This window comes from Bacillus sp. AC266, from assembly GCF_979253805.1.
In genome coordinates this window covers 1-48,471 of record NZ_CEEDEC010000013.1, presented here as the reverse complement: position 1 = coordinate 48,471, position 48,471 = coordinate 1, and the positions used below count along the sequence as shown (strand labels likewise).

Sequence of the window (48,471 nt, the reverse complement as noted above, 5' to 3'; positions counted from 1 at the left end):
GAACACGGAAGTTAAGCTCTCTAGCGCCGATGGTAGTTGGGACCTTGTCCCTGTGAGAGTAGGACGTCGCCAAGCAAGATAAAAACACAAGTCTTTTGACTTGTGTTTTTTTGTTTTTAAACAGTACATGAAAGAAGTAAAGGGAATACATAAGTAATACAAACACGTTGCCCAAGAATAAATCATATTATATAAAAAATTGATGTATATTTTCCGGAAATTTGTTAAGGAATAGAGGTATATAATATGTTTATTTAAAAAGGGAGGAAAGATTATGAAATTACCAAGTGAAATTTGCATCGTTTGTGAGACAAAAAGAGGGGAAGGAATATATGTATATAATAATTTAATATGTTACGAGTGCGAAAGGAATCTGGTGAATACTGAGACAACTGACCCGAAGTATATACATTATTTAAAACAACTGCGAAAATTAGAAGTATCATATTTTTAAATAGGCATTATGCCTATTATTTTTTTTGCCCTAATATCTGTATAATAGATACAGAATGAATAATAAGGAAGAGATATATATGAATCAAAATCGTATGCCTTTATATGAGGCGCTAATGGAATTTAAAGAAAGGCGACTACTATCTTTTCATGTTCCGGGTCATAAGAATGGTTTAAACTTCCCTCAGAAAGCTTCAGGGGGGTTTAAGGACATATTATCAATTGATTTAACAGAGTTAACAGGATTAGATGATTTACATAGCCCGTTTGAATGTATAGATGAAGCACAGCAATTATTAGCTGAAGTATATGGCGTGCACAAAAGTTATTTTTTAATTAATGGTTCAACAGTTGGAAATTTAGCAATGATTTTGTCTTGCTGCGGCGAACATGATATTGTCCTCGTACAAAGAAATTGTCATAAATCGATCATTAATGGTTTGAAATTAGCAGGGGCTAATCCGGTCTTTTTAAATCCATGGATTGATGAAGTACATAACGTACCAGTAGGGGTTCATGATGAAATTATTAAGGAGGCAATTACAAAGTATCCAAATGCAAAAGCACTTATTTTAACACATCCTAATTACTATGGTATGGGAATTGATTTAGAGGCAAGTATCGCTTACGCACATGCACATAAAATTCCTGTTCTAGTAGATGAAGCCCATGGGGCGCATTTTTGTATAGGGGACCCCTTCCCGAAGTCAGCATTAGTTTATGGTGCGGATATTGTGGTTCATTCCGCACATAAAACATTACCTGCGATGACAATGGGATCTTATTTACATATAAATAGCCGTTTGGTGAGCGAAGAAAAAGTTTCCTCCTATTTAAGTATGCTACAATCTAGTAGCCCATCGTATCCAATTATGGCTTCTCTTGATATAGCACGTTTTGCAATAGCAGTTATAAAGGAAGAGGGTCATGATGAAATCGTTGAGTTTTTACGCCGATTTAAAGAAGGATTGCGATCTATCCCACAAATAGCCATTTTGCAATATCCATCGCAAGATGAATTAAAAGTTACGGTGCAAACTCGCTGTCAGTTATCGGGGTATGAATTACAGTCTGTATTTGAAAAAGTCGGTATATATACGGAAATGGCAGATCCATATAACGTCCTATTTATATTACCGTTACAAGTAAATGAGGGGTATATGAAAGCTATAGAGATCATTCGATTAGCTATGCAGCAATATAAGGTAAAAGACAAGACAGTATCAATTCGTTATACTTATAAAGGGGAGATTTCCCCTTTACCGTATACGTATAAACAATTAGAGAGATACGAAACGAAGTTAGTATCTATAGAAGAAGCCGTTGGTATGATAGCTGCAGAAATGGTGATTCCGTATCCACCTGGAATTCCATTGATCATGTATGGAGAGAGAATTACTCAAGAACATACAAAGCAAATTACTCATTTAGAGAAAACAGGGGCTCGTTTTCAAGGTAGTACGCAATATATGAACGTGTATGATATAGAAAGTAGGTTTTAGGATGAAGGGATTATTTGTAACAATTGAAGGGCCAGAAGGTTCGGGTAAAACAACATTAATTAAAAGTTTATTACCATATTTTGAGCAAAAGGAACAAAAGGTAATGGCGACCAGAGAACCGGGTGGTATTGCAATTTCTGAAGATATTAGAACAATTTTACATAAACAAGAGTATACGATGATGGAAGCACGTACAGAGGCGCTCTTATATGCTGCTGCACGTAGACAACATTTAGTGGAAAAAGTTATGCCAGCACTTGAGGAAAACTATCTTGTACTATGTGATCGTTTTATAGATAGCTCTTTAGCATATCAAGGATATGCAAGAGGCTTAGGTATGGATAAAGTATTTGAAATTAATCGTTTCGCAACGGAAGATTGTATGCCTATTTTAACAATCTATTTAGATATTGAGCCAGAGGTAGGTTTAGCACGAATTGGAAAAGATGCAGGACGTGAAGTAAATCGACTAGATATGGAAGATATCTCTTTCCATAAACGTGTGCGTGAAGGGTATTTACAAGTTGTAGAGCGTTTCTCTAATCGCATTGTATTAGTAAATGCTGATCAACCAATGAAAAAACTTATAGAAGAAGTTGTTCAGATTATAGAAGATAAATTGTTATAATAGAAGGAAAGAATGAAATAAGTGAGGTATGCAGTATGATAAATACGTGGGAGCAGCTTTCTGCTATACAGCCCATCGGTGTCAAAATGTTGATGAATAGCATTGCAAAAGAGCGTATATCTCACGCTTACTTGTTAGAGGGAGGGAAAGGGACTGGGAAGTTCGCCACAGCAATTCAAATGGCAAAAAGTTTTCTCTGTTCACAAAGAAATGGTGTAGAGCCTTGTCATGTATGTACGAATTGTCGCCGAATTGATTCAGGTAACTACCCAAACTTACATATTGTAAAACCAGATGGATTATCTATTAAAAAACAGCAAATTCATGATTTACAAGAAGAGTTTTCAAAAACAGGATTAGAAGCAAATAAAAAAGTATATATTATTGAGCATGCAGATCGTATGACAGCAAATGCAGCGAATACGCTCTTAAAGTTTTTAGAAGAACCAAGTAGTGATACAACAGCTATTTTACTTACTGAACAAAGTCATCAGATTTTAAATACAATCTTATCTCGTTGTCAGGTTGTTACGTTTAGGCCGTTGCCTACAGAATCTTTAATTAAGAGGTTAGAGGAAGAAGGTATTACAGTTTCTTTATCTACACTTGCTGCGCAGCTTACAAATAGTTTTGAAGAAGCTTTATTAATGTGTAATGATGAATGGTTTGCACAAGCGAGAGCTTTAGTGATAAAATTATGTGAAGCGCTCGAAAAAGATAAGGCCTCTATTTTTTTTGTACAAGAAAAATGGGGGAAGCACTTTGGAGAGAAAGAACAATTACAGCAAGGCTTAGATATGTTACTCCTTATTTATAAGGATTTATTATATGTTCAACTTGGAGAAGAAGATCGTCTTGTTTTTCATGAGCAGAAAGAGATGTTTGAATCCTTTTCTTATGCTCAGAAGCGCATTGTATCAGCTCTCTTTAATATATTAGAGGCAAAAAATAGAATCAACGCTAATGTAAATGCGCAGCTTGTGTTCGAACAGTTAGTGTTGCGGTTGCAGGAGGGATGACCGTTTTGTATGATGTAGTAGGTGTTCGCTTTAAGAAGGCCGGAAAGGTATATTACTTTGATCCGAATCAGTTCGATATCTCAGAAAATGAGTTTGTAATTGTAGAAACGGTAAGAGGTATTGAGTACGGAAAAGTAGTTATTACCAAAAAGCAAGTTGATGAAAATGACGTTGTATTACCGCTAAAAAAAGTTATTCGTATTGCAAATGAAAATGATCGTACCATTGTTGAAGAGAATAGGCATGCTGCGAAAGAAGCATATCAAGTTTGTCAACAAAAGGTAGGAGAACATAATCTTGATATGAAGCTTGTAGATGTAGAGTATACGTTCGATCGTAATAAGATTATTTTTTACTTTACTGCGGATGGTCGGATTGATTTCCGGGAACTAGTGAAAGACTTAGCGGCAATTTTTAGGACAAGAATTGAGCTGAGACAGATCGGCGTTCGTGACGAAGCAAAAATGCTTGGTGGTATTGGTCCATGTGGTCGTATGCTTTGTTGTTCTACTTTTTTAGGAGATTTTGAACCTGTATCCATTAAAATGGCAAAGGATCAAAATTTATCATTAAATCCTGCAAAAATCTCTGGTTTATGTGGTCGCTTAATGTGTTGCTTAAAATATGAGAATGATGAATATGAGGCAGCAAAGGAACAACTTCCTGATTTAGATCAACGTATACAAACACCGCACGGTACTGGCCGTGTTATCGGATTAAATATTTTAGAAAGATTAATTCAAGTGGAACTAGTAGACAAGGAACGGATAGTAGAATATACGTTAGATGAATTAATGAATAAAGGGGTCGTTTCGAGTCAAACCACAGATTAATGAGGTGGGTGCTTGTGGAGAAAAAGGATATTTTTGCATCGGTTTCTAGTATGGAAGAGCAAATTGGACATTTATACAAACAGTTGGGAGAATTAAAACAACATCTTGCAGAATTATTGGAAGAAAACCAACATATAAAAATGGAAAATGAAAATTTGCGACATCGTTTTGAAGAAGTGCAGAACAAGGAAAAACAAAAAACTCAAAAACGCAAAGAAATGAAGGCGAAGACAGATATTGGTGAAGGCTACGATAATCTAGCGAGACTATATCAAGAAGGTTTTCATATTTGCAATCTACATTATGGAAGTGTACGTAAAGAGGGAGATTGTTTATTCTGTCTGTCATTTTTAAATAAAAAGTGAGATTACCTTTCCAATATAATTGGAAAGGTAATTTTTTATACATGAGAGTAGAATGAAATTTATTTTTACATTAATAGAAGATGAAATAGGGTAGGTTAAGTGTAAGAAAGGGAGCAATATATGAATTTATATGAAGATGAGCGTTTAGATTACTTATTAGCGCAAGATATGAAGATTGTACAAAGTCCATCAGTATTTAATTTTTCTTTGGATGCTGTTTTACTTGCAGATTTTGCTTGGGTGCCAATTCAAAAAGGTAATTTACTTGATTTGTGTACAGGTAACGCAGTTATCCCTCTTTTATTAAGTACAAGGACAAAAGGGAAAATTACAGGTGTAGAAATTCAAGAGCGCTTATATGATATGGGAATAAGAAGCGTTCAATACAATAATTTAGCAGAAAGAATTCATTTAATCCATGGAGATTTGAAAGATATGCCGGAGAAACTTGGACGTCATCAATATGATGTTGTAACATGTAATCCTCCTTATTTTCAAACACCACAAACTTCTGAGAAGAATATGAATGAACATTTAGCGATAGCTCGTCATGAAATTATGTGCACACTAGAAGATGTTGTATACGCAAGTAGTCAGCTAGTGAAACAGGGTGGGAAAGTAGCATTTGTACATCGTCCAGGTCGTTTGCTCGACATCGTCACATTAATGCGTAAATACAAAATTGAACCGAAACGTGTGCGATTTGTTTATCCTAAGGCTGGTAAAGAAGCGAATACATTGTTAATTGAAGGAATTAAGGATGGAAATGCAGATTTAAAAATCTTACCACCTCTTTTTGTATATGAAGAAAATAATGAATATACAAAGGAGCTTCGTTCAATTTTATATGGAGAAGAATAAGCATTGTTTTTATGTGGTGGAGTGTTCTGATGGAAGTTATTATGCTGGATACACGAATCATATAGAAAAACGGATTGAGACCCATAATAGTGGAAAAGGTGCTAGATATACACGCGCTAGACTTCCAGTTGTTTTAAAATATGTAGAGGATCACGAGGATAAACGAACGGCTATGCAAGCTGAGTATCACTTTAAGCAGTTAACGAGGAAAAAAAAAGAAGAATATATGCAAAAAGGAGAACGCTATGTGGCAGCAAAAAAGCTTTCAGCAAAATGAAAAGGGAGTTTTATATTTAGTACCGACTCCAATCGGAAATTTAGAGGATATGACATTTCGTGCAATCCGAATTTTAAAAGAGGCAGACATTATTGCAGCGGAAGATACAAGGCAAACGAAGAAACTTTGTAATTACTTTGAAATTGAAACACCAGTTATGAGTTATCATGAGCATAATAAAGGAGTAAGTGGACGGAAAATTTTAGATAAGTTAGAAGAAGGTAAGACTGTAGCCATTGTGAGCGATGCTGGTATGCCATGTATTTCAGATCCTGGTTATGATATCGTTGTAGAGGCTGTAGCAGAACAATATCATGTTATCCCGCTTCCTGGGGCAAATGCAGCCCTTACAGCATTGATTGCATCAGGACTTGAGACAAAACATTTTTATTTCTATGGTTTCCTGCAAAGAAATAAAAAGGGACGTAAGCTTGAATTAGAAAAACTACGCTATATTCCAACTACAATGATGTTTTATGAGGCGCCACATCGTTTAGATGATACTTTAATCTCTATGCAAGAAGTATTAGGAAATAGGGAAATCGTATTATGTCGTGAGCTAACGAAAAAATTTGAAGAGTTTATTCGTGGAACAATTGAAGAAGCGATTGAGTGGACGAAGCAAAATGAAGTTCGTGGTGAGTTTTGTATTTTAGTAGCAGGTTCAACAGAAGAACCTACTCCAGAAGAACAATGGTGGGAAGCTATTTCAGTATATAATCATATTGAACATTATATAAATGAAAAAGGTATGAATTCAAAAGAAGCGATAAAAACAGTCGCTAAAGATCGAGATTTGTCGAAACGAGACGTATATCAAATCTATCATGTGGATAAAAAATAAGCTTCTCATAATTGAGAAGCTTATTTTGCTGTTTCGATATAATCTTGAAGTTCGTTTAAGACTTGTTCAGCGCCTTCTTTACTTAAGATAATTTTACCTTCAGCTAAAGATAGGTTACCATCAGATACTTCACCAGTTACTTGGCAAGTCATGTTTGGTTTATATTTCTTTAAAATGATTTTTTCATCATCAACGTAGATTTCAAGAGCATCCTTTTCTGCAATACCTAAAGTACGGCGTAATTCGATTGGAATTACTACACGACCTAATTCATCAACTTTACGAACGATACCAGTAGATTTCATAATTCTTTTCCTCCTAAATAAATAGTTTATAAGTTTCGAGTCTATTTTTTTGATTCGTCATTTTTCGACAAAATACCCTATGGACATATGATACCAATCATTTACATTTCCGTCAATTATTAAATTCTATATTTTTTAAAAAGATTTATAGATTTTTATACTTCTTATATATGATAGAATGTAAGTCATTTCTACAATTGTTTTGTATTTTTTTTGTAATGTTTATACTTTTCGGGAAATATATTGTATATTTTTTTGAATATGAGTAATAGATGATAAAGATATCGAGCATTAACTCGTTTTTATCCCGCTATTTGCGAGCAGTAAGACTCCCACTTTAAAATTTAGCCGGAGCAAAGAAGTTAAGTGGGAGTCGGGCTGCTCGTAAAAGCCCGATTGGTGTGGGCTAATAATCCATGGGGGATGAACCCTCTCCACGGATTAAAGTTTCACTTTATATATGAGTTTTTGATATACTGTTTATAAATACATATGAGGTTATTCGGGAGGTCCAAAACGATGAAAGAGGAAAATAAGTCCTTTTATATTACTACCCCAATTTATTATCCAAGTGGAAAGTTACACATTGGACATGCTTATACGACAGTAGCAGGAGATGCGATGGCACGATATAAGCGTATGCAAGGATACAATGTTCATTATTTAACAGGAACTGATGAGCATGGACAGAAGATCCAAAAGAAAGCAGAAGAACTAAATGTTACACCACAGGCATATGTGGATAACATTGTATCAGGGATTAAAGAACTTTGGGAGAAGATGGATATCTCTTATGATGATTTTATTCGTACAACTGAAGATCGTCATAAAGATGTTGTTGAGAAAATCTTCAAGCAACTAGTAGATCAAGGCGATATTTATCTTGATGAATATGAAGGTTGGTATTCTGTACAAGATGAAACATTCTATACAGCGCATCAATTAGTAGATCCAATTATGGAAGGTGACAAAGTAGTTGGTGGAAAAAGCCCAGATAGTGGTCACGCTGTAGAACTTGTTCGCGAAGAGTCTTATTTCTTTAGAATGGGTAAATATGTAGACCGACTATTAAAGTTCTATGAAGATAACCCTCATTTCATTCAGCCGGAGTCCCGTAAAAATGAAATGATTAATAACTTCATTAAACCAGGATTAGAAGATTTAGCTGTTTCTCGTACTTCATTTGACTGGGGAGTTCGTGTTCCAGGTAACCCCAAACACGTTATTTACGTATGGGTAGATGCGTTGTCTAATTACATTACTGCATTAGGATATGGAACAGAAAATGAAGAGAAGTATAAAAAATTCTGGCCAGCAGATGTCCATTTAGTTGGGAAAGAAATCGTTCGTTTCCACACAATTTATTGGCCAATTATTTTAATGGCTTTAGATTTACCACTTCCGAAGAAAGTCTTTGCTCATGGCTGGATTTTAATGAAGGATGGAAAAATGAGTAAGTCAAAAGGAAACGTAGTAGATCCAGTTACACTAATTGATCGTTACGGATTAGATGCATTGCGTTACTACTTACTTCGCGAAGTTCCATTTGGATCTGATGGGGTATTCACACCAGAAGGATTTGTTGAACGAATCAACTTTGATTTAGCGAATGATTTAGGTAACTTATTAAATCGTACAGTAGCTATGATTGATAAATACTTTAACGGGGAAATCCCTGCATTTAAAGCAAATGTAACTGAGTTCGATGAAACGTTAGTGACATTTGCCAAAGATACATTGAAAAAAGTAGAAGAGGCAATGGAGAATATGGAATTCTCTGTAGCGCTAAGTTCCATTTGGCAATTAGTTAGCCGTACGAACAAATATATTGATGAAACGCAGCCGTGGGTATTAGCGAAGGATGAGAATGATCGCGAAAAACTTGCGTCTGTAATGGCCCACTTAGCTGAGGTACTTCGTCAAACAGGTATTATGCTTATGCCATTCCTAACAGTAGCACCAAGTAAGATGTTTGCTCAACTTGGACTTACTGAAGAGGCGCATAAATCTTGGGAAAGCCTATCTACAATTGGATGTATTCCAGCTGGAACAAAAGTAGAAAAAGGAAACCCAATCTTCCCTCGTTTGGAAATGGAAGTAGAAGTGGGGTATATTAAAGAACAAATGCAAGGTTCTGCTCCTAAAGTAGAAGAGAAAAAAGCAGAAGAACCAAAGGCAGAAGAAATTACAATTGATGATTTCTTTAAAGTAGAATTACGAGTAGCTGAAGTAATATCCGCTGAACCTGTGAAAAAAGCAGATAAGTTGTTAAAAATTCAGCTTGATTTAGGTACAGAGAAGCGCCAAGTGGTTTCTGGGATTGCTAAATTCTATTCCCCAGAAGAACTAAAAGGTAAAAAGGTTATTTGTGTAACGAATTTAAAACCTGTAAAATTACGTGGTGAATTATCACAAGGTATGATTTTAGCAGGTGAAGAGAATGGCGTATTGTCATTAGCGTCAATTGACCAGAATTTACCAAATGGTACAAAAATCAAGTAATTGAGACAAGAAAAGAGATGTTTCACGTGTAACATTGGTGAAGCGTCTTTTTTCTTTTTACATTCCGTTTTTTGCATTAAAATTGAAGTATTGTTATCGTTAAGTTAGAAAGAGTGTAGTTTTTCTATGAGAGAATTGATTTCAATATAAAAGGAGTTATTTATTATGTTGTTTGATACACATTCACATTTAAATGCAGAGCAATTTGAAGAAGATTTACAAGAAGTTATCGTGAGAATGAAAGAAGCGGGAGTTACATATACAGTTGTTGTTGGATTTGATGAAGTAACGATAAAGAAAGCAATTGAATTAGCAGAGGCTTATGATTTTATTTACGCTGCAGTTGGATGGCATCCTGTTGATGCAATCGATATGAAAGAAGAACATTTAGCTTGGTTAGAAGAATTAGCGGCTCATCCTAAAGTAGTTGCAATTGGGGAAATGGGATTAGATTATCACTGGGATAAGTCTCCAAAAGAAATACAGAAGGAAGTATTCCGTAAACAAATTGCATTAGCGAAAAAGGTGAAATTACCGATTATTATACATAACCGCGATGCAACTCAAGATATTGTTGATATCCTAGAGGAAGAGAATGCAGCTGAAGTAGGGGGCATTATGCATTGCTTTAGCGGTAGTGTAGAAGTAGCGCAGCGATGTGTCGATATGAACTTTTTAATTTCATTAGGTGGGCCAGTAACATTTAAAAATGCCAAGAAACCGAAAGAAGTTGCTATGGAGATTCCGTTAGAAAAATTATTGATAGAGACAGATTGCCCGTATTTAACACCACACCCATTTCGAGGGAAACGAAATGAACCTAGTTATGTAAAACTGGTAGCAGAAGAAATTGCGAATTTAAAAGGAATTTCTTATGACGAAGTAGCACAAGTAACAACAAAGAATGCCAAATCCTTATTTGGTGTTGAATAAAAAAGAATGGGGAGTCCCATTCTTTTTTTGTTTTTTGAGAAGAGAGATAGTAGAAGTGATAAGAACCCACTATTTACTCATAACATAAGTGTAGAAATATTGTGGATAAATTAAGATGGAGATAGAAGTGTTACAATAAGGATAGTGAACAAAGATTTTTCTCTTCTACTTTTTAAAATGTACGATTGGGAAAATAATAATGGAAAAGTCGTCATTTTTTTGTTTTACTAAGTAGAGATGAAAAGAGTGTGGAGGCAAGCATGAAAATTAAAGAGATTATCGTTGTAGAAGGTAAAGATGATACAGTTGCGATTAAACGTGCTGTTGATGCGGATACAATCGAAACGAACGGTTCAGCAATCGGTGATCACGTTATTGAGCAAGTTAAATTAGCGCAGCAAAAACGAGGCGTTATTATTTTCACAGATCCGGATTATCCTGGAGAGCGTATTCGAAAAATTATTTCTGACAAGGTTCCTGGATGTAAGCATGCTTTTTTAACGAAGGAAGAAGCACTTGCTAAAAGGAAAAAGGGTGTTGGAATCGAACATGCTTCTAATGAGTCGATTCGCCGTGCTTTAGAGAATATACATGAAGAAATGGAAGCTTACACAAGTGAAATTAGTTGGAGTGATCTAGTCGATGCGGGCTTAGTGGGCGGAGAAATGGCAAAGAGTCGCAGAGAAAGAGTGGGTAAGCTATTAAAGATTGGTTATACAAACGCAAAACAGTTACATAAACGTTTACAAATGTTTCAGGTTTCAAAGGAATCATTTGCAGAAGCTTATAAGCAAGTAATACAGGAGGAAAAAAAATGAAGGATATCGCAACACCAAATCGTACGAAAGACATTGTTGAAAAGTATGGATTTTCATTCAAAAAAAGTTTAGGACAAAATTTTTTAATTGATACGAATGTATTAAATCGTATCGTTGATCACGCAGAAATCGGTTCAGAAAGTGGCGCAATTGAAATTGGACCAGGTATCGGTGCGTTAACAGAGCAATTGGCAAAGCGTGCTAAAAAAGTAGTGGCTTTTGAAATTGATCAGAGATTATTACCAATTTTAGACGAGACGTTAGCTCCATATAGCAACGTTACAGTTATAAATAAAGATGTACTAAAAGCAGATGTACATGAAGTGTTTAGTGAGCAATTTGAAGAAGGGCAAGATGTAATGGTAGTAGCTAACTTACCATACTATATTACAACGCCAATTTTATTTAAATTGCTTGAAGAAAAATTACCGGTTCGTGGATTTGTTGTTATGATGCAAAAAGAAGTTGGGGATCGTTTAGCTGCTAAACCAGGAACGAAAGAGTATGGTTCTTTATCAATTGCCATTCAGTATTATACAGAGGTAGAAACAGTTATGACTGTACCGCGTACAGTGTTTGTGCCACAACCAAATGTTGATTCTGCGATTATCCGTCTTCTAAAGCGTCCTAAACCAGTTGTAGAAGTGACAGATGAAACTTTCTTCTTTGAAGTAGTACGAGCGAGTTTCGCACAGCGTCGTAAAACTTTAATGAATAATTTATCAAATAATTTAAATGGTTTCCCGAAAGATAAAGAGCTGTTGGATCGAATTTTGACAGAAGTAGGAATTGATCCGAAGCGAAGAGGCGAAACGCTATCTATCGAAGAGTTTGCAACATTAAGTAATGCATTAATTCTTCATAAATTGTCATAAGAATATGAAAGGGACAGTTCAATTTGAGCTGTCCCTTTTGTCACCTTTCCTTTCCTAAATTCATACTTTAAAAACAGGTAAGATGGCCTAACGAGTTTGGAGTTTGGAGGTAGGAGAATGGATTTACATGTTGGAGAATTAGTTGAACGATATTCTCATAATAGGGATATTCTTTTTCGTATTATAGAAATAAAAGGCGATATGGCAATATTATTTGGAGAGGAAATTAGACTTGTGGCGGATGCACCACTTGCAGATTTAGTTAGTATAGATCAACGAGAACATAAAAATAGAGTGAAGCGTGAAAAAGAAACGATGGAGCGTACTTACCGGTTGTTTCAGCAAGATTACGTGTTGATGAAACAAAGACATGAACATAATTCAACTGGTGGATATACAAGTGAAGTGAATTATTTTCAAATGCCAGGACGTGTATTGCATATAGATGGAGATCCTTTATATTTGCGCAAGTGCTTAGATTTATATAATAAAATAGGCGTTCCTGTTCAAGGTATTCATTGTAAGGAAACGGAGATGCATGAAAAGGTAGTAGACTTAATAGATCATTTTCGCCCAGACATTTTAGTTATTACAGGACATGATGCATATACAAAGTCAAAAGGAGTTATGGGAGATTTAGCAGCATATAGACATTCTAGACATTTTGTACAGGCCGTTCGAGAAGTGCGGAAAAAGTATCCATCGTTAGATCAACTCGTTATTTTTGCTGGGGCTTGTCAATCACACTTTGAGGCGTTGATTCGGGCAGGTGCTAATTTTGCTAGTTCACCGTCTAGAATTAATATTCATGCTCTAGATCCTGTATATGTAGTTGGCAAAATTAGTTTCACTTCATTTATGGAAAGAGTAAATGTATGGGACGTTGTGCGTAATACAATTACTGGCGAAAAGGGACTAGGCGGAATTGAAACAAGAGGGATTTTACGAACAGGATTGCCCTTTCAACATTATGACGAATGAGCAAGGTACATACGTATCTTGCTTTTTTATGTGGAAATGATTTAAATGAGTCTGGATAAAAAGCGGCAAGAACGTGCAGACTATACAATGATACTTTTAGAATATAGTATTTCTTCTATCTATTTGAACGCATGATGCTTTTATAATGATATTGTCTGTGAATTGCGGTTAATAATTGGGATAGATATATCGTGTTTTAAGTGTTCAATCTAAATTACAGCGAGGTGTAGCAAAGTATATGTCAAAACGTTTAGATGAAATTAAAAGCGAATTAGATCACCATCTTGGACAGCGACTTATGTTAAAGGCAAATAGTGGGAGAAGAAAAACTGTGGAGCAATCAGGTGTACTTGCAGAAACGTATCGTTCTGTGTTTGTTGTACAATTAGACCAGCAAGAAGATGCATTGCAACGTGTATCTTATAGTTATGCAGATGTTTTAACAGAGACAGTAGAGCTAACATTTTACGATGAATCTCAAAATGAAGTATTTTATAATTAATGTATTTTTCGTTACATATATTCCCATAAATGAAAAGCTATATTATTTTGCATACTAATTATACCGTAGCAAAATAAGGAGGGACTCTGCATTGAGTAGACGAAGAGGAGTCATGTCAAATCAATTTAAAGAAGAGCTTGCAAAAGAGCTTGGATTTTATGATGTTGTTCAGAAAGAAGGATGGGGCGGAATTCGTGCGAAAGATGCTGGTAATATGGTGAAACGTGCTATAGAAATTGCAGAACAGCAATTAATGAAACGAAACCAGTAGTTGTAAGATACTTTCTATGCTACGGTAGCCGAGGAGAGATTCCTCGGCTTTTTGCACGCTAAAAGGTGCCATCATTTGACATAAGTAGTTTCATTCTGAATGCTTTTCGATATAATTAGGGAAGTGTCATCGTCTTACTATAAATTTATGGTAAAATAAACGATAAAAGATTGAGTACATAGAGTGGGTGAATAGATTGAAGCTACTAGTGAAAGCACCAGCAAAGATTAATCTGTCGTTAGATGTACTGGGAAAAAGACAAGATGGATATCATGAAGTGAAAATGATTATGACAACAATCGACTTGGCAGATCGTTTAGAGCTAACGGAATTAGCAGAAGACCGTATTGAAATTTTGTCCCATAATCGGTATGTCCCAGACGACCAACGCAATTTAGCTTATCAAGCAGCGAAATTATTAAAAGTGAAGTTTAATGTAAAAAAAGGTGTGTCTATTACTATTGAAAAAACGATTCCAGTAGCCGCTGGATTAGCAGGTGGAAGTAGTGATGCAGCAGCGACATTACGTGGCCTTAATAAGTTATGGAATTTAGGGCTAACAATCGATGAATTAGCAAAGCTTGGCGCAGAAATTGGATCAGATGTATCGTTCTGTGTATATGGTGGAACTGCTATTGCCACTGGAAGAGGAGAAGAAATTGAACATATAAAGACTCCGCCTTCTTGTTGGGTTGTTTTAGCAAAGCCCCACATTGGTGTATCTACTGCTGACGTGTACGGAAATTTAAAATTAAATCGTGTTACTCATCCAAATGTAGATAAAATGGTTGAAGTCATTAACCATGGCGATTATAAAGGAATTTGTGATACTGTTGGTAACGTTTTAGAAGATGTGACGTTTGCGATGCATCCCGAGGTTGCACGTATTAAATCACAGATGAAACGCTTTGGGGCAGATGCCGTATTAATGAGTGGAAGTGGCCCAACTGTATTTGGTCTTGTACACCATGATTCGCGAATGCACCGCATATATAACGGGTTAAAAGGATTTTGCGAGCAAGTATATGCAGTGCGTTTATTAGGAGAGCGAGAAACGCTTGAATAAAGACGTATAATACGTTATGATTTGTTTAGAATATTCGTGATTTGAGGTGAGAGTATGAAAATTAGACGAAGTACAAGATTGGTCGATCTGACGTATTACTTGTTACAAAATCCTCGTCAGCTAGTTTCTCTCACTTTTTTTGCTGAAAGGTATCAATCGGCTAAATCTTCCATTAGTGAAGATTTAGTTATTATTAAGCAAACGTTTGAACAACAAGGTGTCGGCACATTGCAAACGGTACCAGGAGCAGCAGGAGGAGTGAAATATATTCCTTATATAAGTGAAGAAGAGGCAAATCTGATTATTAACGAGCTTTGTAGCTTATTTGAAAACCCAGACCGTATTTTGCCTGGCGGTTACTTATATATGACGGATCTTTTAAGTAATCCTCGCCAGATTAATGGCGCAGGTCGTTTATTTGCTTCTGTTTTTGCTAGGCAACCAATTGATGCGGTTATGACGGTAGCGACAAAAGGAATTCCGCTTGCTTATGCAGTAGCGAACTACTTAGATGTACCGGTAGTAATTGCGAGAAAAGATAATAAGGTAACAGAAGGACCCACTGTTAGTATTAACTATGTATCAGGTTCCTCTAAGCGAATCCAAACGATGACTTTAGCAAAGCGTAGCCTTCCAGAAGGGTCCAATGTTTTAATTATTGATGACTTTATGAAAGCTGGCGGAACCATTCAAGGTATGATGAGCATGCTAGAAGAGTTTAAAGCTAATGTTGTTGGGATTGGCGTATTAGTAGAGTCTACGGATATTGAAGAAAGACTTATTAATAACTTTGTATCATTAATTCGTCTGTCAGAAGTTGATGTGAAAGAAAAAGCGATTCAAGTGGAAAAGGGGAATTATGCACTTGCACCATTTGATAAAGGGCTTGTAGAGGCTGAATAAAAAGGTAAAGCAGATAGCTTTACCTTTTTTTATTCCTATTTATAAATTACAAAATAGATGGACAAACTGCCTTTGGTACACTATTTTTAAAGAGTAAAAATAAATAATAAAAGGGTGAAAAGTATGAAAGTTGTTCAAACAAGCAAAGCACCACAGGCAATCGGACCATATTCACAAGGGATTATTGTAAATAATATGTTCTATAGTTCAGGACAAATTCCGTTAACGGCAAGTGGAGAACTTGTAACAGGAGATGTAACAGTACAAACAGAGCAAGTATTTGAAAATTTACAAGCGGTATTAGCAGAAGCAGGTGCTTCATTTGATACAGTGGTAAAAACAACAGTATTCTTGAAGGATATGGATGATTTTAATGCTGTTAATGAAGTATACGGTTCTTATTTCTCTACTCATAAACCAGCGCGTTCTTGTGTACAAGTAGCAAAATTACCGAAAGATGTTTCTGTTGAAATCGAAGTAATTGCCCTAGTTAAGTAACTCTTTGTAAGCGATAACCTCTACTAATCCTTATATTCAACTACAATAAAAATTTTTATCTTAAAAATTTTTAAAAAATTAAAGGAAAAATAGAAATTTTGTGGAATTTATACAAATATATCGCTTATTTAGAAAAGGGTGGTGAACACAAGATGGAAGTGACTGACGTAAGATTACGCCGCGTAAACACAGAAGGCCGCATGAGAGCAATTGCCTCTATTACTCTAGACCATGAATTTGTTGTTCATGATATTCGTGTAATTGATGGTAATAATGGATTATTTGTAGCAATGCCAAGTAAACGTACTCCAGATGGAGAATTCCGTGACATTGCACATCCAATTAATTCTAATACACGCTCTAAAATTCAAGATGCGGTTTTAACAGAGTATCATCGTTTAGGCGAGTTAGAAGAGGTTGAGTTTGAAGAAGCAGGCGCTTCGTAAAATTCGAATGAAAAGGGCTTTTGAAAGAAAGTCTTATAATTTTGTAGCAAACTCCTGTAAGCATTTACAGGAGTTTGTTTTTTTTGAATAATACACGTTTCTAATTATAAAAATTCATATTTTGAAAAAATAAAGATGAAAAACTTCTAATTTTTTCAAAATCATTTAAAATAGTATAGCTTATTCCTTAAAAAAGATACTAAAGAGTAAAACATCTTATAAGAATTATGGTAAAATTTAATAGTTATAATGTGTTTCTTGAAATATATGATGATTTAGGATAATATCGTTAATGGATAAATAGGTTGCGATGGAGGGTCTATATGTCAAACAGATTTGCAGTGATTCTAGCTGCAGGTAAAGGCACACGTATGAAGTCCAAGCTATACAAAGTGCTGCATCCTGTATGTGGAAAACCAATGGTACAACATGTAGTCAATGAAGTATCTCAATTAGGATTGCAGAAACTTGTAACAGTCGTTGGACATGGTGCTGAAAAGGTACAAGAACAGCTAGGAAACGTAAGTGAGTTTGCATTACAAGCAGAACAACTTGGTACAGCTCATGCTGTTGATCAAGCTGCAAGTGTACTTGCAAATGAAGAGGGAACAACTTTAGTTATTTGTGGTGATACACCTCTAATAACTGCTGAAACGATGGAAGCATTGCTTCAGCAACACGAAGAAGCGGGAGCAATGGCGACGGTACTAACAGCGTACATAGAAGAGCCTGCTGGATATGGCCGTATCGTTCGTAATGAGAATGGTCATGTTGAAAAGATTGTTGAGCATAAGGATGCAAATGAAAAAGAATTAGCTATTAAAGAAATCAATACAGGTACGTATTGTTTTGATAATAAAGCTTTATTTGCTTCACTTTCTAAAGTTTCAAATGATAATGTACAGGGCGAATATTACCTTCCGGACGTTATTGAAATTTTAAAAAATGAAGGTCATATTGTATCAGCTTATCAAACAGAGCACTTCGATGAAACGTTAGGTGTTAACGACAGAGTCGCTCTATCGCAAGCGGAAATTATTATGAAAAATCGTATCAACAGAAAGAACATGGTAAATGGTGTTACAATTATTGATCCAAGTAACACATACATTTCTGCGGATGCAGTTATTGGTAGTGATACAGTTCTTCACCCAGGAACGGTTATTGAGGGGAACACTGTAATTGGTTCTGATTGTGAAATTGGACCGCATACAGTAATTCGCGATAGTGAAATTGGAGATCGTACGGTAATTCGTCAATCTACTGTACATGACAGCAAACTTGGTACAGAAGTATCAGTTGGTCCATTTGCACATATTCGCCCAGATTCAGTTATTGGAGATGAAGTGCGCGTTGGAAACTTCGTAGAAATCAAAAAAACTGTTTTTGGTAATAGAAGTAAAGCTTCACACTTAAGTTATATCGGGGATGCACAAGTTGGAGAAGACGTGAATCTTGGTTGTGGTTCAATTACGGTGAACTACGACGGCAAGAATAAATTTAAAACTGTAATTGGTAACGGGGTATTTATTGGATGTAATTCAAACCTTGTTGCGCCTGTAACAGTTGAAGATGGTGCTTATGTGGCAGCAGGCTCTACAATAACAGAGAATGTTCCATCAAAAGCATTATCAGTAGCACGTGCACGTCAAGTTAACAAAGAAGACTATGTTGATCAATTGCTGAATAAGAAAAAATCATAATGTGGAGGGTTAATCTAGATGTCGACTCAATATCTAAATTCTAATTTGAAAGTATTCTCTTTAAACTCTAATAAGGAACTTGCTGAGCAAATCGCAAAGCATATTGGAGTAGGACTAGGAAAATGTTCTGTTGATCGTTTTAGTGATGGAGAAGTTCAAATTAACATTGAAGAAAGTATCCGTGGTTGCGATGTATTCATTATTCAATCTACAAGCTTCCCAGTAAACGAACATATCATGGAATTACTTATTATGATTGATGCATTAAAACGTGCATCTGCAAAAACAATTAATATTGTTATTCCTTACTATGGTTATGCGCGTCAAGACCGTAAAGCGCGTTCTCGTGAACCAATTACATCGAAACTTGTAGCAAACTTGCTTGAAACAGCAGGTGCAACTCGTGTAATCACTCTAGATTTACATGCTCCGCAAATTCAAGGATTCTTTGATATCCCGATCGACCACTTAATGGGTGTACCGATTCTTTCAGACTACTTTGAAGCAAAAGGCCTTAAAGATATCGTAATCGTATCTCCTGATCACGGTGGTGTAACTCGTGCTAGAAAAATGGCAGATCGCCTAAAAGCGCCAATCGCTATTATTGATAAGCGTCGTCCTCGTCCGAATGTATCTGAGGTAATGAACATTATCGGTAACATCGAAGGCAAAACAGCAATTTTAATTGATGACATCATTGATACAGCTGGTACAATTACATTAGCGGCAAACGCTCTTGTTGAGAACGGTGCTTCTGAAGTATATGCTTGCTGTACACACCCAGTATTATCTGGTCCAGCAATTGAGCGTATTCAAAATTCGAATATTAAAGAGTTAGTTGTAACGAACTCTATCGTATTACCAGAAGAGAAGAAAATTGATAAAGTACATGAACTTTCAGTTGCTCCATTAATCGGAGAAGCAATCATTCGTGTATACGAAGAAGAATCTGTAAGTGTATTATTCAATTAATTGGATAGAATGAGACGTAACCAAGCTTGGTTACGTCTTTTCGTATCGAAAAAAGAAAGTAGTGGTACAAGAATGAAATTAATAGTAGGACTTGGGAACCCAGGTAGAGAATATGAATTAACAAGGCATAATATTGGATTTATGGCAATCGATGAACTTGCAAAACGTTGGAGTATTTCTTTGAATGAACAAAAGTTTAAAGGGGTATTTGGCGCAGGTTTTGTTAATGGGGAAAAAGTAATCTTACTAAAGCCACTTACATATATGAATTTATCTGGGGAAAGTATCCGTCCACTCATGGATTATTATAAAATTGATGTCGAGGACTTCATTGTTATGTACGATGATTTAGATATTCCTGTAGGTAAATTACGCCTTCGCATGAAAGGTAGTGCGGGTGGACATAATGGTGTGAAATCAACAATTTCACATTTAGGAACACAAGAATTTCAACGTATCCGCATGGGAATCGATCGTCCGAAAAATGGGATGAAAGTAGTGGATTACGTATTAGGACGTTTTACATCTGAAGAAATATCTGGCGTTAATCAATCCATTGAAAATGCAGCAGATGCATGTGAGGAATGGTTAAATAAACCTTTTCTCCAAATCATGAATACTTTTAATAGTTAAGCGCACAATCTGGAATATTTTATTTTGTTTTATCCCATACTAGTAGCAATTGGATATTTAGGAGGCTAGTATGGAAGGTTATTATTACTGTAGACATTGTGGAAGTAATGTGGGCTCCATTATCGCAGAAAAAGTATATAGCGACGTTTTGTTTCAACTAACAGAGCAAGAAGTAGTGGATATGATTCATTTTCATGAGAATGGAAATATATATATAAAAACGATTTGTGAATCGTGTCAAGAAACGCTCGCATCTTATCCTGAGTATTATGAATATGAAAAATTTCTGCAATAAAATGTTGTCGCTTTGGCGTGTCCAAAGCATTTTTCTGTTTTCTTTTTCCAAAATATTTGCATAAAATATAGTAACTTGCTCTTTATGTTGAGAGGAGTTTTGAAAATGATAGGTTTATTAGAGCAATTTTATAAAAATGAAGAAATACAATCGGTTATTAATGGGCTAGAAGATGGGTTGAAAGAACAACTTGTATCGGGTATGGCAACATCCTCTCGTTCATTATTAATGGCAGCTTTATATAAAAAGACAAAGCAATCACAACTTATCGTGACGCACAATTTATACCAAGCACAAAAAGTACATGAAGATTTAGTGGCGTTACTTGGTGAAAAAGATGTTTGGCTATATCCGGTAAATGAATTGATAGCATCGGAGGTTGGTGTTGCAAGTCCAGAATTGAAGGCACAGCGTATTGAAGTGTTAAATCGCTTAGCTGCAGGAGAGAATGGGATTATTGTAGCGCCAGTTGCAGGGCTGCGTAGGTTTTTACCAATAAAAGAATTATGGAAGCAAAGGCAAATTGAAATCAATCTAGGGCAAGAGATTGATTTAGATGCACTCTTGCATACTTTACATCATATTGGCTACGAGCGTAAGTCAATGGTAGAAGCTCCAGGAGAGTTCAGTTTACGCGGGGGAATATTAGATATTTACCCATTAACGGAAGAATTACCGTTTCGTATTGAATTCTTCGATACAGAAGTCGATTCTATTCGATTGTTTGATGTGGATGAACAGCGTTCTCAAGATAAAAAGGAAAGTGTTAAGTTCGGTCCAGCAACAGAGTTTTTATTTTCACAGGAAGAATTGAAATCGGGAATTAAGCATCTTGAAGAAGGTTTGACTAAGACGATGCAAAAGCTTTCCGATGATAAATTAAAGACTACTGTGCTTGAGACGGTTAGTCATGAAATTGAAATGTTGAAAAACGGGCAGAGTATAGAACAAATGTTTAAATATTTATCTATTTTCTATAAAGAACCTGCTAGTCTGATAGATTATTTACCAGAAAATGGTGTTGTGATTTTAGATGAGATTTCCCGTATTCAAGAAACAGCATCACATCTTGAAACAGAAGAAGCGGAATGGTATATCTCACTTCTTGGCGAAGGAACAATTATTCAGGATTTATCTTTCTCCCACTCGTTTGAGGAGTTTCTTCATAATAAAAAAAGAAGTTTTGTATATTTAACGTTATTCTTACGCCATATAGCACACACACATCCTCAAAATATTGTAAATGTGACATGTAAAACGATGCAAGATTTCCACGGACAGATGCATTTGTTAAAAACTGAAATTGATAGATGGAATGAAGGTAATTTTACGACCGTTGTGCTTGGAACAGATGATGAACGTGTAAAAAAACTACAACATATTTTAAGTGATTATGATATTGATGCAGACATTGTAGAGGCGACAGATATCTTATTGCCTGGAAGGTTGCAAATTGCTGTAGGTGATTTACATGCAGGCTTTGAAATGCCGATGCAAAAGTTTGTTGTCATTACTGAAAAGGAGCTTTTTCATAAGAAGGTTAAAAAATCACAACGTAAGCAAAAGTTATCTAACGCTGAACGTATTAAAAGTTATTCGGAATTAAAAGTTGGAGACCATGTAGTTCATGTAAATCATGGTATAGGTAAATTTTTAGGTATTGAGACATTAGAGATTAATGGTGTTCATAAAGATTATTTAAATATTAAATATCAAGGTAATGATAAGTTATACGTTCCAATTGAACAAATTGATCAAGTGCAAAAATACGTAGGGTCTGAAGGTAAGGAACCAAAAGTTTATAAATTAGGCGGAAATGATTGGAAGAAGGTCAAAACGAAAGTTGAAAAATCTGTACAAGACATTGCAGATGACCTAATTAAATTATATGCCGAGCGTGAAGCTTCGAAAGGTTATGCATATACACCAGATACGGCAGAGCAACAAGAGTTTGAATCTTTATTCCCATATCAAGAGACAGAGGATCAATTACGTTCTATTGAAGAGATTAAGAAAGATATGGAACGCGGACGTCCGATGGATAGGCTTCTTTGTGGTGACGTAGGATATGGAAAGACTGAAGTAGCTATTCGTGCGGCATTTAAAGCAATTATGGATGAAAAACAAGTTGCGATTTTAGTACCAACAACAATCCTTGCACAACAACACTATGAAACAATTCGAGAGCGTTTTCAAGATTATCCGATTAATATAGGGTTACTAAGTAGATTCCGTACACGAAAACAACAAAATGAAACGATTAAAGGTTTAAAAGATGGAACGGTGGATATTGTAATCGGAACGCATCGTATTTTATCTAAAGATGTTACTTATAAAGATTTAGGACTTCTTATTATTGATGAAGAACAAAGATTCGGCGTTACACATAAAGAAAAAATTAAACAATTGAAAGCAAATGTTGACGTGTTAACATTAACGGCAACTCCGATTCCACGTACACTTCATATGTCTATGCTTGGTGTGCGCGATTTATCTGTTATTGAGACACCACCAGAGAATCGTTTCCCAGTACAAACATATGTAGTAGAGTATAATCCAGCGTTAATGCGAGAAGCGATAGAGCGAGAGTTAGCAAGAGGCGGTCAAATTTACTTCCTATATAACCGTGTGGAGGATATTGAAAGAAAAGCAGATGAAATTTCGATGTTAGTTCCAGATGCTCGTGTAACATACGCACATGGGAAAATGAATGAAGGTGAATTAGAGTCTGTTATGCTATCGTTTTTAGAAGGGCAGCATGATGTTCTTGTAAGTACAACAATTATTGAGACGGGTGTAGATATTCCGAATGTAAATACATTAATTGTATTTGATGCAGATCGTATGGGATTATCGCAGTTGTATCAGCTTCGTGGTCGTGTTGGGCGTTCTAATCGCGTCGCGTATGCATACTTTGCATACAAACGTGATAAAGTGTTATCGGAAGTTGCAGAGAGGCGTCTGCAAGCAATTAAAGAGTTTACAGAGCTTGGATCTGGTTTCAAAATTGCGATGAGAGACTTATCAATTCGTGGTGCGGGTAATTTGTTAGGGGCAGAACAACATGGATTTATTGATTCTGTCGGATTTGATCTATATTCTCAAATGTTAAAAGATGCAATTGAGCAACGTAGAGGAACAGACGGAGTTGAAAATACCGTTAATGTTGAAATTGATTTAGAAGTAGATGCATATTTACCGGATGCGTACATTTCAGATAGTAAACAAAAAATTATGATGTATAAACAATTTAGAGGTATTTCTGCAATTGAGGATATTGAAGAGCTGCAGGAAGAGATGATCGACAGATTTGGTGATTATCCACAAGAGGTTGGTTATTTATTACAAATTGCAAACATTAAAGTGTTGGCAATGAAAGAACAAATTGAGTTAATTAAGCAAAATAAATTTGAAGTAACATTCCTGTTTTCTGAACAAGCGAGCCAAAATATAGATGGTGGAAAATTATTCATGCTAGGAAGTAGTTTTGGCCGTATGATCGGTCTGGGTATGGAGGGGTCACAATTGAAAATTGTGATGAAAACGAATGGATTAGAGACGTCGAAATGGTTAACAATTGCTGAAAATTTATTAAAAGGCTTGCCAGATGTAAAAAAAGAAGTAATAAATGCCTAATATAAGATAAAAAATACAATTCGACGTGCATAGAAGAACTAATGTGTAAAATACTATGTTTAATAGTTGGTGATTTTTACATGAACAGGTAAATTCACCACTTTGATCATCAGTAGAAAGTGAGGCAGCATTAGAATGAAAGCAACTGGAATCGTACGTCGAATTGATGATTTAGGCAGGGTAGTAATTCCGAAGGAAATTCGTAGAACTTTACGTATTCGTGAGGGAGATCCACTAGAAATATTTGTTGATCGCGATGGAGAAGTGATTTTGAAAAAATATTCTCCAATTAGTGAACTAGGTAATTTTGCAAAGGAATATACGGAAGCTTTATACGATAGCTTAGGACATAATGTGCTTGTATGCGATCGTGATTCTATTATCGCAGTAGCAGGCGCATCTAAAAAAGAATACTTAAATAAAAGTGTTGGCGATTTAATTGAGAAGACAATGGAAGAGCGTAAGTCTGTAATTATGACAGATGAAAGCGAAATTTCAATTATTGATGGAGTAACAGAAAAAGTGAGCTCTTATACAATTGGCTCGATTATTGCAAATGGAGATCCAATCGGAGCTGTCGTTATCTTCTCTAAAGAGGCTATTATAAGTGAAGTAGAGCATAAATCAGTAAATACAGCTGCAAGCTTTTTAGCGAAACAAATGGAGCAGTAGCGAAGTGTAATTTCTATAAGTAGCAATCTTTCCTAATTATGATATTTCTATTTGAGAAATTAACTATTTGGAGATATAAGTATATTGAACGAAGGTAGCGCTTTGCTACCTTTTTTCATTGAATATTTTTGCTGTTGAAAGAAGTCAGTGAATGTAAGGAATATGAAGGAGAGCCAGTTTTTCTTTGTGATATAATACGAGGGGTGAGAATAGAAAAAGGAGTTTTCTTGTATGGAAGCGAAGAAGTACCAAGCCTTTTGGCGTGGGGCTATTATATTAACAATCGCAAGTTTTGTTACGAAGGTATTAAGCGCTTTTTACCGTATTCCATATCAAAATATAGCGGGTGATGTTGGTTTTTATATTTACCAACAAATTTATCCGTTTTATGGATTTTGTTTGATTTTAGCTACTTATGGGTTTCCCATTATTATTTCAAAAATGGTCGCAGAAAGATTAGAACGAGGAAAACAAAAAGAAGCAGAAGAAATTATTTGTGTATCTTTTTGGTTTTTATTAGGAATTGGATTTATAGGGTTTTTCACATTATTCTTTGGGGCCGAAACAATTGCATCGGCTATGGGCGATATACATTTAGATAAATTATTACGTGTTATTTCGTTTTCATTCCTACTAATGCCATTTTTATCTGTAGCGAGAGGATATTTTCAAGGTTTCAATAATATGATGCCGACGGCTGTTTCGCAAGTAATTGAACAAACGATTCGTGTTTCTATTATTGTATTTTTATCACTATTCCTTATTGCTCATGGATTTGATTTATATACAGTTGGTGCGGGTGCCATGCTAGGTTCAATTGCAGGCGGGCTTATTGGGATTATCGTACTTTTACTTTATATGCGTCATGATTTCCATGCTATTTTCTTCAAAGGATGGAAGGGAATTAGAAATAAAAAAGGGATTGTTCGAATCCTTTTTTGGCAGGGATTAGCGATTTGTGTTAGTAATTTAGTCCTTATTTTTATACAAATGGCGGATTCTATTTCCTTGTATACTTTGCTTATTCGTGCGGGAGAGCAAGTTGAAAATGCAAAGGTACTAAAAGGTGTTTATGATAGAAGTATCCCGCTTATGCAATTAGGTACTGTTGTGACAACTTCTTTCTCATTGTCACTTATTCCTATTATTACAGCGGCGAAAGAAAGAGGAGATCTTTCATTTATTCAAGAAAAGGTAAAGTTAGCAATGAAAATAACATTTGTTATTGGATCTGCAGCTGCTATTGGATTAACTTGTATTATTCAACCTACAAATATTATGTTGTTTGAAAATAGTGATGGATCAGATGTGTTATCGATTTTATCTTTATCTATTTTATTTAGTTCATTGTCAATTACAACTGCTTCCATTTTGCAAGGAGTGGGACAAACATTAAAACCAGCAATATTCGTTGTATTTGGAGGTTGTTTGAAGTTAGTTTTAAACTATATATTAATGCCGTATTTTGGTGTAAAGGGAGCTGCAATTGCAACTTTAGTTGCGCTTATTGTAATTGCCTTGCTAAATAGTGTGTTACTTATGCGAGCTGTATCGGAGCCGCTTATTGATAGGCGGAATATGTTAGGTGTAGCTATTAGTGGTATCGGTATGGGGTTTGTATTAATAATCTTTATGCGTATGTTACGAATGTCCGGATTAGTAATTGATACAGGACATAGAGGAATTGCGACGCTTGAAGCGCTGTTAGGTGTAGCTATCGGTGGATTAGCATATATGTTTTTAATTTTAAAATTACGTGTATTTACAAAAGAAGAATTAGGAACCGTTATGAAACAAGAGAAAAAAGAAGGTTCATTGAAGAAGAGTGGATAGAGGTGACTGGTTGTGAGTGGAATCATTACTATTTTAGGGTTAGGTGCTGGTGAGTTAGATCAGTTAACGATGGGTGTATATCGAAAGATAAAAGAAGCAGACCATATGTTTGTTAGAACGAAGGAGCACCCAGTTATAGAAGAATTGGAGAAAGAAGCTATAAAGTATACGGCCTTTGATAATGTATATGAGGCACATGATACATTTGAAATCGTATATGAAACAATTGCGAATACATTGCTAGAACAAGCTAAAGGCGCAGAAATTATTTATGCTGTTCCAGGTCATCCGCTTGTAGCAGAAAGAACAGTTCAGCTACTTTTGGAAAAAGGAGAAGCAGCAAATATTGAAGTGCGAATTGAAGGTGGACAAAGTTTCCTTGATCCGATGTTTGCAAGTCTAAAAATTGATCCGATTGAAGGGTTCCAATTAATTGATGCTACATCATTTGAAAGAGGACAATTAGAATTACGTCAACATTTAATCTTTTGCCAAGTGTATGATGCATTCGTTGCTTCAGATGTGAAGCTAACGTTAATGGAGATTTTGCCAGATGATTACGAAGTGTATATCGTAACAGCTGCAGGGACTTCATTCGAGCAAGTGAAAAAGGTATCGTTATACATGTTAGATCACGAAACAGAATTAAATAATTTAACGAGTGTGTATGTACCGCCGGTTAAGGAACGTGCGTCCTTATATCAGCAGTTTGATGTGCTTAGAGCAATTATTGCTGATCTTCGTGGACCGAATGGTTGCCCATGGGATAAAAAGCAAACTCATCAATCTTTAAAGAAATACTTAATTGAAGAAGCGTATGAAGTGCTAGAAGCAATTGATGAAGAGGATGATGATCATTTAGTAGAAGAACTAGGTGATATATTATTACAAGTTATGCTTCATGCCCAAATTGGAGAGGATGAAGGTTGGTTCTCTATAGATGATATTATTCGGACTTTAGCTGAGAAAATGGTTCGTCGTCATCCGCATGTGTTTGGGGATACGGATGTAAATAATGCTGATGAAGTGATTGCAAATTGGGAAGAAATTAAAAAACAAGAAAAGGGATTCGTGAAAGAATCTGTTTTAGCGGGTATTCCAAAAAGCTTGCCACAACTAATGCGTGCTTATGAAATTCAGAAGAAAGCTGGAAAGGTTGGATTTGATTGGGTTGATGTGCAGCCGATGATAGAGAAGGCCTTAGAAGAATGGCAAGAATTCCACCAAGAAGTTGTAAACATGGATGAGAAAAAGATGCTAGGTGAATTTGGTGATTTACTATTTGCATTTGTGAATATAGCTCGTCATTATAAATTAGATCCAGAAGAAGCGTTACGTTCAACTAATGAGAAATTTATGGATCGCTTTTTATACATGGAAGCAAAAGTAGCTGAAATGAATAAGGAAATGCAAGATTTATCATTAGAACAGTTAGATATTTTATGGGAAGAGGCAAAACAAACAGAGCGTTAATAGGGGGATTTGATATGCGTCTAGATAAATTTTTGAAAGTATCACGTTTAATTAAAAGAAGAACATTAGCAAAAGAAGTGTCTGACCAAGGAAGAATTTCGATTAATGGCCAAGTGGCAAAAGCGAGTTCAGATGTGAAGGTAGAGGATGAATTAACAATTCGTTTCGGGCAAAAAATAGTAACTGTGAAAGTAAATGAATTGAAAGAAACAACTAAAAAAGAAGATGCAGCAAACATGTATAGTCTCGTTCGTGAGGAAAAAGTGAAAGCGGAAGAAGGCTTGTTCTAAAATAGGTTAGCCCTTCATACATTATTATTAGCTAGTATAAAGCTATGGGGGGATTTTCGTGAATAATGGTTACTCACCTATGTCTTCTAATCAACAAAATGTTTCTGTAGAGCATGATATTATCATGCGTGGCAGGCGTGTAATCGATATTACTGGTGTAAAGCAAGTAGAGAGTTTTGATAGCGAAGAGTTTTTACTCGAGACTGTAATGGGTTTTTTAACAATTCGTGGTCAAAATTTGCAAATGAAGAATTTAGATGTAGAAAAGGGTGTTGTATCAATTAAAGGGAAAGTTCATGAAATGCTGTATATTGATGAGAACCAAGGGGAGAAAACTAAAGGCTTCTTTAGTAAGCTGTTTAAATGAGCCTAACAATTCAGTTGTATACAATGCTTTCGATGATTGGAATGGGTGCTTGGATTGGTGCTTCTTTAGATACATACCAACGGTTTTTAAAACGCCAAGAGCGTAAACGTTGGCTTGTATTTATACATGATATACTATTTTGGATTGTCCAAGCATTATTCGTTTTTTATGTATTACTGCGTGTAAATGAAGCTGAACTACGTATATATGTATTTTTGGCGTTACTATGTGGTTTTGCAGCATATCAAAGCTTATTGAAAGCACTATACATGAAGATGTTAAATTTTCTCATCTATATTTTTGTACAAACAACACAATTTTTTGTTCGAATTATACAGCTACTCATGATAAAACCTGTTATTATTATAGCACAGCTATTTATTGCATTTATATTATTCTTATTTCGTATACTGCTTTCAATTGGACATGTGTTATGGAAAATGGTGATTTGGATATTACTTTTCATATGGAAAGTTTTTTTCTCGCCTGTTCGGTTTATTGCTTCGCTCATATGGAAACTTCTCCCTAATCGTGTTAAACTTTTTATAATGAAGCATGTAGGGTTCCTGCAATATGTAGCAAAATTGAAGGGACATATCTTCCAATTATGGGTGCGTATAAAAAAGAAGTTAGGGGGACCTCGGAAATGAGGGAACTGAGACAAAGAACAATCGACAAACAGAGTCCAAATCCTGTTAAAGAACATATAATACAAACGGATGAGAACAGGAAGCGACTTTATCGCCGTTTAGCGGTTTTTCTTGTCTTTGCTTTTACAATTATTGCTAGTATTAGTGTGACGTTTTATCAACAAAACAGTTCCATTAAAGCAAAAGAAGCAAAAGTTAAGGACATGAAAAAAGAACTGGATTCATTAACGAAAAAAGAAAAGAATCTAAAAGATGAAGTTCAAAAGTTGAATGATGAAGAGTACGTTTTAAAGATTGCTAGAAGGGATTATTTCTTCTCCGGAAAAGGGGAGATAATTTTTCCTGTTTCTAAGTAGAGTATGTCTTATTGACACTGTATTTTAGGATTATATATAATAAAGTAAAATTTGACTTTTTAACCACTAAGGAGGAGCATTTTTTTTATGTCAATCGAGGTAGGCAGCAAGTTACAGGGTAAAGTAACAGGTATTACAAATTTTGGGGCTTTTGTGGAGCTGCCAGAAGGCTTAACAGGTCTTGTTCATATTAGTGAAGTTGCTGATAATTATGTGAAAGATATTAACGATCACTTAAAAGTAGGCGACCAAGTAGAAGTAAAAGTTATCAATGTTGAAAAAGATGGCAAAATTGGCCTATCTATTAAGAAAGCGAAAGAACGTGAAAAAACAGAAGGAGATCGTCCACGCGGTGAATACCAACGTGGTGGTGATCAACAACGTTCTGGACGTCCACAACGTAATAATCGTTCTTCCAACAGAGATAACCGCGGTGGCGGTAACGAACGAGCTCCAAAAGAAACATTTGAGCAAAAGATGGCACGCTTTTTAAAAGATAGTGAAGATCGTTTAACTTCTTTAAAGCGTAACACAGAATCTAAACGTGGTGGCCGTGGCGCACGTCGCGGATAATGAGTCCGTTTAATTCTTAACATATAGAGAGGTACCCAGAGTAATTACTCGGGTACTTTTTTATGTGAGAGAATATATTTTTAAAAAAGTTTTTGAGATGTATTGACTTTAAAATATATCTGATGTAATATACTAATTGTCCGTTAAATACGACGACATGGCGGTGTAGCTCAGCTGGCTAGAGCGTACGGTTCATACCCGTGAGGTCGGGGGTTCGATCCCCTCCGCCGCTATATTTAATTTAACGGCCCGTTGGTCAAGTGGTTAAGACACCGCCCTTTCACGGCGGTAACACGGGTTCGAATCCCGTACGGGTCATCTAAAAAGATCATGCAAATTTGCATGGTCTTTTTTTGTTAAATATAAATTAAGACGTACAATACTTCTACAAAATCACCCTATATTTTCTGAACATTCTTTCAACTCTCTTTGAATAAATTAAATACTATGTATATATGTAGATTTATTTCGAATAAAAAGTCGAACGATTATAAAAGTCAAAACTGTTGTTTTGACAAAAAAACCAATAATCATCTTTTATAATAACAGTAATTAAACTATGCAGGTGGTGTTAAAAATATGCCTAAAGCAGGAAGGAATACTATGAATACAAGTGCATTGGCGATGAATGAAAGTCAGCTTGGAACAATAAAGTGGACGAGTAAGTTGCGAATGAAGTTTGAAAAAGTTTTCTTTAGATGGGGATTCATTATTGCTGTTATTGGTTTTCTTTTGGGACGAGCATATATATTAACAAACATTTTACCGTTTGCATTGCCGTTTTTTGCTGCTGTTTATGTTATGAAGCGAGATAAAATGCCGCTCGCGTTCTTAGCCCTAATGGGGGGAGCACTTTCAGTTTCAATAGATAATTTATTTTTTACTTTTGCATCTATCTTTACCTTCTTTATTTATAATATCTTCTTTAGTCGGTTTACACGTAAAACTGTTGGACTTGTACCATTCCAAGTATTTATCTCCGCATTAACCGCACATTTAGTTGTTGTATATTTTGCACAGCAAACCGTCACCATGTATGATCTGCTCGTCAGTACGATCGAAGCGGGGCTTAGCTTCGTATTAACGATGATATTTTTACAAAGTGTTCCGCTTTTAGTGGAAAGGAAAGGGAAGCAACAAGCGTTAGAAACAGAAGAAATTGTTTGTTTAATTATATTACTAGCATCTGTTTTAACGGGCACAACAGATTGGTTTGTTTATGATGCTTCTATTCAACATATTTTCACTAGATATTTAGTATTAGTATTTGCCTTTATTGCAGGGGCAGCTACAGGGTCCACGGTAGGAGTGGTCACTGGGTTAATATTAAGTTTAGCAAATGTGGCGAGCTTGTCTCAACTTAGTCTCCTTGCCTTTTCAGGATTGCTTGGGGGATTGTTAAAAGAAGGGAAGCGTATAGGAGTTAGTTTAGGTTTATTAATTGGTACAAGCTTAATTACATTATATGTAGACAAGCAAACAAGTATTGTAACAACTTTAATTGAATCTGGTGTAGCGATTGTTTTCTTCTTATTAACACCGAAGCTTGTTATGGATCGTATTGCTAAATTTATGCCGGGTACACAGGAACATTCACAGGATCAACAACAATATTTAAGAAGAGTGCGCGATGTTACAGCAAACAAAATCAATCAATTTGCTAATGTATTTGCTGCTTTGTCTAATAGCTTTTCTGTATACGGGTATGTGGAGGAGGAAGATAAAGAAACAGAAGCTGATTTATTTTTAAGTACAATTACTGCAAAAACATGTCAAACATGCTTTAAGAAGGATCAATGTTGGGTAGTTAATTTTGATAAAACATACGATTATATGAAACAAATAATGAGTGAAACAGAAGAAGGAACGCTGCAGCATAATCGGAAGTTAGTTCGTGAATGGGACAAGCATTGTGTGAGAGGGAAGAAAGTAACGGATTTAGTAGCAGGTGAATTAGATCACTTCTATGAGGGGCAGAAATTAAGAAAACAAATGAAGGAAAATCGTAGAATTGTAGCGGAGCAATTACTAGGTGTATCAAAAGTGATGGAGGATTTCGCTAAGGAGATACAACGAGAAAGAGAGAACCATCAAGCGCAGGAGGAGCAAATTTTACAAGCGTTTCGTGATTTTGGTGTCGAAGTGGAGCATGTTGATATTTATTGTTTAGATAGAGGAAGTATTGATATTGAAATGTTGATTCCGGCTGCGTCTAATGAACATGGGGAATGTGAGAAGTTGGTTGCTCCAATGCTTTCAGATATTTTAAAAGAGAATATCGTCGTTAAGCATGAAGAGAAATCCTCATATCCAAATGGGCACAGTTTAATATCATTTGGTTCAGCGAAGACGTATTCTCTTGATACAGGATTGGCCACTGCTGCAAAAGGTGGTGGGTTTATTTCAGGTGATTCCTACGCGATGATGGATTTGAGCGTTGGTAAATATGCACTTGCGATTAGTGATGGTATGGGAAATGGACAAAGGGCTCATATGGAGAGTAGGGAAACGGTAAAATTATTACAAAAGATACTTCAATCAGGTATTGATGAAGAAATAGCGATTAAGTCCATCAATTCGATTCTTTCTTTAAGGACGACAGAGGAGATGTATACAACGCTTGACTTGGCTATGGTAGATTTAAGAGATGCGAGTGCGAAGTTTTTAAAGATTGGATCGACGCCGAGTTTTGTTAAACGCGGAAATAATATTTTGAAAATTGAGGCAAGTAATTTGCCGATGGGAATCATTGAAGATGTTGAAGTTGATGTGGTTGGTGAGCAATTAAAAACGGGTGATCTTCTTATCATGATGAGTGACGGCATCTTTGAGGGAGCGCAACATGTGGAGAATCACGAATTATGGATAAAACGTAAAATTAAAGAACTACAAACAGAGGACCCACAGGAAATCGCTGATATTATTATGGAAGAAGTAATTCGCTCTGGTGATGGTTATATAAATGATGATATGACTATTGTGGTGGCGAAAGTAAAGAAAAATATGCCGAAGTGGGCTACGATTCCAATAGTAGGAATGCAGGCGCAATAAAATAATCAAAAAACCTAGGTAGATGCCTAGGTTTTTTTGATTAAAAAGGTAATGTGATTACTTTGTTAAATATACAGGAGGGATGTAAGATAAAAATATGGATTTTGTACATCTTTTTTTTGCACAATGTTTGTAAAAGTTGTACCATTATATACAAGGTAACTAATGTTGTTGTTCTTGTTTAATGAAAGGTGATTGCGAAGTTGAAAGATGCATTTGTTGAAAAAGTAGATGACTTTGTAAAGCAGCATGATGTATTAAAGAAACATTCAACAATTGTTGTAGGGGTTTCTGGTGGTCCTGACTCTTTGGCTCTTTTATATTATTTGTTAGAAAAAAGGGCAGAAAAACAGCTAGAAATTGTAGTAGCACATGTGGACCATATGTTTAGAGGTAATGAATCTTATGAGGATTTACAGTTTGTACAGGGTCTTTGCAAAGAGCTAGGAGTTATTTGTGAAACGCTAAGGATTAATGTGTCGCAATATCAACAGCAATATGGAATGAATGCACAAGTTGCAGCTAGAGAATGCAGATATGCATTTTTGGAAAGAATAATGAAGAAATATGATGCGAGATATGTAGCTCTTGGTCACCATGGAGATGATCAAGTAGAGACGATTTTAATGCGCCTTGTACGAGGGAGTACTCCGAAAGGATACGCAGGAATTGCAGTGAAGCGATCTTTTCATAATGGATATTTAATTAGGCCGTTACTTGGGGTAACTAAGGAAGAAATTGTTGATTACTGTAATAAATTAAAAGTTATTCCGCGTATAGATCCGAGTAATAAAAAAGAAGTATATACAAGGAATCGATTACGTAAATATGTCCTTCCTTATTTGAAAGAAGAAAATCCACAAATGCATGAGAAATTTCAAAAATTTAGCGTGCAGATGCAAGAGGATGAGGCTTATTTGCAGGAATTAGCTTTTGAGAAAATGAATAAAGTAATTACAAAAAAAAGCGATAAACAAATTAGCTTATCAATTCCTGCCTTTGAATCCATGTCTATGCCTTTACAAAGAAGAGGGATTCAACTAATATTAAACTATCTTTATGAATATAAGATTCCATCTTCGCTTTCTTCTATACATATTGACAAGGTGATTGAATTTTTTAAGCGGGCACAACCTTCAGGTTCACTAGATTTTCCAGGTGGTTTGAAAATTGTTCGCACATACGAAGAATGTGGTTTTGGATTTAAACAAGAAATTGTTTCTCCTTTTTCGCAAGATTTATCAGTACCTGGGACAATTATATTGCCGAATGGGGATAAACTTGTAACAGAGGTGAGCGAAGATATACCGAGTAACATGAATGAAACAGTATTTGTTGCTAAGTATAATGATATATCGTATCCACTTCGTATTCGGTCTAGGGAAAATGGAGATCGCATGTCAATGCAAGGTATGGATGGTACAAAAAAGATAAAAGCTGTTTTTATCGAAGCAAAAGTACCAAAAGAAAAAAGAGAAGAATGGCCGATCGTTTGTGACGCAAGTGGAAATATTATTTGGGTACCCTTGTTGAAACGATCTGCGTTTGCTACTTCGAAAGAGCTAGCAAAGAAGGGTAAATACATGATTATTCACTACAAAAGCAAGGAGTCTTCCGGGAGGATAATGAAATGATGAATCAAGATATCGAAAAAGTATTAATTTCTGAAGAACAAATACAAGAAAAGGTGCACGAACTAGGTGCAGTTATTGCAGAGGATTACAAAAATACAGTACCTCTTGCGATTGGTGTACTAAAGGGTGCAATGCCATTTATGGCAGATTTATTAAAGAGAACAGATACATATCTTGAAATGGATTTTATGGCTGTATCTAGCTACGGTCACTCTACAGTTTCGACAGGCGAAGTAAAAATCTTAAAAGATCTTGATACTTCGGTAGAAGGTCGCGATATTTTAATCGTTGAAGATATTATTGATAGCGGTCTTACACTAAGCTATTTAGTGGATCTGTTTAAATATCGTAAAGCGAAATCTGTAAAAATTGTTACTTTATTAGATAAGCCAACAGGCCGTAAGGTTGATCTGAAAGCAGATTATGTTGGATTTACTGTTCCTCATGAATTTGTTGTAGGATATGGATTAGATTATAAAGAGCAGTACCGTAATCTTCCTTATGTAGGAGTATTAAAACCAAGTGTTTACTCAAATTAATTAAATATAGGCGTTACAATTGTATAGGAAATTTTTTTTATGTTACGATTTACTATAGTGTTTATGCCGTGAGAGGAGGTTAGGAATGAATCGTATCTTCCGTAATACCATCTTTTATTTACTGATATTCTTAGTAGTAATTGGAATCGTGAGCTATTTTAATGGTTCGACGCAAAAAACGACATCAGTTAGCTACGATAAATTCATTACTCAACTTGAAAAAGGTGAAGTGCGTAATGTGCAGCTTCAACCGAAAAATGGTGTGTTTGAGGTAAAGGGACAATTCAAGACTTCTAGCCAAGGAGAACAATTTGTTACTTATGCACCAAATACTGAGGAATTACAAAAGAAAATTAATGATAAAGCGCAAGGGGCTGAAGTTAAGTATCAACCAGCAGAAGAAACAAGTGCTTGGGTAACGTTCTTTACTTCTATCATTCCGTTTGTCATTATCTTCATTTTATTCTTCTTCTTATTAAACCAAGCTCAGGGCGGCGGTAGCCGTGTTATGAACTTCGGGAAAAGTAAGGCGAAGCTATACAATGATGAAAAGAAAAAAATTCGTTTCAGAGATGTTGCTGGAGCGGATGAAGAGAAACAAGAACTTGTTGAGGTAGTTGAATTCTTGAAAGACCCTCGTAAGTTCGCTGAAGTTGGTGCCCGTATTCCGAAGGGTGTTCTATTAGTGGGACCTCCAGGTACAGGTAAAACTTTACTAGCACGTGCTGTTGCAGGTGAAGCAGGCGTTCCGTTCTTCTCTATTAGTGGTTCTGACTTCGTAGAGATGTTCGTCGGTGTCGGTGCATCCCGTGTACGTGATTTATTTGAAAACGCAAAGAAAAATGCTCCTTGTATCATTTTCATTGATGAAATTGATGCAGTAGGACGTCAACGTGGCGCGGGTCTTGGCGGTGGTCATGATGAGCGTGAACAAACGTTGAACCAATTGCTTGTTGAAATGGATGGATTCGGTGCAAATGAAGGTATTATTATCATCGCTGCGACAAACCGTCCTGATATTCTTGATCCAGCGTTATTACGTCCAGGTCGTTTTGACCGTCAAATTACAGTAGATCGTCCAGATGTAAATGGTCGTGAAGCTGTACTTAAGGTACACGCTCGTAATAAACCGCTTGATGAGAATGTCAACTTAAGAGCAATTGCAACTCGTACACCAGGATTCTCTGGTGCCGATCTTGAAAACTTATTAAACGAAGCTGCTTTAGTAGCTGCGCGTCAAGATAAGAAGAAAATTGATATGAGTGACATCGATGAAGCGACGGATCGTGTTATTGCAGGTCCAGCTAAGAAAAGTCGCGTTATCTCTGAAAAAGAACGTAATATCGTTGCATTCCATGAGGCTGGCCATACTGTAATTGGTGTTGTCCTTGATGAAGCAGATATCGTTCATAAAGTAACAATTGTCCCTCGTGGTCAAGCTGGTGGATATGCGGTAATGCTTCCGAAGGAAGATCGTTACTTCATGACAAAACCAGAGTTACTTGATAAAATCACTGGTTTACTTGGTGGTCGAGTAGCTGAGGAGATTGTATTTGGTGAAGCAAGTACAGGTGCTCACAACGACTTCCAACGTGCGACTGGTATTGCAAGACGTATGGTTACAGAATTCGGGATGAGTGATAAGCTTGGACCGATGCAATTTGGTAGCTCACAAGGTGGTCAGGTATTCTTAGGAAGAGACTTCCATTCAGAACAAAACTACAGTGATGCAATCGCACATGAAATTGATGTGGAAATGCAAATAATTATTAAAGACTGTTATGCTCGTGCGAAACAAATTCTTACTGAAAAACGAGATAAGCTTGATATTATCGCGAAAACGTTACTTGAAGTAGAAACATTAGATGCAGAGCAAATTAATCATTTATATGATTATGGCAGATTACCTGAGCGTCCAACATCTTCAGATGATGTGAAAGTAAACATCAATATGAAGAAAGACGATGAAGATACAGAAGATAAGTAAGAAAAAAGGAGTGACAATAGTCACTCCTTTTTTTTGTGGAATGAATTTAAGTGGCAAAAAAAATTGAATGAAACTATTATTAAAAATTGAAATAGAGAGTAATCTTTTTGTACAATGATGAGTATAGAAAAAATGATTATATAAGTATGTGTGATATGATGTTTTTATAAGTTTTATACATACTGCGCAAATATAGATTAAATAAGATAAGTGGTGAGAATATGATTTTTGTATTGGATGTAGGGAACACAAATGCGGTACTAGGTGTGTTTGAAGAGGGAGAACTTCGTCAGCATTGGCGCATGGAAACAGATCGTCATAAAACAGAAGATGAGTATGGGATGCTTGTAAAGCAGTTACTTGAGCATGAAGGTCTTTCTTTTGAAGATGTGAAAGGTATTATTGTGTCTTCAGTCGTACCGCCAATTATGTTCGCTTTAGAGCGTATGTGTGAAAAGTATTTTAAAATTAAACCGCTTGTAGTGGGGCCTGGGATAAAAACTGGCTTGAATATTAAATATGAAAATCCACGTGAAGTAGGCGCGGACCGAATTGTAAATGCAGTAGCAGGAATCCACTTATATGGAAGTCCGCTTATTATTGTTGATTTTGGTACGGCTACTACATATTGTTATATTAACGAAGAGAAGCATTATATGGGTGGCGTCATTACGCCAGGAATTATGATTTCGGCAGAGGCTTTATATAGCAGGGCAGCAAAGCTTCCTCGTATTGAAATTACAAAACCGGGTAGTGTTATCGGGAAGAATACAGTAAGTGCAATGCAATCAGGTATTCTTTATGGATACGTTGGACAAGTGGAAGGTATTGTTAAGCGTATGAAGGAAGAAGCTAAGCAAGAACCGAAAGTTATTGCAACAGGTGGATTAGCAAAATTAATTTCAGAAGAATCAAATGTAATTGATATTGTAGATCCGTTTTTAACGTTAAAAGGTTTGTATATGTTATATGAGCGTAATGCAAATTTACAACATGAGAAGGGTGAATAAATAAGTATGAAAGATTATTTAGTAAAAGCGTTAGCGTTTAATGGAGAGGTTCGTGCTTATAGTGTACGTACAACAAATACAGTAAGTGAGGCGCAAAAGCGTCATGATACATGGAGAACAGCTTCAGCGGCACTTGGTCGTTCTTTAACTGCGGGTACAATGATGGGTGCTATGTTAAAGGGCGAGCAGAAGTTAACGATTAAAGTAGAGGGTAACGGCCCGATTGGTCCTATTTTAGTCGATGCTCATGCAAATGGGGATGTACGTGGTTATGTAACGAATCCGCATGTTGATTTTGAAGGAACGGAACAAGGAAAATTACGTGTATATCAAGCGGTAGGTACAGAAGGATTTGTAACGGTAATTAAAGATATCGGTATGCGTGAACCGTTTATTGGTCAATCTCCCATTGTTTCAGGAGAACTAGGGGAAGATTTCACATATTATTTCGCGGTTTCTGAGCAGACACCTTCTTCTGTAGGTGTTGGTGTTCTTGTAAATGGAGATGATAGCGTATTAGCGGCGGGTGGATTCATTCTTCAAATTATGCCAGGTGCGCAGGAAGAAACAATTTCATTTATTGAAGAGCGTCTTCAACAAATCCCGCCGGTATCACAATTAATCGAACAAGGTCTTTCTCCAGAAGAATTACTGTATGAAGTGCTTGGAGAAGATAAAGTGAAAGTGCTAGAAACAATGGATGTTCAATTTAATTGTACATGTTCACGTGAGCGTATTGAAAGTGTGCTAATTAGTTTAGGTAAAGCGGAGTTAGAACAAATTCGTGCAGAAGAAGAAGAGACGGAAGTTCACTGTCACTTCTGTAATGAACGACATAAATTCGCTAAAGAAGATATTACAAGTCTAATTGAGAAGCTGTAATAAAGAAGTTTAGGTGGAGAATCAGCCGCCCAAATAGATTGACAAACAGGGAATTTTCTGACAAAATCTAAATATAGATAAAACCAATAAAAATACTCGGTGTTAGGAGTGACAGGAATGCGAGTGGCACAATCAGTTTCAGAATTAATCGGGAAAACGCCGATCGTTAAGTTGAACCGCATCGTAGAATCAGACAGCGCAGATGTATACTTAAAATTAGAATTTATGAATCCGGGGAGCAGTGTTAAAGATCGTATCGCGTTAGCTATGATTGAAGATGCTGAAAATAAAGGATTATTAAAAGAGGGCGATACAATCATTGAGCCGACAAGTGGTAACACAGGTATTGGCTTAGCGATGGTAGCAGCTGCTAAAGGATATAAGGCAATTTTAGTAATGCCAGAAACAATGAGTATTGAGCGTCGTAATTTATTACGCGCTTACGGTGCTGAATTAGTATTGACTCCAGGACCTGAAGGAATGGGCGGAGCAATTCGAAAGGCAACTGAATTAGCAGAAGAACATGGGTACTTTATACCACAACAGTTCCAAAATCAAGCGAATCCAGAAATCCATCGTATAACAACAGGTCCAGAAATTGTTGAACAGATGGGGGATCAATTAGATGCGTTTATCGCAGGTATTGGTACAGGTGGAACAATTACAGGTGCCGGTGAAGTGCTGAAAGAGGCTTATAAAGATATCAAAATTTACGCGGTAGAACCTGCGGATTCACCAGTATTATCTGGTGGAAAGCCAGGACCACATAAGATTCAAGGAATTGGAGCGGGGTTTGTTCCGGAGACATTGGATGTAGAGGTATATGATGAAATTATTCAAGTGAAAACGGAGCAAGCGTTCGAATATGCGAGAAGAGTGGCTAAAGAAGAAGGTATTTTAGTTGGTATCTCTTCGGGAGCAGTCGTTTATGCAGCGACAGAAGTTGCGAAGAAATTAGGTAAAGGGAAAAAGGTACTTGTTATTATCCCAAGTAACGGTGAACGTTATTTAAGTACACCACTTTATCAATTTGAGTCATAAGTGAATGTGATTTGAAAAGCATCCTTAAAAAAGGATGCTTTTTCTTTTTTGATTGGAAAAAGGAAAAGAGTGAATGACTAGAAAACTTCATGTAAAATAAGAAGTAGTATAATTAATTTATTTTCACTAGCCCTCAAGTATAATCATTCTCTATATAAATAATTTTATGTAGTTTGATTTGATTGGCTTAAGAGGGTGGGATAACAGAAGACGGGGTGTTGATATGCAACGAAGAAAATCTTTAGCGCTTTCTATTCCATATCAGTTAGATTTCTTTAAGCAATATAAATTTCTTTCTCAGGATAAGCCGCAACATATTTTGTTAGAAAGTGGACGTGGTGGTCGTTATAATATTGTTGGGCTGGATCCAGTAGCGGTAATTCAGGGTAAGAATGAGACGTTACATATAAGTGAAAGTGGTAAGGAAACAATAAAGCGAGGGAATCCGTTAGATTTAATGCAAGCGTATATGGAGAAATGGAAAACGGATTATAATCCGGAGTACCCACCTTTTCAAGGTGGGGCAATTGGATACTTTAGTTATGATTGTATCCGTTATATTGAAAAACTTTCTTCTCTTGCGAAGGATGATATTAATATACCTGACATATTCTTTTTGTTATTTGATGACGTGTTTGTGTATGATCAACAGGAGAGAGTATTATGGATTATTACGCATTATGTAGATGAGTGTGAAGAGGCAGAAGAACGATTAAATGAATGGAAGGGTCTTTGGATGAAAGAAGCCCCCGAAGTGACTATGCCGTTTGAATCTCCTGAAAAGAAAAATGAAGCAGTCGCTTTTACGGAAGAGGGCTTTATGAAGGCCGTTGAACGTATTCAAGAATATATTGGAGCGGGTGATGTGTTTCAAGTAAACTTGTCGACAAGACAAGAAAGAACATTACAAACACATCCACTAGAAATATATACAAGTCTTCGTGAAATTAATCCATCTCCATATATGGGTTACTTGGAGTTTGGAGATTTTCAAATTGTTAGTGCTTCGCCTGAATTGCTAATTAAAAAGCAAGGAAAAGAAGTGAGTACAAGACCGATTGCTGGTACGCGCTCTCGAGGAGCAAGTGAGCAAGAGGATGAAGAATTAGCGAAAGAATTAATTGAAAATGAAAAGGAAAGAGCAGAGCATGTAATGCTTGTGGATTTAGAACGAAATGACTTGGGCCGGGTTTGTAAATATGGCACTGTTGAAGTAGATGAATTTATGGTGATTGAAAAATACTCACACGTTATGCATATTGTTTCTAATGTGCGTGGTGAGGTGGAAGCAGATAAAGATGCTTTCGATTTGGTGAAGGCTGTATTTCCTGGTGGGACAATTACCGGTGCCCCGAAAATACGTACGATGGAAATTATTGAAGAATTAGAACCTGTTCGCCGAGGAATTTATACAGGGTCAATTGGTTGGATTGGTTATTCTGGAGATACGGAATTGAATATTGTAATCCGAACACTACTTGCTAAAGATGGACAAGCGCATGTGCAAGCTGGAGCGGGTATTGTAATTGATTCAAATCCAAAAAATGAATATAAAGAGTCGTTAAAAAAAGCAATCGCTTTATGGCGTGCAAAAGAAAGTAGCGAAGAAACGGTTAGGTGAGAGAAATGATATTAATGATTGATAATTATGATTCTTTTACATTTAATTTAGTGCAGTTTCTTGGAGAACTTGGACAAGAGCTTGTTGTTAGGCGTAATGATGAAGTGACTATTTCGGATATTGAGAATATGAAACCGGATTTTTTAATGATTTCGCCAGGTCCATGTAGTCCTAATGAGGCGGGAATCAGTATGGATGTTATTAAATATTTTGCAGGTAAGCTTCCGATTTTTGGGGTCTGTCTTGGACATCAATCAATTGCACAAGTATTTGGAGGGGATGTTGTCAGGGCAGAGCGTTTGATGCATGGAAAAACATCTTTAATGCATCATGATGGGCAGACGATTTTTTCTGATATCCCAAATCCATTTACCGCGACACGTTATCACTCTCTTATCGTTAAAAAAGAGACGTTACCGAATTGTTTAGAGATAACATCTTGGACTGAAGAAGGTGAAATTATGGCGCTTCGTCATAAAACGTTGCCGATTGAAGGGGTACAATTCCATCCGGAATCTATTATGACTTCTCACGGGAAAGAATTGCTACAGAATTTCATTCGCAAATATAGCCCAAGTGTGACATCGTGTTAATTTACGTAAATGGCGCGTATGTAGAAGCGAGTGAAGCGAAAATTTCTCCTTATGACCACGGTTACCTATATGGACTTGGGGTTTTTGAGACATTTCGTATTTATAATGGTCATCTCTTTTTATTGGATGATCATTATGAACGCTTAATGGATGCGCTCGATATATTGCAAATCAAATGGACAATGACAAAAGATGAAGTGATGCTTATTTTAAAGAATCTACTTGTTAAGAATGGGTTAAAGCATGCATATGTGCGCTTAAATGTATCGGCGGGTATAGATGAAATAGGATTACAAACGGAAGTATATGAAGAACCGTCTGTTATTGTTTTTATAAAACCTTTAGCAGCTCCAGGGAATGTAGTGGAAAAAGAAGGAGTTATTTTAAAGCAAGTGAGAAATACACCAGAGGGTGCATTTCGCTTGAAGTCCCATCATTATTTAAATAATATTTTAGGGAAACGCGAAATTGGAAATGTTGTGAATAAGGAAGGTATTTTTCTTACCGAAACAGGTTATGTTGCAGAGGGTATTGTTTCGAATCTCTTTTTTGTTAAAGGAGATATTTTATATACTCCTTCATTAGAAACAGGGATTTTAAACGGAATCACTCGTGCGTTTATTATAAAGGCTGCTGAAGAGCTAGATATAGAAGTAAAGGAAGGTTTCTTTACAAAAGATGAATTGCTTTCAGCGGATGAAGTGTTCGTAACGAACTCTATTCAAGAGATTGTCCCCCTTTATCGTATAGAGGAGAAAGATTTCCCGGGTAAAGTGGGAGTGGTTACAAAAAGACTTATGGATCTTTATGGAGTGCAGAGAGAGAAATTGTGGAGCAGAAATGAATTGCGAAGAGGAGATGTGTAGTTTGAAGTGGGATTATGATTTGCGCTGCGGCGAATATACATTGAACTTAAATGAAAAGACATTAATTATGGGGATTTTAAATGTAACGCCAGATTCATTTTCTGATGGTGGGAGTTACAACGAAGTAGATGCTGCGGTGCGACATGCGAAAGAAATGAAAAGTGAAGGTGTCCATATTATTGATATTGGCGGCGAATCTACCCGTCCGGGTTTCGCTAAAGTTTCAGTAGAAGAGGAAATAAAGCGAGTTGTTCCAATGATTCAGGCAGTGTCAAAAGAAGTAAAGCTACCTATTTCTATTGATACGTATAAAGCTGAGGTTGCGAAACAAGCGATTGAAGCTGGTGCTCATATTATTAATGATATTTGGGGAGCGAAGGCGGAACCGAGGATTGCTGAAGTTGCAGCCTATTATGATGTGCCTATTATCTTAATGCATAACCGAGATAATATGAATTACCGCAATTTAATGGCCGATATGATTGCTGATTTGTATGAAAGTATTAAAATTGCTAAAGATGCTGGTGTGCGAGATGAGAATATTATTTTAGACCCAGGTATCGGTTTTGCGAAAACACCTGAGCAAAATTTAGAAGCGATGCGCAATTTAGAACAGTTAAATGTACTGGGTTACCCAGTTCTCTTAGGTACTTCAAGAAAGTCCTTTATTGGCCATGTGTTAGATTTACCAGTGGAGGAACGTCTTGAAGGAACGGGAGCTACCGTTTGTCTTGGTATTGAAAAGGGCTGTGAGTTTATCCGTGTTCATGATGTGAAAGAAATGGCGCGTATGGCTAAGATGATGGACGCGATGATTGGTAAGGGGGTAAAGTAATTGGATAAAATTTATATCCATGATATGGAGTTTTACGGTTATCATGGTGTATTCCCAGAAGAGAATAAATTAGGTCAGAGATTTAAAGTAGATTTAACGGTGGAGTTGGATTTAAAACGCGCAGGAGAAAGTGACGACTTAGAGCATTCTGTCAATTACGGGGAACTTTTTGAGCTGTGTAGAAAAGTTGTTGAAGATAGAACGTATAAGCTTGTAGAGAGTATCGCTGAAAATATCGCTACAGATATATTGAAACAATATGAGAGTATTTCACGGTGTACAATTAAGGTAATTAAACCGGATCCGCCGATACCAGGACATTATCGTGCTGTAGCGGTAGAAATTACGAGAGAGCGTCCATGAATAATATAGCGTACATTGCATTAGGTTCCAATATTGGGGAGCGTTATACTTATTTAACTGAAGCAATTCAGTTTTTAAATAAAAACCAGCATATCCAAGTTGATGATGTTTCGTCTGTATATGAAACTGATCCGGTTGGCTATACTGACCAAAATTGCTTTTTAAATTTAGTTATAAAAATTTCTACCAATTTATCACCGCAAGAATTATTGAAAGTAACACAAAGGGTAGAGAATGACCTAGGAAGAAAAAGGGAAATTAGATGGGGCCCGAGGACCATCGACCTTGACATTTTACTATATAATCAAGAAAATATTGAAGCAGAGAATCTTATTGTTCCGCATCCGCGGATGTTCGAAAGAGCTTTTGTTATCGTTCCGTTGTTAGAAATCAATCAAGATATAAAACAAGACATTTCACGTTCACAAGTAGAAGAAATGAAAAGGCGAGAGGGAGTAACGGTATGGAAGCAGAAAAATGGGGAAGACGCATTCGTGCTTTTCGAAAGCTAAAAGGCTATACGCAAGAAGGTTTTGCGAAAGAATTAGGGGTATCTGTATCGGTTTTAGGTGAAGTTGAGAGGGGCAATAGATCACCTTCCCAAGATTTTGTAGTAGAAGTCGCTAAAACATTAAACGTTTCAATAGACGAATTGATGCCAAAGTGACCGTAAAGGAAGGAGTAAGTCGGGTGTTAAAGATTGCAAATATTGAGATGAAAAATCCAGTTGTACTAGCACCGATGGCGGGAGTGTGTAACTCTGCATTCCGTTTGACGGTAAAAGAATTTGGTGCAGGTTTAGTTTGTGCTGAAATGGTAAGTGATAAGGCAATATTACTTAATAACAAAAGAACATTAGATATGTTATATATCGATGAGAGAGAAAAGCCATTAAGTTTACAAATTTTTGGTGGAGAGAAAGAAACTCTTGTAGATGCTGCGAAATACGTAGATAAATATACGACAGCAGACATTATTGATATTAATATGGGGTGCCCAGTACCGAAAATCACTAAGTGTGATGCAGGAGCAAAGTGGCTTTTAGACCCAAATAAAATATATGAGATGGTAGCGGCGGTTGTAGATGCTGTTGAAAAGCCAGTTACAGTTAAAATGCGTATTGGTTGGGATGAAGAACATATTTTCGCAATAGAAAATGCTAGAGCTGTTGAGCGTGCTGGTGGACAAGCGATAGCTGTTCATGGGCGTACACGAGTGCAAATGTATGAAGGTAAAGCGGATTGGAATATTATTAAACAAGTAAAGCAGGCTGTAAATATTCCGGTTATCGGAAATGGCGATGTCGAAACACCACAAGATGCAAAGCGTATGCTTGATGAAATTGGTGTAGATGGTGTTATGATTGGTCGCGCTGCTCTTGGAGATCCGTGGATGATTTATCGTACGGTAAAGTATTTAGAGACAGGTGAGTTAATGCCGGAACCAACAGTGCGTGAGAAAATTGATGTATGTATGTTGCATCTAGATCGTCTTATCGATTTAAAGAACGAAAATGTTGCCGTAAGAGAGATGAGAAAGCATGCAGCTTGGTATTTAAAAGGTGTTCGTGGTAATGCGAGTGTGCGTAATGGTATCAATACTTGCGACACACGTGAAGACCTTGCGAATGTATTAGGTGCATTTGTAGAAGAAGTAGAAGCGAAACAACAAACAATTTATGTTGGTTAATAAGGGGGCATAGGAGATTGACATTCTTCTATACACTTCCTATAATTACGTGAAAGAAAGAAGAACTGCCAGTTAGTTGCTGGCAGTTTTTCTAGTTGAGTAGAAAATGCTATACTGTATATATTGTAAAAATTAATAGAGCTGGAGTGATATTAATATCATGGATAACATGAACCACGAAGAATTAAACGACCAATTGCTTGTTCGTCGTGAAAAGCTACATAATTTACGTGAGCAAGGAATCGATCCGTTCGGTAAACGATTTGAACGCACAAATTCAACAACTGACTTAGTAAGTCTATATGGAGAATTCTCTAAAGAGGAATTAGAAGAGAAAGAAATCACTGTTTCTATCGCTGGTCGTATTATGACAAAACGCGGTAAAGGAAAAGCGGGATTTGCGCATATTCAAGATTTACAGGGGCAAGTTCAAATTTATGTTCGTAAAGATACTGTTGGAGATGAAGAGTACGAGTTATTTACGACAGCAGATTTAGGTGACTTAGTAGGTATTGAAGGTAAAGTGTTCAAAACAAACGTTGGAGAACTTTCAGTAAAAGCCATAGGATTTACACTTTTAACGAAATCCCTTCGTCCATTACCGGATAAATACCATGGATTAAAAGATGTTGAACAACGCTATCGTCAACGTTACTTGGACTTAATTACAAGTATGGAAAGCCGTGAAACGTTCGTTACCCGTAGTAAAATCATTCGTGAAATGAGAAGATATTTAGATGACAACGGTTATCTTGAAGTGGAAACGCCTATGATGCACGCGATTGCAGGTGGAGCGTCTGCTCGTCCTTTCACTACACACCATAATGCGTTAGATATGGAATTATATATGCGTATCGCAATTGAACTTCATTTAAAACGTCTTATTGTGGGTGGATTAGAAAAGGTTTATGAGATCGGCCGTGTATTCCGTAATGAGGGTGTATCAACTCGTCATAACCCTGAGTTTACGATGATTGAATTATATGAAGCGTACGCTGATTATAATGATATTATGAAACTAACAGAAAATATGGTTGCTCATATCGCGAAAAAAGTATTGGGTACAACAACAATCCAATATGGTGATTATGAAATTAATCTAGAGCCAGAATGGACACGTCTTCATATGGTAGATGCAATTAAGCAACACTCTGGAGCAGATTTCTGGAATCCAATGAGTGTAGAAGAAGCGCGTGAACTTGCAAAAGAACATAATGTGGAAATTAAGAATACAATGGAAGTTGGTCATATTATTAATGAGTTCTTCGAACAAAAAGTAGAAGATAAATTAATCCAACCAACATTTATTTACGGTCATCCGGTAGAAATTTCGCCACTTGCGAAAAAGAATGACGAAGATCCACGATTCACAGATCGTTTTGAGTTATTTATCGTTGCGCGTGAACATGCAAATGCATTCACTGAGTTAAATGATCCAATCGATCAAAAAGAACGTTTTGAAGCTCAACTAAAAGAGCGCGAGCAAGGTAATGACGAAGCTCACATGATGGATGATGATTATATCGAAGCTCTTGAGTACGGTATGCCTCCTACGGGTGGGTTAGGAATCGGTATTGATCGTCTTGTTATGTTATTAACAAACGCACCATCTATTCGTGACGTACTATTATTCCCAGCTATGCGCCATAAACAAGACTAAGCTTTGGAGATTTCTCCAAAGCTTTTTTTATTTCTTTATTTGAGGGGAGAGAAACCTTCTATTAAAAGGAAAGCGAGATTATTGCTCGTTAAGTGGATGCCAGATTAAAAAACTATACTTATATAGAAGAAAGTTGCTGTTTTTATGCTTTTTTACTAAGTTAAAAATTTTATTAGAAAAACTATTGCATTTCATTTTTCTACATGATATATTAATAACCGTCGCTGATGCGGAAACGCAGAAAACGACAAAAAAGAAATTGAAAAACTTAGTTGACATCGAAAAATGAAGATGTTAACATAAGGAAGTCGCAAATGAGCGACTAAGTAGTTCTTTGAAAACTGAACGAAACAAACAACGTGAAC

Annotated in this window: 50 protein-coding genes and 2 tRNA genes; 51 read left to right on the top strand and 1 reads right to left on the bottom strand. The window is 36.3% G+C overall.

Translation table 11 applies throughout. The features are described 5' to 3' along the window. Positions 1 to 274: 274 nt before the first annotated feature. From AC0IXC_RS28440 to rsmI, 9 genes are all read left to right on the top strand, one after another. Positions 275 to 454 carry a sigma factor G inhibitor Gin gene (locus tag AC0IXC_RS28440; RefSeq protein WP_002130199.1) on the top strand — a complete coding sequence of 60 codons (180 nt, stop codon included), beginning with the start codon at positions 275 to 277 and terminating at the stop codon, positions 452 to 454. 79 nt (positions 455 to 533) lie between these two features. Continuing rightward, entirely contained in the window at positions 534 to 1,955 is a 1,422-nt protein-coding gene (locus tag AC0IXC_RS28435; RefSeq protein ID WP_471653655.1) for an aminotransferase class I/II-fold pyridoxal phosphate-dependent enzyme, read from the top strand. Between the two features lies 1 nt (position 1,956). After that, positions 1,957 to 2,583 (top strand): dTMP kinase, encoded by a 627-nt coding sequence (gene tmk, locus AC0IXC_RS28430; protein ID WP_471653654.1) that lies wholly within the window; start codon positions 1,957 to 1,959, stop codon positions 2,581 to 2,583. A gap of 35 nt (positions 2,584 to 2,618) precedes the next feature. Continuing rightward, entirely contained in the window at positions 2,619 to 3,602 is a 984-nt protein-coding gene (gene holB, locus AC0IXC_RS28425) for a DNA polymerase III subunit delta' (RefSeq protein ID WP_002009636.1), read from the top strand. A 5-nt stretch (positions 3,603 to 3,607) separates the two neighbouring features. Then, complete coding sequence (locus AC0IXC_RS28420; protein ID WP_002009637.1) at positions 3,608 to 4,435, top strand: PSP1 domain-containing protein; 828 nt, start codon at positions 3,608 to 3,610, stop codon at positions 4,433 to 4,435. Between the two features lie 14 nt (positions 4,436 to 4,449). Continuing rightward, entirely contained in the window at positions 4,450 to 4,800 is a 351-nt protein-coding gene (gene yabA, locus AC0IXC_RS28415) for a DNA replication initiation control protein YabA (protein ID WP_002009639.1), read from the top strand. Positions 4,801 to 4,920: 120 nt separating this feature from the next. After that, a complete protein-coding gene (locus tag AC0IXC_RS28410; protein ID WP_002029328.1) occupies positions 4,921 to 5,661 on the top strand; it encodes a tRNA1(Val) (adenine(37)-N6)-methyltransferase in 741 nt (246 codons plus the stop codon). After that, entirely contained in the window at positions 5,648 to 5,938 is a 291-nt protein-coding gene (locus AC0IXC_RS28405) for a GIY-YIG nuclease family protein (RefSeq protein WP_215591271.1), read from the top strand. Before AC0IXC_RS28410 ends, AC0IXC_RS28405 begins: the two co-directional genes overlap by 14 nt. Further along, positions 5,907 to 6,782: a 16S rRNA (cytidine(1402)-2'-O)-methyltransferase gene (rsmI, locus tag AC0IXC_RS28400; RefSeq protein WP_002143972.1), complete on the top strand. Its 876-nt coding sequence runs from the start codon at positions 5,907 to 5,909 to the stop codon at positions 6,780 to 6,782. Before AC0IXC_RS28405 ends, rsmI begins: the two co-directional genes overlap by 32 nt. 20 nt (positions 6,783 to 6,802) lie before the next feature. On the opposite strand, the gene AC0IXC_RS28395 is transcribed toward rsmI, so the two are convergent. Beyond that, entirely contained in the window at positions 6,803 to 7,087 is a 285-nt protein-coding gene (locus AC0IXC_RS28395; protein ID WP_000843037.1) for an AbrB/MazE/SpoVT family DNA-binding domain-containing protein, read from the bottom strand. Positions 7,088 to 7,606: 519 nt separating this feature from the next. On the opposite strand from AC0IXC_RS28395, the gene metG reads away from it, so the two are divergent. The 42 genes from metG (at position 7,607) to lysS (ending at position 48,106) form a co-directional block, all read left to right on the top strand. Then, positions 7,607 to 9,589, top strand: coding sequence for a methionine--tRNA ligase (gene metG, locus AC0IXC_RS28390; RefSeq protein WP_002029324.1), 1,983 nt, complete (start codon positions 7,607 to 7,609; stop codon positions 9,587 to 9,589). A gap of 165 nt (positions 9,590 to 9,754) precedes the next feature. Continuing rightward, on the top strand, positions 9,755 to 10,522 hold the full coding sequence (locus AC0IXC_RS28385; protein WP_215590554.1) for a TatD family hydrolase: 768 nt from the start codon (positions 9,755 to 9,757) through the stop codon (positions 10,520 to 10,522). Between the two features lie 260 nt (positions 10,523 to 10,782). Then, positions 10,783 to 11,340 carry a ribonuclease M5 gene (gene rnmV, locus AC0IXC_RS28380; RefSeq protein WP_002029323.1) on the top strand — a complete coding sequence of 186 codons (558 nt, stop codon included), beginning with the start codon at positions 10,783 to 10,785 and terminating at the stop codon, positions 11,338 to 11,340. Next, positions 11,337 to 12,215 carry a 16S rRNA (adenine(1518)-N(6)/adenine(1519)-N(6))-dimethyltransferase RsmA gene (rsmA, locus tag AC0IXC_RS28375; protein WP_002091590.1) on the top strand — a complete coding sequence of 293 codons (879 nt, stop codon included), beginning with the start codon at positions 11,337 to 11,339 and terminating at the stop codon, positions 12,213 to 12,215. The genes rnmV and rsmA overlap by 4 nt, the downstream gene beginning before the upstream one ends. 117 nt (positions 12,216 to 12,332) lie before the next feature. After that, positions 12,333 to 13,196 (top strand): sporulation peptidase YabG, encoded by an 864-nt coding sequence (yabG, locus tag AC0IXC_RS28370; RefSeq protein ID WP_002009651.1) that lies wholly within the window; start codon positions 12,333 to 12,335, stop codon positions 13,194 to 13,196. Positions 13,197 to 13,434: 238 nt separating this feature from the next. After that, a complete protein-coding gene (veg, locus tag AC0IXC_RS28365) occupies positions 13,435 to 13,698 on the top strand; it encodes a biofilm formation stimulator Veg (RefSeq protein ID WP_002009653.1) in 264 nt (87 codons plus the stop codon). Between the two features lie 91 nt (positions 13,699 to 13,789). Beyond that, positions 13,790 to 13,969 carry an acid-soluble spore protein SspF gene (gene sspF / locus AC0IXC_RS28360; RefSeq protein ID WP_002094215.1) on the top strand — a complete coding sequence of 60 codons (180 nt, stop codon included), beginning with the start codon at positions 13,790 to 13,792 and terminating at the stop codon, positions 13,967 to 13,969. A 196-nt stretch (positions 13,970 to 14,165) separates the two neighbouring features. Further along, complete coding sequence (gene ispE, locus AC0IXC_RS28355) at positions 14,166 to 15,035, top strand: 4-(cytidine 5'-diphospho)-2-C-methyl-D-erythritol kinase (RefSeq protein WP_012260164.1); 870 nt, start codon at positions 14,166 to 14,168, stop codon at positions 15,033 to 15,035. 54 nt (positions 15,036 to 15,089) lie between these two features. Beyond that, the gene (purR, locus tag AC0IXC_RS28350) at positions 15,090 to 15,938 is read left to right on the top strand and encodes a pur operon repressor (protein WP_002091587.1); all 849 of its coding nucleotides are present in this window, start codon (positions 15,090 to 15,092) and stop codon (positions 15,936 to 15,938) included. A gap of 123 nt (positions 15,939 to 16,061) precedes the next feature. Further along, a complete protein-coding gene (locus AC0IXC_RS28345; protein ID WP_000869819.1) occupies positions 16,062 to 16,436 on the top strand; it encodes a RidA family protein in 375 nt (124 codons plus the stop codon). A 152-nt stretch (positions 16,437 to 16,588) separates the two neighbouring features. Beyond that, complete coding sequence (spoVG, locus tag AC0IXC_RS28340) at positions 16,589 to 16,882, top strand: septation regulator SpoVG (protein WP_000454042.1); 294 nt, start codon at positions 16,589 to 16,591, stop codon at positions 16,880 to 16,882. A gap of 323 nt (positions 16,883 to 17,205) precedes the next feature. Next, the gene (gene glmU / locus AC0IXC_RS28335; protein WP_002166365.1) at positions 17,206 to 18,585 is read left to right on the top strand and encodes a bifunctional UDP-N-acetylglucosamine diphosphorylase/glucosamine-1-phosphate N-acetyltransferase GlmU; all 1,380 of its coding nucleotides are present in this window, start codon (positions 17,206 to 17,208) and stop codon (positions 18,583 to 18,585) included. A gap of 18 nt (positions 18,586 to 18,603) precedes the next feature. Next, positions 18,604 to 19,557, top strand: coding sequence for a ribose-phosphate diphosphokinase (locus tag AC0IXC_RS28330; protein ID WP_002091580.1), 954 nt, complete (start codon positions 18,604 to 18,606; stop codon positions 19,555 to 19,557). Between the two features lie 72 nt (positions 19,558 to 19,629). Next, positions 19,630 to 20,190 carry an aminoacyl-tRNA hydrolase gene (gene pth / locus AC0IXC_RS28325; protein ID WP_002144538.1) on the top strand — a complete coding sequence of 187 codons (561 nt, stop codon included), beginning with the start codon at positions 19,630 to 19,632 and terminating at the stop codon, positions 20,188 to 20,190. Between the two features lie 70 nt (positions 20,191 to 20,260). Beyond that, positions 20,261 to 20,485: an anti-sigma-F factor Fin family protein gene (locus tag AC0IXC_RS28320; RefSeq protein ID WP_002091576.1), complete on the top strand. Its 225-nt coding sequence runs from the start codon at positions 20,261 to 20,263 to the stop codon at positions 20,483 to 20,485. 105 nt (positions 20,486 to 20,590) lie between these two features. Then, positions 20,591 to 24,121 carry a transcription-repair coupling factor gene (mfd, locus tag AC0IXC_RS28315; RefSeq protein ID WP_016102352.1) on the top strand — a complete coding sequence of 1,177 codons (3,531 nt, stop codon included), beginning with the start codon at positions 20,591 to 20,593 and terminating at the stop codon, positions 24,119 to 24,121. A gap of 135 nt (positions 24,122 to 24,256) precedes the next feature. Beyond that, positions 24,257 to 24,793 carry a stage V sporulation protein T gene (spoVT, locus tag AC0IXC_RS28310; protein WP_002009670.1) on the top strand — a complete coding sequence of 179 codons (537 nt, stop codon included), beginning with the start codon at positions 24,257 to 24,259 and terminating at the stop codon, positions 24,791 to 24,793. 231 nt (positions 24,794 to 25,024) lie between these two features. Continuing rightward, complete coding sequence (locus AC0IXC_RS28305) at positions 25,025 to 26,626, top strand: putative polysaccharide biosynthesis protein (RefSeq protein ID WP_002029318.1); 1,602 nt, start codon at positions 25,025 to 25,027, stop codon at positions 26,624 to 26,626. A 12-nt stretch (positions 26,627 to 26,638) separates the two neighbouring features. Then, positions 26,639 to 28,099 (top strand): bifunctional methyltransferase/pyrophosphohydrolase YabN, encoded by a 1,461-nt coding sequence (yabN, locus tag AC0IXC_RS28300; protein WP_471653653.1) that lies wholly within the window; start codon positions 26,639 to 26,641, stop codon positions 28,097 to 28,099. Positions 28,100 to 28,113: 14 nt separating this feature from the next. Continuing rightward, positions 28,114 to 28,389, top strand: a complete 276-nt coding sequence (locus AC0IXC_RS28295; protein ID WP_002009677.1) for an RNA-binding S4 domain-containing protein — start codon at positions 28,114 to 28,116, stop codon at positions 28,387 to 28,389. Positions 28,390 to 28,447: 58 nt separating this feature from the next. After that, positions 28,448 to 28,756 carry a sporulation protein YabP gene (yabP, locus tag AC0IXC_RS28290; protein WP_001059101.1) on the top strand — a complete coding sequence of 103 codons (309 nt, stop codon included), beginning with the start codon at positions 28,448 to 28,450 and terminating at the stop codon, positions 28,754 to 28,756. Then, positions 28,753 to 29,406 (top strand): spore cortex biosynthesis protein YabQ, encoded by a 654-nt coding sequence (gene yabQ, locus AC0IXC_RS28285; RefSeq protein ID WP_002091573.1) that lies wholly within the window; start codon positions 28,753 to 28,755, stop codon positions 29,404 to 29,406. Before yabP ends, yabQ begins: the two co-directional genes overlap by 4 nt. Next, the gene (divIC, locus tag AC0IXC_RS28280; protein WP_002091572.1) at positions 29,403 to 29,762 is read left to right on the top strand and encodes a cell division protein DivIC; all 360 of its coding nucleotides are present in this window, start codon (positions 29,403 to 29,405) and stop codon (positions 29,760 to 29,762) included. The genes yabQ and divIC overlap by 4 nt, the downstream gene beginning before the upstream one ends. A gap of 87 nt (positions 29,763 to 29,849) precedes the next feature. Beyond that, on the top strand, positions 29,850 to 30,335 hold the full coding sequence (locus AC0IXC_RS28275; RefSeq protein ID WP_002009683.1) for a S1 domain-containing RNA-binding protein: 486 nt from the start codon (positions 29,850 to 29,852) through the stop codon (positions 30,333 to 30,335). A 159-nt stretch (positions 30,336 to 30,494) separates the two neighbouring features. Beyond that, a tRNA-Met gene (locus AC0IXC_RS28270) sits at positions 30,495 to 30,568 on the top strand. A 13-nt stretch (positions 30,569 to 30,581) separates the two neighbouring features. Beyond that, positions 30,582 to 30,653, top strand: a tRNA-Glu gene (locus AC0IXC_RS28265). Positions 30,654 to 30,914: 261 nt separating this feature from the next. Further along, on the top strand, positions 30,915 to 33,386 hold the full coding sequence (gene spoIIE / locus AC0IXC_RS28260) for a stage II sporulation protein E (protein ID WP_002091571.1): 2,472 nt from the start codon (positions 30,915 to 30,917) through the stop codon (positions 33,384 to 33,386). Between the two features lie 203 nt (positions 33,387 to 33,589). After that, positions 33,590 to 35,020, top strand: coding sequence for a tRNA lysidine(34) synthetase TilS (tilS, locus tag AC0IXC_RS28255; protein WP_002107305.1), 1,431 nt, complete (start codon positions 33,590 to 33,592; stop codon positions 35,018 to 35,020). Beyond that, positions 35,017 to 35,559, top strand: a complete 543-nt coding sequence (gene hpt, locus AC0IXC_RS28250) for a hypoxanthine phosphoribosyltransferase (RefSeq protein WP_002124550.1) — start codon at positions 35,017 to 35,019, stop codon at positions 35,557 to 35,559. Before tilS ends, hpt begins: the two co-directional genes overlap by 4 nt. A gap of 85 nt (positions 35,560 to 35,644) precedes the next feature. Next, positions 35,645 to 37,546, top strand: coding sequence for an ATP-dependent zinc metalloprotease FtsH (gene ftsH / locus AC0IXC_RS28245; RefSeq protein WP_002091565.1), 1,902 nt, complete (start codon positions 35,645 to 35,647; stop codon positions 37,544 to 37,546). 221 nt (positions 37,547 to 37,767) lie between these two features. Continuing rightward, complete coding sequence (locus tag AC0IXC_RS28240) at positions 37,768 to 38,556, top strand: type III pantothenate kinase (protein WP_002009692.1); 789 nt, start codon at positions 37,768 to 37,770, stop codon at positions 38,554 to 38,556. A 6-nt stretch (positions 38,557 to 38,562) separates the two neighbouring features. Beyond that, positions 38,563 to 39,438, top strand: a complete 876-nt coding sequence (gene hslO / locus AC0IXC_RS28235) for a redox-regulated molecular chaperone HslO (RefSeq protein ID WP_002009693.1) — start codon at positions 38,563 to 38,565, stop codon at positions 39,436 to 39,438. 117 nt (positions 39,439 to 39,555) lie between these two features. Next, positions 39,556 to 40,479 (top strand): cysteine synthase A, encoded by a 924-nt coding sequence (gene cysK, locus AC0IXC_RS28230; RefSeq protein ID WP_002130221.1) that lies wholly within the window; start codon positions 39,556 to 39,558, stop codon positions 40,477 to 40,479. Between the two features lie 223 nt (positions 40,480 to 40,702). Further along, complete coding sequence (gene trpE / locus AC0IXC_RS28225) at positions 40,703 to 42,100, top strand: anthranilate synthase component I (RefSeq protein WP_060750757.1); 1,398 nt, start codon at positions 40,703 to 40,705, stop codon at positions 42,098 to 42,100. A 5-nt stretch (positions 42,101 to 42,105) separates the two neighbouring features. After that, a complete protein-coding gene (pabA, locus tag AC0IXC_RS28220) occupies positions 42,106 to 42,693 on the top strand; it encodes an aminodeoxychorismate/anthranilate synthase component II (RefSeq protein ID WP_002029312.1) in 588 nt (195 codons plus the stop codon). Continuing rightward, entirely contained in the window at positions 42,687 to 43,559 is an 873-nt protein-coding gene (gene pabC / locus AC0IXC_RS28215) for an aminodeoxychorismate lyase (protein WP_002091560.1), read from the top strand. Before pabA ends, pabC begins: the two co-directional genes overlap by 7 nt. Further along, complete coding sequence (gene folP, locus AC0IXC_RS28210; RefSeq protein ID WP_061689485.1) at positions 43,534 to 44,394, top strand: dihydropteroate synthase; 861 nt, start codon at positions 43,534 to 43,536, stop codon at positions 44,392 to 44,394. The genes pabC and folP overlap by 26 nt, the downstream gene beginning before the upstream one ends. Then, the gene (gene folB / locus AC0IXC_RS28205; RefSeq protein ID WP_000358063.1) at positions 44,395 to 44,757 is read left to right on the top strand and encodes a dihydroneopterin aldolase; all 363 of its coding nucleotides are present in this window, start codon (positions 44,395 to 44,397) and stop codon (positions 44,755 to 44,757) included. Next, positions 44,754 to 45,269, top strand: a complete 516-nt coding sequence (gene folK, locus AC0IXC_RS28200; protein WP_002138868.1) for a 2-amino-4-hydroxy-6-hydroxymethyldihydropteridine diphosphokinase — start codon at positions 44,754 to 44,756, stop codon at positions 45,267 to 45,269. Before folB ends, folK begins: the two co-directional genes overlap by 4 nt. After that, positions 45,221 to 45,424 (top strand): helix-turn-helix domain-containing protein, encoded by a 204-nt coding sequence (locus AC0IXC_RS28195; protein ID WP_002009706.1) that lies wholly within the window; start codon positions 45,221 to 45,223, stop codon positions 45,422 to 45,424. The genes folK and AC0IXC_RS28195 overlap by 49 nt, the downstream gene beginning before the upstream one ends. A 23-nt stretch (positions 45,425 to 45,447) precedes the next feature. Continuing rightward, positions 45,448 to 46,446: a tRNA dihydrouridine synthase DusB gene (dusB, locus tag AC0IXC_RS28190; RefSeq protein ID WP_002009708.1), complete on the top strand. Its 999-nt coding sequence runs from the start codon at positions 45,448 to 45,450 to the stop codon at positions 46,444 to 46,446. 160 nt (positions 46,447 to 46,606) lie between these two features. Continuing rightward, positions 46,607 to 48,106, top strand: a complete 1,500-nt coding sequence (gene lysS, locus AC0IXC_RS28185; RefSeq protein ID WP_002009709.1) for a lysine--tRNA ligase — start codon at positions 46,607 to 46,609, stop codon at positions 48,104 to 48,106. Positions 48,107 to 48,471: the final 365 nt, after the last annotated feature.

Excerpts from the sequence above, each read along its gene's own strand:
- AC0IXC_RS28345 (WP_000869819.1), top strand. The coding sequence starts at position 16,062 with ATGAAAGTTGTTCAAACAAGCAAAGCACCACAGGCAATCGGACCATAT.
- AC0IXC_RS28410 (WP_002029328.1), top strand. The coding sequence starts at position 4,921 with ATGAATTTATATGAAGATGAGCGTTTAGATTACTTATTAGCGCAAGAT.
- trpE (WP_060750757.1), top strand. The coding sequence starts at position 40,703 with ATGCAACGAAGAAAATCTTTAGCGCTTTCTATTCCATATCAGTTAGAT.
- tmk (WP_471653654.1), top strand. The coding sequence starts at position 1,957 with ATGAAGGGATTATTTGTAACAATTGAAGGGCCAGAAGGTTCGGGTAAA.
- purR (WP_002091587.1), top strand. The coding sequence starts at position 15,090 with ATGAAAATTAGACGAAGTACAAGATTGGTCGATCTGACGTATTACTTG.
- cysK (WP_002130221.1), top strand. The coding sequence starts at position 39,556 with ATGCGAGTGGCACAATCAGTTTCAGAATTAATCGGGAAAACGCCGATC.
- mfd (WP_016102352.1), top strand. The coding sequence starts at position 20,591 with ATGATAGGTTTATTAGAGCAATTTTATAAAAATGAAGAAATACAATCG.
- pabA (WP_002029312.1), top strand. The coding sequence starts at position 42,106 with ATGATATTAATGATTGATAATTATGATTCTTTTACATTTAATTTAGTG.
- AC0IXC_RS28320 (WP_002091576.1), top strand. The coding sequence starts at position 20,261 with ATGGAAGGTTATTATTACTGTAGACATTGTGGAAGTAATGTGGGCTCC.
- ftsH (WP_002091565.1), top strand. The coding sequence starts at position 35,645 with ATGAATCGTATCTTCCGTAATACCATCTTTTATTTACTGATATTCTTA.
- metG (WP_002029324.1), top strand. The coding sequence starts at position 7,607 with ATGAAAGAGGAAAATAAGTCCTTTTATATTACTACCCCAATTTATTAT.
- folK (WP_002138868.1), top strand. The coding sequence starts at position 44,754 with ATGAATAATATAGCGTACATTGCATTAGGTTCCAATATTGGGGAGCGT.
- yabG (WP_002009651.1), top strand. The coding sequence starts at position 12,333 with ATGGATTTACATGTTGGAGAATTAGTTGAACGATATTCTCATAATAGG.
- AC0IXC_RS28385 (WP_215590554.1), top strand. The coding sequence starts at position 9,755 with ATGTTGTTTGATACACATTCACATTTAAATGCAGAGCAATTTGAAGAA.
- spoVG (WP_000454042.1), top strand. The coding sequence starts at position 16,589 with ATGGAAGTGACTGACGTAAGATTACGCCGCGTAAACACAGAAGGCCGC.
- AC0IXC_RS28195 (WP_002009706.1), top strand. The coding sequence starts at position 45,221 with ATGGAAGCAGAAAAATGGGGAAGACGCATTCGTGCTTTTCGAAAGCTA.
- AC0IXC_RS28405 (WP_215591271.1), top strand. The coding sequence starts at position 5,648 with ATGGAGAAGAATAAGCATTGTTTTTATGTGGTGGAGTGTTCTGATGGA.
- pth (WP_002144538.1), top strand. The coding sequence starts at position 19,630 with ATGAAATTAATAGTAGGACTTGGGAACCCAGGTAGAGAATATGAATTA.
- holB (WP_002009636.1), top strand. The coding sequence starts at position 2,619 with ATGATAAATACGTGGGAGCAGCTTTCTGCTATACAGCCCATCGGTGTC.
- yabQ (WP_002091573.1), top strand. The coding sequence starts at position 28,753 with ATGAGCCTAACAATTCAGTTGTATACAATGCTTTCGATGATTGGAATG.
- AC0IXC_RS28295 (WP_002009677.1), top strand. The coding sequence starts at position 28,114 with ATGCGTCTAGATAAATTTTTGAAAGTATCACGTTTAATTAAAAGAAGA.
- hpt (WP_002124550.1), top strand. The coding sequence starts at position 35,017 with ATGATGAATCAAGATATCGAAAAAGTATTAATTTCTGAAGAACAAATA.
- divIC (WP_002091572.1), top strand. The coding sequence starts at position 29,403 with ATGAGGGAACTGAGACAAAGAACAATCGACAAACAGAGTCCAAATCCT.
- glmU (WP_002166365.1), top strand. The coding sequence starts at position 17,206 with ATGTCAAACAGATTTGCAGTGATTCTAGCTGCAGGTAAAGGCACACGT.
- hslO (WP_002009693.1), top strand. The coding sequence starts at position 38,563 with ATGAAAGATTATTTAGTAAAAGCGTTAGCGTTTAATGGAGAGGTTCGT.
- rnmV (WP_002029323.1), top strand. The coding sequence starts at position 10,783 with ATGAAAATTAAAGAGATTATCGTTGTAGAAGGTAAAGATGATACAGTT.
- AC0IXC_RS28305 (WP_002029318.1), top strand. The coding sequence starts at position 25,025 with ATGGAAGCGAAGAAGTACCAAGCCTTTTGGCGTGGGGCTATTATATTA.
- veg (WP_002009653.1), top strand. The coding sequence starts at position 13,435 with ATGTCAAAACGTTTAGATGAAATTAAAAGCGAATTAGATCACCATCTT.
- AC0IXC_RS28330 (WP_002091580.1), top strand. The coding sequence starts at position 18,604 with ATGTCGACTCAATATCTAAATTCTAATTTGAAAGTATTCTCTTTAAAC.
- lysS (WP_002009709.1), top strand. The coding sequence starts at position 46,607 with ATGGATAACATGAACCACGAAGAATTAAACGACCAATTGCTTGTTCGT.
- rsmI (WP_002143972.1), top strand. The coding sequence starts at position 5,907 with ATGTGGCAGCAAAAAAGCTTTCAGCAAAATGAAAAGGGAGTTTTATAT.
- folP (WP_061689485.1), top strand. The coding sequence starts at position 43,534 with ATGAATTGCGAAGAGGAGATGTGTAGTTTGAAGTGGGATTATGATTTG.
- AC0IXC_RS28275 (WP_002009683.1), top strand. The coding sequence starts at position 29,850 with ATGTCAATCGAGGTAGGCAGCAAGTTACAGGGTAAAGTAACAGGTATT.
- AC0IXC_RS28240 (WP_002009692.1), top strand. The coding sequence starts at position 37,768 with ATGATTTTTGTATTGGATGTAGGGAACACAAATGCGGTACTAGGTGTG.
- spoVT (WP_002009670.1), top strand. The coding sequence starts at position 24,257 with ATGAAAGCAACTGGAATCGTACGTCGAATTGATGATTTAGGCAGGGTA.
- rsmA (WP_002091590.1), top strand. The coding sequence starts at position 11,337 with ATGAAGGATATCGCAACACCAAATCGTACGAAAGACATTGTTGAAAAG.
- AC0IXC_RS28395 (WP_000843037.1), bottom strand. The coding sequence starts at position 7,087 with ATGAAATCTACTGGTATCGTTCGTAAAGTTGATGAATTAGGTCGTGTA.
- spoIIE (WP_002091571.1), top strand. The coding sequence starts at position 30,915 with ATGCCTAAAGCAGGAAGGAATACTATGAATACAAGTGCATTGGCGATG.
- AC0IXC_RS28440 (WP_002130199.1), top strand. The coding sequence starts at position 275 with ATGAAATTACCAAGTGAAATTTGCATCGTTTGTGAGACAAAAAGAGGG.
- AC0IXC_RS28435 (WP_471653655.1), top strand. The coding sequence starts at position 534 with ATGAATCAAAATCGTATGCCTTTATATGAGGCGCTAATGGAATTTAAA.